The organism is Bradyrhizobium ivorense, from assembly GCF_900696085.1.
Lineage (GTDB): Bacteria > Pseudomonadota > Alphaproteobacteria > Rhizobiales > Xanthobacteraceae > Bradyrhizobium > Bradyrhizobium ivorense.
Map to the genome: position 1 here is coordinate 55879 of NZ_CAADFC020000003.1, position 56667 is coordinate 112545.

Sequence of the window (56667 nt, forward strand, 5' to 3'; positions counted from 1 at the left end):
TGTCGAGCGGCGACGGCACCGCCGATGTGATCCAGATTCCGAAGGGCCACACCGATTCGCCGAATCTGAAGGCGCTGCTCGCCAACCCCGCGATCACCAAGATCTTCCATTTCGCGCGGTTCGATGTCGCGGTGCTCTACAACACCTTCGGCGTGATGCCGCAGCCGGTCTATTGCACCAAGATCGCCTCGCGGCTGTCCCGCACCTATACCGACCGCCACGGCCTCAAGGACCTGGTACGTGAGGTCCTGAACATCGAGCTGTCGAAGCAGCAGCAGTCGAGCGACTGGGGCGCGCCCGGTCTCAACGACGCCCAGCTCGCCTATGCCGCCTCCGACGTGCTGCATCTGCATGCGCTGCGCGACAGGCTCGACGTCATGCTGGCGCGCGAGGGGCGGACCGACCTGGCAAAAGCCTGTTTCGAATTCCTACCCACCCGCGCCCGGCTCGATCTCGACGGCTGGGAGGAAGAGGACATTTTCGCCCATTCATGATGGATGGCGATTTCCGTCACCGGCGGCCGGTTCCGCCCCGTTTCGGACAAACTGTTGACGCGAGGTCGGTTTTGAAGCCCGTCTTGGGGGCGCGACGCGAGGTCCAGCTGCATATTCGGATCGCTAAAGGTACAATGGGCAGCAATTTCGCGCCCTTAGAGCTGCGGTGAAATCGGAGCTGCGGTGAGTTCGGTTCAGAATCCAGCCTATGTCGCGGGCCTCGAGGCGCGCTTTGCCGCCGCCGCGCGGCATAGCCGCATGGTGCGGATCCTGCGCGTCGCGGTGCCTGCGGCGGTGGGGCTGGCGATGGGGACGATCATCTTCATCTCGGTCTACAACCCGTTTCACGACGTGATCCCCAAGCTGCCGCTCGAGATGGACAACCTCGTGGTGTCCGGCACCAAGATCACGATGGAATCGCCGCATCTCTCCGGCTTCTCCAACGACGGCCGGCCCTACGAGATGTGGGCCAAGGCCGCGATCCAGGACGTCACCGACCCTGACCATGTCGAGCTGAAGACGATCCGCGCCAAGGTGGCGATGGAGGATCAGACCACTGTCGTCATGGATGCGCGCACCGGCTTCTTCGACAACAAGAAGCAGCTGCTCGACCTGCGTCAGGACATCTTCCTGCAATCGTCGACCGGCTATGAGGCGAAGATGACCCAGGCCTTCGTCGACATCAACAAGGGCAACGTCTCGTCGGACGAGCATGTCGACGTCAAGCTGCTCGACGGCACGCTGACCGCGGACAAGCTCAGGATCTTCAACAGCGGCGAGCTGGTGCGGTTCGAGGGCAATGTGGTGATGAATCTGGACAAGCTCGGCGACAGTCCGCCGGCCGAGCCCGCACCGCCACCGCAGCCAGCGCCGCCGCAGCAAAAGGCGCGCAAATCCGCCAACCCGAAATGATTTCGATCATGCATTTTTTTCCGCGCGGCACAGCCACTGCCGCCTTCCTGTTCGCGCTGTTCGCCGCCGGCTCTGCCTCCGCGCAGGGCAAGATGAGCGGCGTCCCCAACGCCATGCAGGGCTTCACCCAAAACCGCGACCAGCCGATCCAGATCGAGGCCGCGACGCTCGAGATGCGTGACCAGAAGAAGGAGGCGACCTTCGCCGGCAATGTGAAGGTCGTGCAGGGCGACACCACGATGACCTCGAAGACGCTCGACGTGTTCTACGAGGACAGCAAATCCCAGGCGCCGGCCAAGCCGGCGAAGGGAGCGAAGGGCGCTGCTCCCATGCCGTCGGCGAAGCCCGGCCCCGGCGGCGCCTCCTCGATCAAGCGGCTCGAGGCGAAGGGCAACGTCGTCGTCACCCAGAAGGATCAGGTCGTCACCGGCGAGACCGCGATCTTCGACACCAAGAACAACCTGATCACCATGCTCGGCGGCGCTGGCGTCCAGGTGGTGCTGACCCAATGCCAGAACGTGCTGCGCGGCGACCGTCTGCTGGTCGACATGACGACCGGCGTCTCACGCGTCGAGGCCGATAACGGCAAGGTGCAGGGCCTGTTCATCCACACCGACAAGGATCAAGGCGGCGGTTGCGGAACGCCCGCGGCCCCGGGCGCAAGCCCGGCGCTTCCATCGCTCGTTCCGGTTCCGGGCAAGCCGAAGTAGAGGCGGCGTAACATGGCCAGAGGACCGACAATGACGGCGCTCCTGTCGCGGGTCTTCGCGATGGCGGCCATCGTTGTCGCGCCGATCGTCCTCGATGAGGCCTTTGGCCAGGGCGCGGGCTCAACGCCCAACGCCATGCAAGGCTTTGTGCAAAATCGCGACCAGCCGGTCCGGATCGAGGCCGCCATTCTCGAAATGCGCGACAAGAAGAAGGAGGCCACCTTCTCCGGCAATGTGAAGGTGGTGCAAGGCGACACCACCATGACCTCGAAGGTCCTGGTGGTGTTCTACGAGGACAAGGCCGCGCAGCCGTCCACACCCGCCGACACCAAGGGTGCCAAGGGAGACAAGAGCGCAAAGGCAGCGCCGACCCAATCGGCCACGCCCGCTCCTCCGCCCGGCCCCGGCGGCAGTTCGTCGATCAAGCGGCTGGAGGCGAAGGGCAGTGTCGTCGTCACCCAGAAGGATCAGACCGTCACCGGCGAGACCGCGATCTTCGACGCCAAGGCCAATCTGATCACCGTGCTCGGCGGCGGCGGCGTCCAGGTGGTGCTGACCCAGTGCAGCAATGTGCTGCGCGGCGACCGTCTGCGGGTCGACATGACCACCGGCGTCTCCCGCGTGGACTCCGAGACCGGCACCGGCAAGGTGACGGCGACCACGGGCGGTGGGGGACAGGATTGCGGCACGCCGGCCGGCGCGGCCCCCTCGGCGCCGTTGGCGGCCTCCGGAAAGGCAAAGTAACGCTCAATAAATCAATATGTTAGACAATAACCCGCGAGCCCGAGGTTGAAGCGCGCGGGGTGAGACTGTATCTACTGCAGCGGCCCGGGCGGACCCGAGGGGATTGTGATGTTGGCCGGGCCAGGGGCATCCACTCATTTCAAGGCGCGTCGCCGCGCTTTGCGTCATTGTTCGAGCATGATCTCTTGCGCAAACGCGCTTCATGCTTGTGTCGCGGGATCACCGTAAGAGGCTGAAGCGAAGCGGGGATGGTGGATTTACTCGGCATGTTCCGGCGGCGCCCTGCGAAACGCAGTCCCGGCTTTGCGCGCTCGCACGACGACATCACCGCGCTCGGCGATTCCTTCGGCGATATGCTGACGAGCCCGGTGCGCGATGCGCCGCCGATGGCGCGTGCCGCCCCGGTCCCCGGCGTCGAGCTGCAGCGGTCTGCGCCGGCGGCCTCGGCGCCCGCGCCGGCGCGTCCCAGAGCCGCCCAGAAGGCCGCGGCCGCCCCGCAGCTGATCAAGCGGCCGGGCTATCTGGCTGTGCATAGCGTGGAAAAGAGTTTTGGCAGCCGCCAGGTGGTGCGCGGCGTCAGCATCTATGTGCGCCGGGGCGAAGCCGTCGGCCTGCTCGGGCCGAACGGCGCCGGCAAGACCACCGTGTTCTACATGATCACCGGCCTGATCAAGGCCGACCGCGGCGCGATCGAGCTCGACGGCCATGACGTCACCAAGCTGCCGATGTATCAGCGCGCCCGCCTCGGCATCGGCTATCTGCCGCAGGAAGCCTCGATCTTCCGCGGCCTGTCCGTCGAGCAGAATATTCGCGCGGTGCTCGAGGTGGTCGAACCCTCGAAGAAGAAGCGCGAGCACGAGCTCGATTCGCTGCTCGACGAGTTCAACATCACACGGCTGCGCAAGAGCCCGTCGATCGCGCTGTCCGGCGGCGAGCGCCGCCGCGTCGAGATCGCCCGCGCGCTCGCAACCCGCCCGAATTACATGCTGCTCGACGAGCCGTTCGCCGGCATCGACCCGATCGCAGTCGGCGACATCCAGGATCTGGTGCGCCACCTGACCAACCGCGGCATCGGCGTCTTGATCACCGACCACAACGTCCGCGAAACGCTCGGCCTGACCGACCGCGCCTACATCGTCTATGCCGGAGAGATCTTGACTGAGGGCAGTCCGGAAGAGATCGTTAGCGATCCGGATGTACGCCGGCTTTACCTTGGCGAGGAATTCCGCCTCTAGCCCAAATTTCTCATTCGTCAAGACGTGTACATCGTCTTCGGACTAAGATAAGCAAGAATCGAGCCAACTTTCCGGGATCGATCTTGCCTCCATGGCACTGACGCAAAGACTAGAGTTCCGCCAGTCGCAGTCGCTGGTCATGACGCCGCAGCTCATGCAGGCGATCAAGCTGCTGCAGCTGTCGAACCTCGATTTGTCGGCCTTTGTCGAAGAGGAGCTCGAGCGCAACCCGCTGCTGGAGCGGGGCGCCGACGGGCCCGAGCCGCCGGTGGCGGGCGAGCCGGCCCTGGAGCGGCCGGACTACGGCGATTCCGACGATTCCGGCAGCTACGGGGACGGTGACGGCCCGTCCGACCTTTCAGCCGGTTCCGGCGGCGAGGGCTTCGAGCCCAGCCAGGAGGAGTGGCTGAACCGCGACCTCGGCAGCCGCGCCGAGATCGAGCAGACGCTGGATACCCGCCTCGACAACGTCTTCACCGAGGAGCCGGCGGAAGCGGCGGCGCGCGCCGCCCAGGACGCGCCGCCCTCGGTCTATACCGAATGGGGCGGCGGCGCCTCCAGCGACGACGAATACAATCTGGAAGCCTTCGTCGCGGCCGAGCTCACCTTGGCCGACCACCTCGCCGAGCAGCTCGCGGTGGCGTTCTCGGCGCCGGCGCAGCGTATGATCGGGCAGTATCTGATCGACCTGGTTGATGACGCCGGCTATCTGCCGCCCGATCTCGGCCAGGCCGCCGAGCGGCTCGGCGCCTCGCAGGCGGCGGTCGACGAGGTCGTCGCGGTGCTGCAGAAGTTCGATCCGCCCGGCGTCTGCGCGCGTAACCTGAGCGAGTGCCTGGCGATCCAGCTGCGCGAGCTCGATCGCTACGATCCGGCGATGCAGGCCCTCGTCGAGCATCTCGATCTCCTTGCCAAGCGCGACATCGCCTCACTGCGCAAGCTCTGCGGTGTCGACGACGAAGACATCACCGACATGATCGCGGAGATCCGCAGGCTCGATCCGAAGCCGGGCCTGAAGTTCGGCACCGCGCGGACGCAGACCATGGTGCCCGACGTCTATGTGCGGCCGGGTCCGGACGGTGGCTGGCATGTCGAGCTCAACAGCGACACTCTGCCGCGCGTCCTGGTGAACCAGACCTATTACGCTGAGCTGTCGAAGACGATCCGCAAGGACGGCGACAAGTCGTATTTCAGCGACTGCCTGCAGAACGCGACCTGGCTGGTGCGCGCACTCGACCAGCGCGCGCGCACCATCCTGAAGGTCGCAACCGAGATCGTCCGCCAGCAGGACGGCTTCTTCACGCATGGCGTGGCGCACCTACGGCCGCTCAATCTGAAGGCAGTGGCGGACGCGATCCAGATGCATGAATCCACGGTGTCGCGCGTCACCGCCAACAAATACATGGCGACCAATCGCGGCAGTTTTGAATTGAAGTATTTTTTCACCGCATCGATCGCGTCCGCCGACGGCGGCGAGGCGCATTCGGCGGAAGCGGTGCGTCATCACATCAAGCAGTTGATCGACGGCGAAGCGCCGTCGGCGATCCTGTCCGACGACACCATCGTGGAACGTTTGCGCGCCTCCGGCATTGACATCGCTCGCCGCACCGTCGCGAAGTACCGCGAGGCGATGCGAATACCTTCCTCGGTGCAGCGCCGCCGTGACAAACAGAGCATGCTCGGTAATGCCCTTTCGGCCCCTGCCTCCTCGTCCGACCGGTCGCGCGATACAGCCCCCGTTTAGGTTACTTTTCGAGAATGCCGGCGCCGGACGGCCGTCCGGTTCAGGCTATCGTTGCGTTCGCCGCAAATCGGAATAGTCTCAATCTCCCCCGTTGCGACGTGATCCAGAAGAGGAGGTCACCGAGACGCCAGAAACCATCATGCTCCAGCAAGAGAGTGATCGCGGCATCCAGCAATCGAGGCATCAAATGACCCTTCGAATCTCGGGAAAGAGCATCAGCATCGGCGAGGCGCTTCGGGCGCGCGTCAGCGAGCGCACCGACGAGGTCCTGCGAAAGTATTTTGATGGCAACTATTCCGGTCACATCACGCTGAGCAAGGACGGCTTCGGCTTTCGGACCGATTGCGCGCTGCATCTGGATTCCGGCATCACGCTGGAAGCCGACTCCAACGCCACCGACGCCTATGCCAGCGCGGACGCCGCGCTGCTGATGATCGAAAAGCGGCTGCGCCGCTACAAGAGCCGGCTGAAGGACCGCTCGGCCCGCAAGGCCTACGCCGCCAGCGCCGCACTCGCCGAGCTCAACGGCGGCGGGCTCGACGCGCCGAGCTATGTCATCGAGGCGCCCGAGAACGAGGACGAGGTCACCGAATACGCACCCGTGATCATTGCCGAGGCAACCACCGCGCTGAAGCGGCTGTCAGTCAGCGAGGCGGTCATGGAGCTGGATCTGAGCGGCGCGTCCTGCCTGGTGTTCCAGCATGGCGGGAGCGGTCGGGTGAACATCATTTACCGCCGGACGGACGGCAATGTCGGCTGGGTCGACCCCCCGTCGGTGACCCCCTGAGGATATATGGCAGATGGCATTGACGCCGGAAGCAAGCCCTGCTTATGGTCCGCCGCCCCAGCAAAAGGGGGGCGGAACCGGGGTTTCGCCGGTGTTGGCACCGCCGATGCGTTGGGGTAGAAGCCCTGCCAACCGGACCCGGGCCACGCCCGCATCCCACCACATCTTCTTGACGACGCCGGCGTAAAGCCTATTTCGCAACCTGACGGTCTCATTCACCTCGGAACGTCCCAATGCCGATTACCGATTTGGTCGCACCCGAGGCGATTCTCCCCGCTTTGAAAGTCATCAGCAAGAAGCAGGCGCTGCAGGAACTTGCCGCGCGCGCGTCTGCCCTGACCGGCCAGAACGAGCGCGCCGTCTTCGAGGTGCTGCTGCAGCGCGAGAAGCTGGGCACCACCGCGGTCGGCTACGGCGTCGCGATTCCGCACGGCAAGCTGCCCAAGCTGGAAAAGCTGTTCGGCCTGTTCGCCCGGCTCGAGCGCCCGATCGATTTCGAGGCGATGGACGGCCAGCCCGTCGACCTGATCTTCCTGCTGCTGGCGCCCGAAGGCGCCGGCGCCGACCACCTCAAGGCCTTGGCGCGCATCGCCCGCCTGCTGCGCGACCAGGACGTCGCCAAGAAGCTGCGCGCCTCCCGCGACGCGCAGGCGATCTACTCGGTGCTCGCACTGCCGCCGGCCAGCGCGGCGTAGCCGTTCGCGTAGGCGAACCGTTCTTCGTACGTCTGTCGTCAAAGCGTTGCCGCGTTGTTGCGCAACGCGGGCGGCATCATTTCAGCAATTGCCGTAGCCCGGATGGAGCGCAGCGCAATCCGGGAAATCTCGCAGCGGGCGCGAATCCCGGATTTCGCTTCGCTTCATCCGGACTACGAAGCTACATGCGCTGCAAGCAGCTCAGCAAATCGTCGGCAACAACCGCCGCACTTCAGCGAGCAGGTCCGGCACGGCCGTCTCGTCATTCGCGAGGTGCCGGAGCAGCGCGCTCTGGAACAGGCCGTCGAGTAGTGCGTAAAGCGCGGCCGGAGATGACGCCGGCCGCTTGCCGCCGAGTTCGGCGTAGCGTGAGGCGATGCGCCAGATCATCGCCTCCAGGCTCTTGTCGATCTCGAGCACGTCCTTGCGAAACGCCGGCTCGAACATCGCCTGCGCGCGCAGATCGTACCAGAGCCGATGCATGCGGGCTTCGTTCTGCAGCGTTTCGGCGAGCTTGCCGAGGAAGCCTTCAGTCAGTTCGTCGCGGCTTTGCGCTGACGTCACCACCTCGTCATAACGCGTCACGCATTTCGCCTTGTAGTGGCGGACGCAGCAGCAAATCAGGTCGAGCTTGTCGCTGAAGTAGTAGTGAAACACGCCATGCGTGAACGCGGAGTTCTGCGCGATCTCGCGCAGGCTGGTGCGCGCGAAGCCGAGCTCGCCAAGCGTCTCCAGCGCGGCCTCCGCGAGCTCGATCCGCCGCGCGTTGAACTTTTCGTCGCGCGGCGCCTCGGCCGCTACCACCACGCGTCGGGCCGCTCCTGTCGCTTGCCGCGCCATTCCGTGCCTTTCCGTCTCTTCCCCTTGGCGACTTATAGCGCGCCAAGCGCGCCGCGCTCCATCCCCTCACAACCATCATCTTTGACACTTGTCAAATTTGCCTTGACAAGTGTCAAGTTCCTGGACGAGGGTTGGCCAAATAATTTTGGACAGTCGTCAAGATGGCTGACCTAATTTGCAATAGGGAAGGAGATGCCTCGCCGGAGCGCCACCACTGCGCTCCGCCGATGCCGGCCGTGACCACGATGCGCCCCCGGCGCGCGGTCCGCCCGGCCCGTGCTGCTCATCGCCAGCGCCAAGCAAACATCAGCGCAAACATCAGCAAAGGGAGGACTACGTCATGAGTGCGAAGAGCCTTGAGGGCAGGAAGGCCCTGGTCACCGGCGGCGCCCGGGGGATTGGCGCGGCGATTGCGCAGGCACTGGCGCGCTCCGGCGCGGCGGTCATGATCGGCGACATTCTCGACGGCGTCGGCAGGGACACTGCCGGTGAGATCGCCAAGGCCGGGGTGAAGACCGGCTTCGTCAAGCTCGACGTCACCGACGATGCGCAGTGGGAGCGTGCGGTTGCCGCCACTGTCGAAACGCTCGGCGGCTACGACATCCTGATCAACAACGCCGGCATCGAGATCACCTCGCTGGTCAGCGAGATCAAGGCCGAGGACGCGCGCCGGATGTGCGACGTCAACATCGTCGGCACCGTGCTCGGCATGAAGCACGCATTCCGCGCGATGCGGCCGGGCGGGCCGGCGGGCAAGGGCGGCGCCGTCGTCAACATCGCCTCGGTTGCGGCGACCATCGCATTCCCGAGCATCGCGGTCTATTCGGGCACCAAATCCGCGGTCGATCGCATGACGCGCGTTGCGGCGATGGAAGCCGGCAAGCTCGGCTTCGGTGTCCGCGTCAACTGCATCTATCCCGGCCTGATCCCGACCGACATGGGCCTGCAGCTCGCCAATGACATCGTCAGCATCGGGCTCGCGGCCGACGTCAACGCGGCGGTCGGCTCGGTGGTCGAGCAGACGCCGCTCGGCCGCCTCGCCGAGGTCAGCGATATCGCCGACGCCGCCGTGTTCCTGTGCTCGAACGATGCGCGCTTCATCACCGGCATCGGCCTGCCGGTCGACGGCGGCATGGGCATGTGAGCGGCAGACCAGACAACAAACATCTCGGAGGATCGCAATGAGCGAGAAGAAGCCCGTCATCGTCTATGGCGCTTCCGGCTACACCGGCCGGCTGGTCTGCGAATATCTACGCGAGTACAACATCCCCTTCATCGCCGCCGGCCGAAGCGCCGAGAAGCTCAACGCCGCGATGAAGTCGAACGTGGCCGGCATCGAGACCGCCGACTACGAGGTGGTGGAGGTGCCGCACACGGTCGCCGCGTTGACCGAATTGTTCAACGGCGCCTCGGTGGTGCTCAACACCGTGGGCCCGTTCGCCAAGTTCGGTGGCGAGGTGGTGCAGGCCTGTTGGGCTTCCAGATGCCACTACACCGACACCACCGGCGAGCAGGACTGGCTGATCACGCTCGATCAGGAGTGGGGCGCGAAGTTCGCCAATGCCGGCCTGCTGCTGGCGCCGGGCATCGCGCAGATGTACACCACCGGCGAGATCGCCGCGCAGCTCTGCCTGGAGACGCCCGGCCTCGACACGCTTGATATCGCCGTGTTCTGGGGCGGCAGCCCGACCATCGCCTCGACGCAGACCATCCTGGTCAACGCCGCGATGGCCAAGGCCTATTACCTGGAGCAGAACAAGTACGTCGAGCATCAGCCCGACGCCGGCCTCTACAACCTCGCCATCCCCGGCCAGCACGAGCTGGCGCTGGCACTGCCCTGGGGCGGCACCTCGCACCCGGTGTGGTTCAAGCGCGATCCGCGCGTCGCCAATGTGAAGGTGCTGGGCGGCGTCTTCAACCGCGCGCTGATGCTGGGCGTGCCGCAGATCGTCGCCGCCGCGCTGGAGGCGACCAAGGACATGAATCCCGACGACCGCTACGCCGCGTTGGCGCAGACCGCGGCCGGCGTGATGAACACCATGCCGCCGCGTGAGAACCCGCGCGTCAACAAGTCGATGGATTCGGTGTATGCCTCCGGCCCGTTGAGGCGCGCGCACTGCGTCATCTACGGCAACAGCAATTACAAGCAGACCGCCATGCTGCAGGCCTATGCCGCGGCGCACCTGCTGCAGCAGCCGCCGAAGCGCGTCGGCTTCGCCTCCGGCTGTCAGGCTTTCGGCCATCACGAGCTGCTCGGGCAATTGCGCAGCTTTGGCCTGGTTGGCAAGCCGGTCCTGACCGTGCACGACTGAGTTTGGGCTGCCAAGGACTTCGTTTGAGGCGTTTTCGTCACGCGATCCGGTTGTCTATTTCGCTCGAAAACGCTTCGCTGCGGGTGACGCGCTAGCCCCCGTCACCCGCAGTCTATTTCGGGACCGACCATGCGTTTCATCGACTATCTCGACAAGGGCGCCTCGCTCGGCGCCGATGCACCGTGCCTCACCATGGACGGCCGCGACCTCAGCTATGGCGAGGTGCAGCGGCTGAGCTACCGGATCGCGCGCGGCCTGGAGCGATCGGGCATCGCGCCCGGCGAAAAGGTCGCGATCTTGTCCGGCAACGATCCGCTCGCCTTCGCCTGCGTGTTCGGCATCTCGCGCGCGGCCGCCGTGTGGTGCCCGATCAATCCGCGCAACGAGGCCGCCGAGAACAAGTTCATCCTCGACGCGTTCGATTGCAGCCTGCTGCTGTTTCATTCCAGCTTTGCGCCGATGGTCGAGGCGGTCAGGCAGGATCTGCCCAAGCTGCGCGCGCTGGTCTGTCTCGATGCCGAGCTGCCGTTCGCACCGTCGTTCGACCGCTGGCTCGCCGGCCTCGCCGATGATCTCTATCAGCGCGAGCCGGTCGACGATCTCGCGATGATCCCGGGCACCGGCGGCACCACCGGCAAGCCGAAGGGCGTGATGCTGTCGGGCCGCAACATCGAGACGATGACCGCGTTGACCCTGATGGGCTACCCGTTCAAGGGCCGCCCGGTCTATCTGGCGCTGGCGCCGCTGACCCATGCCGCAGGCGTGCTGTGCTTTCCGATCATGACGCTGGGCGGCCGCATCGTGATCATGCACCACCCCGACATCGGCGAGTTCCTCGACCTGATCGCGCGCTATCGCGTCACCCACACCTTCCTGCCGCCGACCGTGATCTACATGCTGCTCGATCATCCAAAGCTCGACGCGGCCGAACTCAGCTCGCTGCAATGCTTCTGGTATGGGGCGGCGCCGATCTCGGCGGCCCGGCTCGCGGAAGCGCTGCGGCGGATCGGGCCGATGGCGCAGCTGTTCGGCCAGACCGAGGCGCCGATGATGATCTCGATGATGGCGCCCGCCGAGCACTACAATCCGGACGGCTCGATCGCGATGGCGCGACTCGCCTCCGCCGGGCGGATCAGCCCGCTGGTGCAGGCCGGCATTATGGATGGCGACGGCAGGCTGCTGCCCGCGGGATCGCGCGGCGAAATCGTGGTGCGCGGTTCGCTGGTGATGCAGGGCTATTACAAGAATCCGCAAGCGTCCGCCGAGGCATCGGCGCATGGCTGGCACCATACCGGCGACATCGGCTACATCGACGAGGACGGATTCCTCTACATCGTCGATCGCGCCAAGGACATGATCATCACCGGCGGCTTCAACGTCTACTCGATCGAGGTCGAGAACGCGCTGCGCGCGCACGAGGCGGTGCAGGATTGCGCGGTGATCGGGCTGCCTGACGACAAATGGGGCGAGCGCATCGTCGCCGTGGTGCAGCCGCGCGCCGGCCAGGCGATCGACGCCGCGGCCCTGGCCGCCTTCGTCAAGCAGCAGATCGGCAGCATCAAGACGCCGAAGCAGATCGAGATCTGGGATGATCTGCCACGCTCCAAGGTCGGCAAGGTGCTGAAGCCGGACATTCGCGCGCGGTTGGCCGGGTGCTAGCGATTGATGTCCGAACGCCATGAATTCAGGCTATGGCCCCTGCTTTTTCCTTCGTCGTTTGATGCTTGGCCGGAGCGCGCTCAACGGTCGGTCGGCGGATGGCGGTGCAGCCTGCGGATCGGGCGTGTAATCATTGAAATCGGCGAGGCAGATATCATCTCCGGCATCGCTTCTGTGCATCAATAGCCCGTTCAGGGTGAACACCAGCCGTCCGTCTTGATCGCGACCCGACCATTCGGAGCCTTCAACCTCTTTGGATGAGGCGTGGTGAGGTACATCGCCAAGGGTGATGGAGATCCCGGCGCCGGGATGATCGGGGTGGGCGGTCCTGCACCCTCTGATGATGGCACTGCGGTTGTCCGTGAAACGGCCGCCTCCTCCATACGTCGTCCCCTGAGGCCACAGCCCGATCGCGGTGAGCCAGGGATTGCGGCTGATTGCGGTCCAGGCATCCGTGTAGTCTGTGCGCACACGATTGGCTTGATGCACGAAATAGAGCAGCAGCTCGCCATCCGGCGACAAGTCGCATTTCTCGGGATAGATGCGCCCCTTAAACCAGGCTCCGCTATGAAAGGTGTCATCCCGGGTGTTCCAGCGAATGACGTGATACCACCTGGCCGGACCGCGCCTGAAGATCACGGCTTCATGCGCGCTCCTGGCGAATATGACGAACAGTCTGGGCGGGATCGGCGATCGGCGCATTTTGCCTATCGGCTTTTGCAGCTCACCGCTTTCCGTATTCGGTGAAGACGTAGTCGCGGTTCTGCACCACCGTGTGGCACGCGTAGCCGCACTTTGCGTCGTTGTCCTGCGGCGGGTTGTCTGTTGTATTGGCGGGCCTGAACACATCCGACGCCGCGTCATACTCGAACGCACCGTATCCCCATCCGCCGCTGTCTGCGAACCGCTTGCTGTCCTTCACCATGAAGTCGACGTCGTGCTGGGCGCCCGGGACTGTCGGCTGACCGGGATAAGCTTCCTGCTTCTTGGGGATCCAATGGATCTTCGCCATCTTGGCGCCGTCCGGGAACGGCTTGCCGTTGCCGGGTGTGCCCTCCCGATAGGCGGCGATCATCGCCGGATTCCCCAGGATCACGGCAATGACGCCTTCGTTCTCGCTGATTGCGATCACCGGCCAGTCCTCGTATCCCCTGAACTCGGAGAATGCGAGCCCGTTCGGCACGCTCAGACTGTATTTGTCTTGCGCAGAAATCGCGACACCCGTCGCCAGGACGGCGATCGACACTGAAGCAATGAGATTGATCAGGATGCTTTTCTTCATCGTCGCATCTCCTTCATTCAAATTGGCGCGGATAATTTTCTGCTTGGAAATTCCCTGTCGAATTATCGGAAGGCTCGGCACCGCCCGGACCGATGGTCGCGGCAACTGATTACAGCATGGAAATTTGACCCGCGAAACGGCGCCGTCGTCATGGCCACGGCCCAAAGCAATGGCAAAGCAGCGCCAAAATTGGGCGGGCTGATCCTTGGACTCCGAGACGGGAGCACCTATTGACAGTCGTGCTATCAAGCCAGAAGACAGGCAGGCGCGCTGCCGGCGCGTGCAACCCACGGAATAGCCGATGTCCCGTGATTTTCGCTTCGATCGCGTTCCCGTCGACGTTCTCGCCTATGAGCTCGCCGAAGAGCGCGCTACCGCGCTCGGGCGCATGGGGCGCGCATTGGAACAGGCGCTTGCCAAACTTCGCGAGTTCGACGCCGCCAACCCCCGCGCGGAGGCATCGGCGCAGCAGGCGCGACGCATGCTGGTGCGCCAAGCCGGCCATGCGCTGTGGATGTTCGTGGTGCAGCGGGAGGCGTGCGGGCTGCGCAACAACCGCTTGCTGATGCGTGATTACAACGTTCCCGGCGAGGTGCAGCAATGCATGGCGCCGCTGCTCACATCGACTAAAGCGCGATGAGATTGGGTTGAATCATCATCGCGCTTCAGCTCTTTGTTTGAGCATGATCTCCGCGCAAACGCGTTCCGCGTTTGTCGCGAGGGAAAGCCGCTTCACACTTTTCCGGATCATGCTTTAGGTCACCATAAAAACGCGCGGGCCGCCTCGGTGATCGAGGCATGCCCGCGCGCCTGAACTCGCGGATCTCAGATCAGCCGTGCGTCAGTGGACGCTGACGGCCTGCAGCTCGTTGCTCCAGGCGTTCGCGATCGCGGCCTCGCGGCTGTCGGTCAGCATGATCGGCGTGCCGTCGGCGGCGTGGAGAGCGAACAGCTTGAGGCCCGGCGAAAGCTGGGGTGCCTCGGGAAACAATCCCGGCACGTCCTCGGAACGGACCTGCTTCACATAAGCGATATGGCCCTCGCCCAGGTGCGCCAGCGCCTCCGGCGTGACGCTGTCGGATGACTCGATGGTGGTGGTACTCAGTTCAGTCATGGTCTCGACTCCTCAGTCAGATAAGCGGTCGAGTCCGCTCCAGGTTTCTATTATTCGTGCTCATTGATAGCGATTGTCTTAATGACCCGTTCAGGTTCCGGCCTGGCCAGGTCGATCGACAACAGCCCGTTCTTCAGGTCCGCGCCCAGCACCTGCATCCCCTCCGCCAGCACGAAGGTGCGCTGGAAGTGGCGCGCGGCGATGCCGCGATGGATGTATTGCCGGGCCTTGTCGTCCTGCTGGCGGCCGCGGATGACGAGCTGATTTTCCTCAATAGTCACATCGAGTTGGTCACGGGTAAAACCCGCCACCGCCAGCGTGATGCGCAGCCGCTCGGGCTGCCCATTGCTGCGGTCGAACCGCTCGATGTTGTAGGGAGGATAGCCGTCGGCACCCTTCACGACGCGGTCGAGCGCACGCTCGATTTCGTCGAATCCCAGAAGGAACGGACTGGACAACGATGGAACACGAGACATTACAAAGTCCTCTCGAAGCGACTTTGGCGCGCGCGACCAGCAAAAGTGGGAACCGGTTTTGCGTCCGGTCGCGCGCCAAATTTGAATCTGGCGCATGATCCGACCGCCGAACCGCCCACACTTCGGCGGATCATGCGTCAGGGCCCTTGCGGCACCCCATGCAACCGCCGGGCCTCTTGCCCGGCGGTCAGTCGTCAATATGGGGCTGATTTGGGGTGGGTTCAAGCATCTCAGGAATCAGGCTTAATTGTCGCATAACCGGTCTTTCCCGTTCATTTCCGGGGCATTGCACAAGCGTCGAACCCGGATTCTCGCGGCGCAACCTCCGGATTCCGGGCTCCCGCTGGCGCGGGCCCCGGAACGACCGCTCCTCGTCACCCGATTCGCTTGCGCCCGTCGGCGCTAAAAAGATGCAGTTTGTCGCGCGGCGCCACCGCCCGGATCTGCTCGCCGATGGCGGGGCCGCTGACCCCGGGAACCCGGACGATCACTTCGCCGGGAGGCAGATCGCCGGGGTTGGCGGCAACCCCGTGCTCCTCGCGCTGGCGGCTGCCATAGACGAAGGTTTCGGCGCCGACGTGCTCGATCGCCTCGATCGTCAGGCCGAGCGCCACCCCGCCGGGGGCGGTCTCGCTGGAGATGACAAAATCCTCCGGCCGGATCCCGACGATGCCGGCGCCGTCGACGCCGGCGATCTGGGACTTCAGCTCGTCCGAGCGCAGCGGCATCAGATTCATCGGCGGGGCGCCGATGAAGGAGGCGACGAAGGTGGTGGCCGGCCGCTGGTAGATGTCGAGCGGATTGCCGATCTGCTCGACTTGGCCGCCGTTCATGACGACGAGGACGTCGGCGAGCGTCATCGCCTCGAGCTGGTCGTGGGTGACGTAGATCGAGGTGGTGTTGAGCCGGCGCTGCAGCTTGCGGATCTCGACCCGCATCGCGATGCGCAGTTTTGCATCCAGGTTCGACAGCGGCTCGTCGAACAAAAACACTTTCGGCTGCCGCACGATGGCGCGGCCCATCGCGACGCGCTGGCGCTGGCCGCCGGAGAGCTGCCGCGGCTTGCGCTCCAGCATCGGCGTGAGCTCGAGGATGCGCGCGGCCTCCTCGACCCGGGTCTTGATCTCGGCCTCCGGCATGCCGCGGTTGCGCAGGCCGTAGGCCATGTTGTTGTAGACGCTCATATGCGGATAGAGCGCGTAGTTCTGGAACACCATCGCGATGTCGCGGTCGGCCGGCTCGACCTGGTTGACGACGCGGCCGCCGATATCGATCTCGCCGCCGCTGATGGTCTCGAGCCCCGCGACCATGCGCAGCAGCGTGGACTTGCCGCAGCCGGAGGGGCCGACCAGCACGCAGAACTGGCCGTCGCCGACATCGACGTCGACGCCCTTGATGGCCTCGAAGCCGCCGGGATAGGTCTTGCGGACGCTGCGCAGCGTGACGTTTGCCATGAGCTCCTACTTTTCCGTCTCGACCAGTCCACGCACGAACAATTTCTGCATCGCGACCACGACGAACACCGGTGGCAGCATCGCGAGCAGGGCGGTCGCCATCACCACCGGCCATTCGGTCAGCGCGTCGGTGGTTGTGATCATCTTGCGGATGCCGACCTGGATGGTCTGCATGTCGTCGCGCGTCGTGATCAACAGCGGCCAGAGATATTGATTCCAGCCGAGGATGAACAGGATCACGAACAGCGCCGCCATGTTGGTGCGCGACAGCGGCAGCAGCGTATCCCAGAAGAAGCGGAACGGGCCGGCGCCGTCGATCCGCGACGCCTCCAATAGCTCGTCCGGCACGGTCATGAAGAACTGCCGGAACAAGAGCGTCGCGGTGGCCGAGGCGATCAGCGGCAGCGACAGGCCGGCATAGCTGTCGAGCAGGTGCAGGTCGGCGACGATCTTGTAGGTCGGATAGATGCGCACCTCGACCGGCAGCATCAAGGTGATGAAGATGATCCAGAAGATCGCCATCCGGAACGGAAAGCGGAAATAGACGATCGCATAGGCCGAGATGATCGAGATCGCGATTTTGCCGATCGCGATCGCCAGCGCCATGACCAGCGAGTTCAGCATCATGTTCAGCACCGGCTCGCGGGTCGAGCCGCTCGTGCCGACGAACAGCGTCTGGTAGTAGGTCTCGAGGAAATGGCCGCCCGGCAACAGCGACATCTGGCCGTTGGCGATAACCGCGTTGTCCTGGGTCGAGGCGACCAGCGCGAGGTAGACCGGGAAGGCGACGATCGCGATCCCGATCCACAGGATGACGTGAGCCAGATAGCGCTGAAAGCCCTCTTCCTCGACCATCAGTAGGTCACCTTGCGTTCGACGAAGCGGAACTGGATCGCCGTCAGCATGATGACGATAACCATCAGGATCACCGACTGCGCCGCCGAGGAGCCGAGATTGCCGCCGAGCAGGCCGTCGGTATAGACCTTGTAGACCAGCGTTTCCGTCGCCTTGCCGGGGCCGCCGCGGGTCATCGTGTCGATGATGCCGAAGGTGTCGAAGAAGGCGTAGACGATGTTGACGACCAAAAGGAAGAAGATGGTCGGCGACAGCAGCGGGAAGATCACGGTCCAGAACCGCCGCATCGGACGGGCGCCGTCGATCGCGGCAGCCTCGATCACGCTCTTCGGGATGCTCTGTAGTCCGGCAAGGAAGAACAGGAAGTTGTAGGAGATCTGCTTCCAGGCCGCGGCCAGGATGATCAGCAGCGCCGCCTGGTCACCGTCGAGCAGCGGATTCCAGTCGACGCCGAGCGCGCGCAAATAGCGCGACAGCACGCCGAGCGAGGGATGCAGCATGAACACCCAGAGCACGCCGACCACCGGCGGCGCCACCGCATAAGGCCAGATCAGCAGCGTGCGGTACAGCGTCGAGCCGCGCAGCGGCTTGTCGGCCATCACGGCCAGCAGCAGCGCAAAGGACAGCGAGGAGATGGCGATCGCGAACGAGAACACGAAGGTCCTGACGATCGCGGTGAAATAGGCCGGGTCCTTGAACAGCTCGAGATAGTTCTCGAACCAGACAAAGCTCGTCGAAAGGCCGAAGGCGTCCTGCAGCAGGTAGGACTGGATCACCGCCTGCACGGCCGGCCAGTAGAAAAAGATCAGGACGATCGCGAGTTGCGGGGCAACCAGCGCGTAAGGCAACAGCTTTGATTGGAAGATCGCTTGCTTTTGCATGATCTTGGAAAACTGGCAGGCCGCGGGATGCGGCCTGCCGGGATGGTTCTAAAGCTTGAGCATGATCTTTTCGGAAAACCGCTTCGCACTGTTCCGGATCATGCTTTAACTCATCATGTCAGCGGACGGCGGCCTTTTCAAACTGCCGCAGCATCGTGTTGCCGCGCTCGACGGCCGAATCCAGCGCCTGCTTGGCGGTCTTCTTGCCGGCCAGCGCCTGCTCGATCTCCTCCGACCACATGTCGCGCAGCTGCACCATGTTGCCGAGGCGCAGGCCGCGGGAGTTCTCGGTCGGCTCCTTGTTGGTGAGCTCCAGCAGCGGGGTCTCGAGATAGGGCTGCTCCTTGTAGAAGCCCTCTTCCTTGGCCTTGGCATAGGCCGCCTTGGTGATCGGCAGATAGCCGGAGGCCTTGTGGATCCAGACCTGGCGGTCGGTGTCCGACAGGAAGGTCAGGAATTTGGCCACACCCTTGTATTCCTCGGGCGACTTGCCGCCCATGATCCAGAGCGAGGCGCCGCCGATGATCGAGTTCTGCGGTGCGCCCTTGGTGTCCGGATAATACGGCATCGGCGCCGCGGTGAAGTTGAACTTGGCCTGCGCCTTGACGTGGCCGAAGAACGCCGACGAGGTCAGGTAGATCGGGCATTCGCCGGAGGTGAAGCGGCCTTCGCCGGTGTTGGTGCGGCCGGCATAGTCGTAGGTCTTGTCCTTCTGCAGCTCGACCAGGTTCTCGAGGTGCTTGACCTGCAGCGGGCCGTTGAACTCGAGCACGGTGTCGAAGCCGTCGAGGCCGTTAGCCTTGCTGGCGAGCGGCACGTTGTGCCAGGCCGACAGCTGCTCGAGATTGACCCAGGTCACCCAGGAGCCGGAGAAACCGCAGGTGCTGTAGCCCGCCGCCTTCAGCTTCTTGGCGTCATCGAACACCTGCGGCCAGGTCTTCGGAATCTCGGTGATGTTGGCCTTCTTCAGCGCGTCGAGATTGACCCACATCACCGTCGACGACGAGTTGAAGGGGAACGACAGCATCTCGCCCTTCGAGGTCGAGTAATAGCCGGTGATCGCGGGCAGATAGTTCTTCGGATCGAACTTCTCGCCGGCGTCGGCCATCAGCTTGTAGACCGGCTTCACGGCGCCGGTGGCGGCCATCATGGTCGCGGTGCCGACCTCGAACACCTGCATGATGTGCGGCGCGTTGCCGGCGCGGAACGCGGCGATGCCGGCGTTCATGGTGTCGGCGTAGCCGCCCTTGTAGGTCGGGATCACCTTGTAGTCGGATTGTGCAGTGTTGAAATCGCTGGCCAGCTTGACGATGACGTCGTTGTTGGCGCCGGTCATCGCGTGCCACCACTGAATCTCCGTCACCGCAAAGGCCGGCGAAGCGCCGAACGCGAGCGTGACCGCAAGTGCCGCAGCCGCACCAAATTGTCGAAGTGCCATCAAGAAACCTCCCCTCGGCCGTCAAAATGTGCGCTTGCGCTAGCAGCGCCCTGTGACGTTCACATGACTTGTGTAAGCGGCCAAAACGAAAGCGGCAAGCGCAACAAAATGGAAGCCGGAAAATAGGCGAAGACCCGCAGGCGGCCGGAGCCGCCCGCGGCGCGCAGGCGTGCTCACGCCGCAGTGCGGCATTTGACGATTTTGCCGGTTAAGGCCTCAGCGCTTCCGCTCGGGGCCGCAGACCACGCCCTTGTCGACCAGGGCGTTGATCTCGTCTTTGGAATAGCCGAACTCGCCGAGCACCTCGGCGGCGTGCTGGCTGAACTTCGGAGGGGTGCGGCGCAGGCTCGGCTTGGTGCGGTCGAGCCGGATCGGCGAGGCGACGCCCTTGTACCAGTCCTTCTCGATGACGTCGCCGCGGTGGAGGGTGTGCGGGTTGGTCAGCGCCTGATCGATCTTCTGCACCGGCCCGGCCGGCAGGCCGGCGGCCAGCAGCCGGTTGCACAGCGGCTCGGCCTCGTGCTGGCTGAACACCGCGGCGAGCTCGACGCGCAGCGCGTCGCGGTTGGCGATGCGGTCCTTGTTGCGGGCAAAGCGCGGGTCGGTGCCGAGCTCGGGCTTGCCGATCTCCTTGGCGAGCTTGCGGAAGGTGCCGTCATTGCCGACGCCGATGAAGATGTTGTCGGTCTTGGTCGGGAAGATCGCGTAAGGCACGAGGTTCGGATGCTCGTTGCCGGTCAGCGACGGCGGCTTGCCGTGCATGAAATAGTTCGCGGTGTGCGGATGCATGATGGCGAGGCCGGTCTCGTACAGCGTGGTCTCGAGGAACTGGCCGAGGCCGGAGCGCTGCCGCTCCGACAGCGCCATCAGGATGCCGATCGCCGCATAGAGCCCGGTGGTGATGTCGACCAGCGGCACGCCGATCCGCATCGGGCCGCTGTCGGGCGAGCCGGTGGCGGCGATCATGCCGGTCATCGCCTGGATGATCGCGTCATAGCCGGGATTGCCGCCGCGCGGGCCGTCGGCGCCGAAGCCGGAGATGCGGCAGTGCACGAGGCGGGGAAATTTTTCGCGCAGCACGTCGTTGCCGATGCCCCATTTGTCGAGCGTGCCGGGCTTGAAATTCTCGATCAGCACGTCGGCGGTCTCGAGCATCTTCAGCAGCACGGTGCGGCCGCCCTCGGAGGCGAGGTCGAGGCCGACCGAACGCTTGTTGCGGTTGATGCCGACGAAATAGGCCGCGTCCTCCTCGTGGAACGGAGGGCCCCACTCGCGCACTTCGTCGCCGGCGGGCGGCTCGACCTTGATCACGTCGGCGCCGTGGTCGGCGAGGATCTGCGTGCAATAGGGGCCGCCGAGCACGCGCGTCAGATCGATCACGCGCAGTCCGGTCATCGCGCCCGCAGCCGCTGGGGTATTCATGGCAGCAACCTTCGCTCAGAGAGGATGAGAGGGTCCCAGAGCTAACGGTTGTCAGGCGGGGCAGCAATGCCCCCGGATGCGCAGGCCCATGCAATCGGCCGCGCGCGTTCGCCACGCGAACCCGGGCCGGAAAAGCAATGGTCCGCCACACGGGTGGCGGACCATCTGGAAGCGATGAACTGCGGGCGACGGATCAGACGACGGTCAGCTTGACGTCGACATTGCCGCGGGTCGCGTTGGAGTACGGGCACACCTGGTGGGCTTTCTCGACCAGTGCCTCAGCCTCGGCGCGAGGCAGGCCGGGCAGCGAGACCGCGAGCTCGACGGCAAGGCCGAAGCCGCCGGCCGAGCGCGGGCCGATGCCGACCGTGGAGGTGACCGAGGCGTCGGCGGGAACCTTGGGGCCGCCCTGCGAGGCCACGAATTTCATGGCGCCGATGAAGCAGGCGGCATAGCCGGCCGCGAACAGCTGCTCCGGATTGTTGCCGGCGCCGCCGCCACCACCCAGCTCCTTCGGGGTCGTCAGCTTGACGTCGAGCGCGCCGTCGAGCGTTGCCGCATGGCCGTCGCGGCCGCCGGTTGCCTTGGCGCTGGTCTTGTAGAGCACGTTCACAGACATGGTGGTCTCCCTGGGTTGAATTCGATGGCCATCATATTGCGCAAAATTAGATTGTGCGCAATATGAATTATGCGGTCTCACATTTAATTGTTCGCAATTGAATCCCGCTTGCCGTGAGCCCAGAATGAACCTTGAACATGACGAGGTCGACGGGAATCCCCATGGTCAGGAAACAGATGGCGGCCGATCAGGCGCTGCGGCTCGACAATCAGATCTGCTTTGCGGTCTATTCGACCGCGCACGCCTTCAACCGCGTCTATAAGCCGCTGCTCGACCGGCTCGGCCTGACCTATCCGCAATATCTCGTCATGCTGGCGCTGTGGGAGCGCGACGACGTGCCGGTGAAGGACCTCGGCGAGCGGCTGTTCCTGGACTCCGGGACGCTGACGCCGCTCTTGAAGCGGCTCGAGGCGGCCGACCTGATCAAGCGCACCCGCAGCACCGCGGACGAGCGTCAGGTGCTGATTGCGTTGACCGCCCAGGGCCATGCGCTGCGCGACAAAGCCAAGTCGGTGCCGCAGTCGATCCTGGCGGCATCCGACTGCTCGGTCAGGGAATTGATGGCGATGAAGAACGAGATCGTCGCGCTGCGCGACCGGCTGAATGCGGTGCTTGGGGAGTAGAGAGTGGGGGGCGGACGGGGTTACCGCGCAATCACAAATGCTTCTTCGCGAAAGCTCGACCTGAGCCGGACTTCAGATACCTTTCGAACGCGATGGCGAGTCGCTCGTCGCTGAACGCAACGTAGGTCCTCAGCTTCCAGGGCTTATACTTCGAGGTATGCGGGACTTCACCGGCATTGTGCTTTGCAAGGCGGGCGCGAAGGTCATCGGTAATCCCGACGTAGAAATGGGCGCCGTCCAAACTCTCGAGAATGTAGACGTACTTCATGGCGTATCCCCCTTCAGGCAGGATGGCCGAACGTTCCGCGTACGTCAGACATTGCGCTTGCCTCGCCCGCCGTCGCCCTTTGGGCTATGGCGGGGCAGCCTTCGTTCACTTCGCTACGAGAGACTACCCGGGCTTGCCCAGCCGAAGCTCGCGAAGCGAGCGAAGGCTGGTGGAGCCAGGCGGGATCGAACCGCCGACCTCTTGCATGCCATGCAAGCGCTCTCCCAGCTGAGCTATGGCCCCTTATCCAGATGGGACGATCCTGGGGGATCAAATCCCGTCCGCCGAGCCTAAACGACTCACGCGGCAGCACCGTTGATCATAGTTCGGCGACGATCTCAAGTCTCTTCGTCGCCGCCGACGTCACCAATGATGTCGGTCACGTCCTCATCGCCCTCTTCCTCGTCGGCAATGAAGGTCGAATCGTCGTCATCATCGTCGTCGATGGTCTCATCGACCTCGATATCGTCCTCGGATTCGGGAACCTGGGCCTTGACCTTCCCGGTGTTCTCCTCGGCATCGGCCTCCTCGAGCGAGACCAACTCTTCGGTCTCGGCAGCCTCCGGCATCTCGGCGGCGGTTGCCGGCGAGCTGACGCTTGCGCCACGGCCCCGCGGCGGGGCAACCGGCGCGATCGGCACGACCTCGCCGGTGTACGGCGAAATGACCGGATTCTTGTTGAGGTCGTAGAACTTCTTGCCCGTGGTCGGGCAAATGCGTTTGGTTCCGAGCTCGGACTTGGCCACGTGGTAATCCCAGAATTTTCCTGAAAAGCGGTGCTTCACTTGGCTAGTTGAGAAGCCGCTGTCAATAGCGGTTTGCGGGCATTTGACAGGCGCGTGACGCGCTGGTGCCTATGTGATACCTGCCGCGGCGCGAGAGGACACAATCTTGGCTCAATCTGACACCCAAACCCCGCTGGAAGCCCGCGCAAGCGGCCCTTTGGCCGGCAAAGTTCGCGTTCCCGGCGATAAATCGATTTCTCACCGCGCGCTGATCCTGGGGGCGCTTTCGGTCGGCGAAACCCGCATTTCCGGCCTGTTGGAAGGTGAGGACGTGCTCAACACCGCCAAATCGATGCGGGCGCTGGGCGCCCGGGTCGAGCGGACGGCGCCGTTCGCCTGGACGGTCAACGGCGTCGGCGTCGGCGGCTTCGCCCAGCCGGCCGCGCCGCTCGACTTCGGCAACTCCGGCACCGGTTGCCGGCTGGTGATGGGCGCGGTGGCGGGCTGCCCGGTGGCGGCCGTGTTCGACGGCGATGCCTCGCTGCGTTCCCGTCCGATGCGCCGGATCCTCGATCCGCTGGAACTGATGGGGGCGCGGACCAGCGACATCAGGGAGGGCGGCCGGCTGCCGCTCACCCTGCACGGCGCCCGCTATCCGGTGCCGATCACCTACAAGACGCCGGTCGCCTCGGCCCAGATCAAGTCCGCAGTGCTGCTGGCGGGGCTGTCGGCCCCCGGCGTCACCACGGTGATCGAGCAGGAGGCGAGCCGCGACCATACCGAGTTGATGCTGAAGCATTTTGGCGCCGACATCACCTCGGAGCCGGAGGGCAGTCGCGGCCGCAGGATCACGCTGACCGGCGAGCCCGAGCTGCGCGGCGCCAATGTCGTGGTGCCGGCCGACCCGTCCTCGGCCGCATTCCCGATCGTCGCGGCGCTGATCGTCGACGGCTCCGACGTCGTGTTCTCCGACGTGATGACCAATCCGCTGCGCACCGGCCTGTTCACGACGCTGCGCGAGATGGGCGCCTCGATCGAGGAGAGCGAGGTGCGTGGCGATGCCGGCGAGCCGATGGCGCAGCTGCGCGTGCGCGCCTCGAAGCTGAAGGGCGTCGAGGTGCCGCCGGAGCGCGCGCCGTCGATGATCGACGAATATCTGGTGCTGGCGGTGGCGGCGAGCTTCGCCGAAGGCACCACGATCATGCGCGGCCTGCAGGAGCTGCGCGTCAAGGAATCCGACCGGCTCGAAGCCACCGCGGCGATGCTGCGCGTCAACGGCGTCAAGGTCGAGGTGTCCGGCGACGACCTGATCGTCGAGGGCCGCGGCCATGTGCCCGGCGGCGGCCTGGTCGCGACCCACTTGGACCATCGCATCGCGATGTCGGCGCTGGTGATGGGCTGCGCCGCCGATCGCCCGGTCAAGGTCGACGACACCGCCTTCATCGCCACCAGTTTTCCGGATTTCATTCCGATGATGCGCTCGCTCGGAGCAGACTTCGCATGATTATCGCTATCGACGGACCCGCCGCCTCGGGCAAAGGCACGCTCGGCAAGCGGCTCGCCCACCACTATGGCTATCGCCACCTCGACACCGGGGTGATCTACCGCGCGGTCGCCTATGCCATGCTGGAAGCCGGCGCCGACCTCACCAATGAGGTGCTGGCGGTGGCAGCGGCGCTCGAGCTCGACCCCGAAAAGTTCGGCAACCCGGTGCTGAAGACGCAGCGGGTCGGCGATGCCGCCTCGGTGGTGTCGGCGATCCCGAAGGTCCGCGAGGTGCTGGTGAATTTCCAGCGCCAGTTCGCCGCCGATCCGCCCGGCGCGGTCCTCGATGGCCGCGACATCGGCACCGTGATCTGCCCGAATGCCGACGTGAAGATCTTCGTGGTAGCCGATCCCAGGGTCCGCGCACGGCGGCGCACGCTGGAGGCCCGCGGCCGCGGCGAGGAGGCCGACGAGGAGGCGGTGCTGGCCGACATCATCAAGCGCGACGAGCGCGACCAGAATCGGGCGATTGCGCCGCTGCGGCCCGCGGCGGACGCGCACACGCTGGACAATTCCAACCTCGACATCGAGGCCGGCGTCCGCGCCGCCATTGCCATCGTCGAAGCGGCGCGCGCCAAGCGCTGACGGTCCGTTCGAACAGAAAAAAGCGCGATGACGGCGTCATCGCGCTTGAGATCCGAACGGTCGGGTGGATCAGTTCTTCGACCAATAGCGGTCGAACGGCAGTTCCTGGTCGGCCATGCTCAGGATCGGCTGTGCCGCCTGAACCGATGCGCCATGTTCGGCCGAAACCGCGGCCGGCATCGCTGCAAATGCATTTCCAAGCGTCACGATGGCAATCGCCGCCAGCGCCACAAAGCTCTTCATTGAATTCGCTCCCTGTTTTTAATGCAGGGATGGTGTCCTGGACCGGCTTAAGGGCAGGTTCCCCCGCCGCGCCTCCGCGGGGCATTTCTGCCAGCGCGGTCAACAAGATGTTGCAGTAGGGCTGGCCGGGGCGCTCAGCAGCCTTAATCGCCCGTAAATCGGCCGTTTCTGCTTGCCGAAAAGGTGCCTCGGGGCTATATCAGCGCCGTCCGGACCACCATCGACCATGTCGAGGCCGTGTCTGAAGCGGGCCGGCGATGGGTTTGAGCCCTCGCCGCATCTGGAGGAACGCCCGCTCCCAGGTCTTGAAGTCGATATTCGTTTCAGGCGCCGGATCATTCAGAACGTACCGAACGTGCAGTTGACTGCCGGCCCGCTGTTGCGCCTCCCGCAACGAGCGGCCGTCGGGGTTTGCGGAACCCCGACACTGTATGCGCGGTGCGCCCATTAACCCGAACGGCCGGCGAAATTCCGCATCTGGAGAACAAATGGCTTCGAATTCTGCGTCTTCCTATAATCCGACCCGCGACGATTTCGCGGCGATGCTTGATGAGTCCTTTGCCGGCGGCAATTTGCAGGAAAGCTCGGTCATCAAGGGCAAGGTTGTTGCAATTGAGAAGGACATGGCCGTCATCGACGTCGGCCTGAAGACTGAGGGCCGCGTCGCGCTGCGCGAATTCGCCGGCCCCGGCCGTGAAAGCGATCTGAAAGTCGGCGACACCGTCGAGGTGTTCCTGGACCGTATCGAGAATGCGCTCGGCGAAGCCGTGCTGTCGCGCGACAAGGCGCGCCGCGAGGAGAGCTGGGGCAAGCTCGAGAAGGCGTTCCAGAACAACGAAAAGGTCAACGGCGTCATCTTCAACCAGGTCAAGGGCGGCTTCACCGTCGACCTCGACGGTGCCGTGGCGTTCCTGCCGCGCTCGCAGGTCGACATCCGTCCGATCCGCGACGTTGCGCCGCTGATGAACAACTCGCAGCCGTTCCAGATCCTCAAGATGGACCGCCGCCGCGGCAACATCGTGGTGTCGCGCCGCACGGTTCTCGAAGAGACCCGCGCGGAGCAGCGCCAGGAGCTGGTGCAGAACCTCGAAGAGGGTCAGGTGATCGACGGCGTGGTCAAGAACATCACCGATTACGGTGCGTTCGTTGATCTCGGCGGCATCGACGGCCTGCTGCACGTCACCGATATCGCCTGGCGCCGCGTCAACCACCCGACCGAGGTGCTGACCATCGGCCAGACGGTGAAGGTCAAGATCATCAAGATCAACCACGAGACGCACCGCATCTCGCTCGGCATGAAGCAGCTGCTGGATGATCCGTGGCAGGGCATCGAAGCCAAGTACCCGCTGGGTGCCCGCTTCACCGGCCGCGTCACCAACATCACCGACTACGGCGCGTTCGTCGAGCTCGAGCCGGGCATCGAAGGCCTGATCCACGTCTCCGAGATGTCGTGGACCAAGAAGAACATGCACCCCGGCAAGATCGTTTCGACCTCGCAGGAAGTCGAAGTGCAGGTGCTCGAAGTGGATTCGGTCAAGCGCCGCATCTCGCTCGGCCTCAAGCAGACCATGCGCAATCCCTGGGAGGTCTTCGTCGAGAAGTTCCCGGTCGGTTCGGTGGTCGAGGGCGAGGTCAAGAACAAGACCGAGTTCGGTCTGTTCCTCGGTCTTGAGGGCGACGTCGACGGCATGGTCCATCTTTCCGACCTCGACTGGAAGCTTCCGGGCGAGCAGGTCATCGACAACTTCAAGAAGGGCGACATGGTCAAGGCCGTGGTGCTCGACGTCGATGTCGAGAAGGAGCGCATCTCGCTCGGCGTCAAGCAGCTCGAAGGCGACCCCTTCGCCGAGCCGGGCGACGTCAAGAAGGGCGCGGTCGTGACCTGCGAAGTGCTCGAGGTGAAGGAGAGCGGCATCGAGGTGCGGATTTCCGGCACCGAGTTCACTACCTTCATCAAGCGGTCCGAGCTGGCCCGCGATCGCAACGACCAGCGCGCCGAACGCTTTGCCGTCGGCGAGAAGGTCGATGCCCGCGTCATCCAGTTCGACAAGAAGGCCCGCAAGGTGCAGGTCTCGATCAAGGCGCTGGAAGTCGCCGAAGAGAAGGAAGCCATCGCGCAGTACGGCTCCTCCGATTCGGGTGCGACGCTCGGCGACATCCTCGGCACCGCGCTGAAGAACCGCGGCACCGACAAGTAAGCGTTTCGTCCAACAGACGCGATCAAAGCCCCGGCGAAAGCCGGGGCTTTTTGTTTGCGTAGCTATTTAGCCCGGATGCAGCGTGGCGCAGTTGTCTTCTCCTTCCCCCTGAAAGGGGGAAGGTCGGGATGGGGGTCAGCCGCGCGCTCCGCTCCTGCTGAGAGAGCAGATCCCCACCCGCTTTGCTCTTGCGAGCAAAGCGACCTCCCCTTTTTCAAGGGGAGGGTGGATGCCTGCGCAACTTCGGAATAATGGAAGAATACCAATGATTTGCCCGACGCGTCAAGCCGCCGCGCCGGCGACAGCGAGCTACTTTGCATGGGGTTGTTTTTCGACATTTTGGCAGCCGTGTAACCTAGATGCAGCCAACGGGTCGCGCGAACGCGCGCCCGATGACAGACTCGGCGCAATCCGGGGTCCCTGCCGCCGCGGCGAGACTTTTCCGGATTGCGCTTCGCTCCATCCGGGCCATAGATAGGGGCCTTGTTTTCTTCATATTGCGCCGCAATTGATGTATTCGGCTAAGCTTATGGTGACGCTGCGGCCGCAAAACGCGCGGGACCTTTTTGGAGAAATTCGATGTCGCTGGATTCAGACGTGATCGTCGATCGCCGCCGCATCAGGCGCAAGCTGACGTTCTGGCGCGTCGCCGCCGCGGTCGTTGCGATCGTGGCCATCGTCGGCGCGGGCCTGCTCGCATCGGTCGGGGGCGGCGTGTCGGGCTCGATTGCGCGGGTCACGATCGAGGGGCTGATCCGCAGCGACCAGGCGCGCGTCGAGGCGCTGGAGCGGCTCGAGAAGTCGAACTACGAGGCCGTCATCGTCCACATCAATTCGCCCGGCGGCACCACTGCGGGCTCCGAGCAGCTCTACGATTCGCTGATGCGGCTGAAGGCCAAGAAGCCGCTGGTGATCGTCGTCGACGGTCTCGCCGCCTCGGGCGGCTACATCACGGCAATCGCGGCCGATCACATCGTCGCCCAGCAAACCTCGCTGGTCGGATCGATCGGCGTGCTGTTCCAGTTTCCGAACGTTTCGGAGCTACTGAAGACGGTCGGCGTGAAGATGGAAGAAATCAAATCCTCGCCGCTGAAGGCTGCGCCCAACGGTTTTGAGCCGACCAGCCCCGAAGCGCGCGCCGCGATCGATGGCCTGGTGAAGGATTCCTATGCATGGTTCCGTGGATTGGTGAAGCAGCGGCGCGGTATGGATGATGCCCTGCTGGAGCAAGTCGCTGATGGCCGCGTCTTCACCGGCCGGCAGGCGGTCGATCTCAAGCTGATCGATCAGCTCGGCGACGAGAGGACTGCGGTCGCCTGGCTGGTTGCGGAGAAGAAGATCAAAAGCGAGCTGCCGGTGCGCAACTACAGGCTCAACCCGCGGTTCGGCGACCTGACGTTCTTGCGCACTGCGGCATCTATCACCCTTGATGCGTTCGGTCTGGGCGCCATTGCCCAGCGAATCGAGCAGGGCGGCGTGGTGCAGGCGATCGATCGGTTCGGGCTCGACGGCATGCTGGCGCTGTGGGCCCCAGGAACCAACTGAGGAACCAACTGACTGGTTGCCCAACGCGTAGCTTTGCAGCTATTCCCGCTTTGCGGGAGTCATTGGATGCCCCAATCGGGCTATTTGTCACGCAAATTCACGGCGCTCTAAATCGATTTAGCGTCTTGACAGTGCACGGTATTTTCACGGAAATGGGTTTCCGCAAGAGCCCGGATCCCATTTTCGATGATCAAATCCGAACTTGTTCAGCGTATCGCCGAGCACAACCCGCATCTCTATCAGCGGGATGTCGAGAACATTGTGAATGCGATTCTTGATGAGATTGTCGCTGCGCTGGCGCGGGGAGACCGTGTCGAGCTGCGCGGTTTCGGCGCATTCTCGGTGAAGCATCGCCCGGCTCGCGCCGGCCGCAATCCGCGCACCGGCGAGCATGTGCCGGTCGATCAAAAGAGCGTGCCGTTCTTCAAGACCGGCAAGGAAATGCGCGAACGTCTCAATCGCGAGAGCGGCGAGACCGATGCATCCAGAGTGGATGCGCCAAAGGCCGACGCGTAACGCACGACGTCAGGCGTTGCCGTGTTGCGGGCCGCGCGCCCGCGCGTTCTCCATCGCTATGAGAGATGGTCATGCGAAAGTTCTTCACGGCAGTGGTGGTCATTCCGCTCGGATTGATTTTTATCATCTTCGCGGTCGCCAACCGTCATTGGGTGACGGTGTCGTTTGATCCCTTCAACGCCACGACGCCGACGGTTGCGGTCACGCTGCCGCTGTTCGTCGTGATCATCGTCTCCGCCATCCTTGGCGTGATCGCGGGCGGCATGACGACCTGGTTCCGGCAGGGCCGCTGGCGTCGCGCCGCGCGGCAGCACGAGGCCGACGCCCGCCAGACCCGCGCCGAGCTCGCCAACCTCAGGGCGGTCGGCTCCCGGGACGAGGCGCCGCGCCGCCCCACGGCCGCCCAGCTCGGCTTTTACGGGCCTGCCGGGCGAGACAAGCAGGGCGCGACGTTGTAATACCCGCCCCGTCGGACTGGGCTGCGCCCGGGCCCCGGCGCCCGAAAACCCGTTTGAGAGACCATGTCCCTGCTCGTCAAAATCTGCGGCCTGTCCACGCGCGAGACGCTCGACGTCGCGCTTGAGGCCGGCGCCGACATGGTCGGGTTCGTGTTCTTTCCGCCGTCGCCGCGCCATCTCAGCCTCGAGGCGGCGCGCAAGCTCGGCAGCCGCGCCGAGGGCCGCGCCGTAAAAGTCGCGCTGACCGTCGATGCCGATGACGCGACCTTGGAGAACATCGTCGAGACGCTGCGGCCGGATATCCTGCAGCTGCACGGCAAGGAGACGACGGCGCGGCTGCGCGACATCAAGCAGAAGCTCGCGCTGCCGCTGATGAAGGCACTGCCGGTCGAGACCGCCGCCGACCTCGCCGCCCTGCCGCGCTATGCCGGCGTCGCCGACCGCATCCTGTTCGATGCCCGCGCGCCCAAGGATGCCACGCGGCCGGGCGGCCTGGGGGCGCCGTTCGATTGGCACGTGCTGGAAAATCTCGATCTCGCGCTGCCCTACATGGTCTCCGGCGGGCTCAATGCCGGCAACGTCGCCGAGGCCGTCCGCGTCACCCGCGCCGGCGGCGTCGATGTCTCGTCGGGCGTCGAGCGCACGCCCGGCGTCAAGGATCCCGAGCTGATCCGCGCCTTCATCCGCGCCGCGCGCGCAACCGACCCTTCTTCACCTCTCCCCGCTTACGGGGAGAGGTCGACCGCGCAACGCGCGGGCGGGTGAGGGGCCTTGCAATGACGATCGCGCGAGTGGAGATACCCCTCACCCCAACCCTCTCCCCGCAAGAGCGGGGCGAGGGAGCAGATAGAGCGCCGCGCGCAACTCAAGAACTGACGGTTCGATGAATCAAAACCTGCCCAACTCCTTCCGCAGCGGCCCCGACGAGCGCGGGCATTTCGGCATTTTCGGCGGACGCTTCGTTGCGGAAACGCTGATGCCGCTGATCCTCGATCTGGAAAAGGCCTATGCCGAGGCCAAGGCGGATCCGTCGTTCCAGGCCGAGATGAACGGCTATCTGAAGGACTATGTCGGCCGGCCCTCGCCGCTGTATTTCGCCGAGCGGCTCACCGCGCATCTTGGCGGCGCAAAAATCTACTTGAAGCGCGAGGAGCTCAACCACACCGGCTCGCACAAGGTCAACAATGTGCTCGGCCAGATCATGGTCGCGCGCCGCATGGGCAAGCAGCGGATCATTGCCGAGACCGGCGCCGGCCAGCACGGCGTGGCGACCGCGACGCTGTGCGCCCGCTTCGGGCTCGAATGCGTGGTCTATATGGGCGCGGTCGACGTCGAGCGGCAGCAGCCGAACGTGATCCGCATGGAGATGCTGGGTGCCAAGGTGATCCCGGTGCAGTCCGGCGCGCGCACGTTGAAGGACGCGATGAACGACGCGCTGCGCGACTGGGTCACCAACGTGCACAACACGTTCTACTGCATCGGCACGGTGGCGGGTCCGCATCCCTATCCGATGATGGTGCGCGACTTCCAGTCGGTGATCGGTGAGGAGACCCGCCGGCAGATGCAGGAAGCCGAAGGCCGTCTGCCGGATTCGCTGGTCGCCTGCATCGGCGGCGGCTCCAATGCGATGGGCCTGTTCCACCCGTTCCTCGACGATCCTTCGGTCGAGATCTTTGGCGTCGAGGCGGCGGGCCACGGGCTGACCCAGCTGCACGCCGCCTCGCTTGCCGGCGGCCGCCCCGGCGTGCTGCATGGCAACCGCACCTATCTGTTGATGGACGCCGACGGCCAGATCGAGGAAGCGCATTCGATCTCGGCGGGTCTCGACTATCCCGGCATCGGTCCGGAGCATGCCTGGCTGCATGAGACCGGCCGCGTCAAATATCTCTCGGCGACCGACGAGGAGGCGCTGGCAGCCTTCCAGCTGCTGTCGCGGCTCGAGGGCATCATCCCCGCGCTGGAATCCGCGCACGCCATCGCCAAATTGTCGGAGCTCGCGCCGCAGCGGCCGAAGGATCACCTGATGGTGGTCAACCTCTCCGGCCGCGGCGACAAGGACGTGCCGCAGGTCGGCGACATCTTGAAGGGCAGGAAGAAGTGACCACCCGTATCGACGCCAAGTTCGCCGAGCTGAAGCGGCAGGGCCGCTCGGCCTTCGTCACCTTCGTGATGGCCGGCGATCCCGACGAAAAGACCTCGCTCGAGATCATCAAGGCGCTGCCGAAGGCCGGCGCCGATGTCCTCGAGATCGGCATGCCCTTCACCGATCCGATGGCCGACGGCCCGTCGATCCAGGCCGCAGGCCTGCGCGCGCTGAAAGGCGGCATGACGCTGCGCAAGACGCTGGAGATGGTGCGCGGCTTCCGCAAGGACGACGACACCACGCCGATCGTGCTGATGGGGTACTACAACCCGATCTACATCTACGGCGTCGAGACCTTCCTGGCCGATGCCAAGGCCGCCGGCGTCGACGGGCTGATCATCGTCGACCTGCCGCCGGAGGAAGACACCGAGCTCTGCATCCCCGCGATGAAGGCCGGCTTGAACTTCATCCGCCTGGCGACGCCGACCACCGACGACAAGCGGCTGCCGGCCGTGCTCGCCAACACTTCGGGCTTCGTCTACTACGTCGCCGTCACCGGCATCACCGGCAGCGCTGCGGCCGATTCGAAGGTGGTCGGTGCGGCAGTGAGCCGCATCAAGCGGCACACCGCACTGCCGGTCTGTGTCGGCTTCGGCATCCGGACGCCGGAAGTCGCGCGCGCGATCGCCGAGAGCGCCGACGGCTCGGTGGTCGGCACGGCGCTGGTCGATGCCCTGAAGGGCAGCCTCGATGCCGAGGGCCGGGCGACGGCCAGGACCGTGACGGCGGTCGCCGACCTCGCGGCTTCGCTGGCCCAGGGGGTCCGGGGCGCCAAGCAGGCGGCCGAATAAGCCACAATTTGCGGCGACAAGGCCGCGGGCGGCGGCTTGCCGGGCTTGGCCCGGCCCGCCATATACTCACTTCATGCGGAACCGACCCGCATTTCGGAGCGAACCATGAATTGGCTCACCAACGTCGTCCGGCCGAAGATCCGCAACATCCTGCGCCGCGAGACCCCGGAAAACCTCTGGATCAAGTGCCCGGATTCCGGGCAGCTGGTTTTCTACAAGGACGTCGAGGCCAACCAGTTCGTGATCCCCGGCTCGAACTACCACATGCGTATGGGCGCGGTGGCGCGGCTGAAGTCGATCTTCGACAACGAGACATGGTTCGACGTCGCGCTGCCCGAGGTCACGCCCGATCCGCTGAAATTCCGCGATGAGCGCAAATATGTCGACCGCATCAAGGATGCCCGCGCCAAGACCGGGCTGAACGATGCGATCAAGGTCGGCTACGGCAAGCTCGAAGGCGCCGCCGCCGTGGTCGCGGTGCAGGATTTCGACTTCATGGGCGGCTCGCTCGGCATGGCCGCCGGTGAAGCGATCGTGCGCGGGCTCGAGCTCGCGGTCGAGAAGAGGTCGCCCTTCATCGTGTTCGCCGCATCCGGCGGCGCGCGGATGCAGGAAGGCATTTTGTCGCTGATGCAGATGCCGCGCACCACCGTCGGCGTGCAGATGCTGCGCGAGGCGCGGCAGCCCTACATCGTGGTGCTGACCAATCCGACCACCGGCGGCGTCACCGCCTCCTACGCGATGCTCGGCGATATCCAGATCGCCGAGCCCGGCGCGCTGATCGGCTTTGCCGGCGCGCGCGTGATCGAGCAGACCATTCGTGAAAAGCTTCCGGACGGTTTCCAGCGCGCTGAATATCTGCGCGAGCACGGCATGGTCGACATGGTCGTGCACCGCCACGAGATGAAGGCGACGCTGGCGCGGCTGTGCCGCCTGCTGACCAAATCGCCGGCGCTCGAGACCGCTGCGAAGCCCGCCGCCGCCGTCACCGAGCCGGCCCAGATCGTCACGGCGCCGGAGACGGTGCCGGCCGCGCCGCACGCGTGACCGCAAGCGCCGCCCCATCACAACCCTCGCTCGAGGCGTTGCTCGCGCGGATCTCGGCGCTGCATCCCAAGCGCATCGATCTCAGCCTGGATCGCATGCGCGACCTGATGCAGCGGCTCGATCATCCCGAGCGCAAGCTGCCGCCGGTGATCCATGTCGCCGGCACCAACGGCAAGGGCTCGACCATCGCCTATCTGCGCGCGATCCTGGAGGCCGCCGGCCTCAAGGTGCACGTCTTCACCTCGCCCTATCTGGTGCGGATCAACGAATGCTACCGGCTGGGTGCGCCCGGCGGCGGCAGACTGGTCGGTGACGACGAGCTGCGCGAAACGTTGGAGCATTGCGAGCGCGTCAACGCCGGCAACCCCGTCACCGTCTTCGAGATGGAAACTGCAGTTGCCTTCTGCCTGTTCGCCAAGCATCCGGCGGATGTCGCGCTGCTCGAGGTCGGCCTCGGTGGCCGGCTGGATTCGACCAACGTGGTCGAGACGCCGCTCGCCTCGGTGATCGCACCGGTCAGCATGGACCACATGGAATTCCTCGGCGACAATCTGACCGCGATCGCCGGCGAGAAGGCCGCGATCATCAAGCGCAAGGTGCCGGTGATTTCGGCCGAGCAGGCGGCGGAAGCGATGGCCGTGGTCGAGGCGCAGGCGAGCCGGATGCGCGCACCGCTGCATGCGGCCGGCCAGCAATGGCATGTCGGCATCGAGCGCGGCCGGCTGGTCTATCAGGACGAGCGCGGCCTGCTCGATCTCGCCGCGCCAAAGCTGTTCGGCCGGCACCAGTTCGACAATGCCGGCCTTGCGATCGCGACCTTGCGCGCAATCGACGCGTTCAAGCTCACCATGTCCGCCTACGAGGCCGGCATGGTCAACGCGGAATGGCCGGCGCGGATGCAGCGGCTGACTTCAGGTGCGCTGGTCAGCCAGGGCCCGCAGGGCTGCGAGATCTGGCTCGACGGCGGGCACAACGCCGAGGGCGGCCGCGTCGCGGCGGCGGCGCTCGGCGATCTCGAGGAGCGGGTGTCGCGGCCGCTGGTCGTGATCGCCGGCATGATGGCCAACAAGGACGCCAATGCCTTCCTCGCCAACTTTGCCGGGCTGACCCGCCATATCATCGCGGTGCCGGTGCCGGGCCGCGACAACGGCATGCCGCCGGACCGGCTGGCCGATGCGGCACGCGTGTTCGGCATGCGCGTCGAGACCGCGCCCGGTGTCGACGCCGCGCTGCGGCGTCTCGCCATGCTGGCCTACGAGATCCCGCCGCGCATCCTGATCACCGGTTCGCTCTATCTCGCCGGCCCGGTGCTTGCCGCCAACGGCACGTCGCCTGCATGATGTTGCCGTAGGTGCCGTAGCCCGGATGGAGCGAAGCGCAATCCGGGACGGCACCATCCGCGGACGCAGACCCCGGATTACGCTTCGCTCCATCCGGCTATGAGGGAATGATCATGCGTTTCGCGGCCATCGCCGACATCCACGGCAATCACCTCGCGCTCGAAGCCGTGCTGTCCGACATTCGCGCCCAGGGCATTTCCGACATCGTCGATCTCGGCGACATGGTGAGCGGACCGCTCGATGCGCGGCCGACCATCGACATGTTGATGCAGCTCGACACGGTCCATCTGCTCGGCAATCACGACCGTTATCTGATCGACCGGCCGCATGAGAGGATGGGCTCCTGGGAGCGGCGCACATACACGCAGCTCGAGCCGCGGCACCTCGGCTGGCTGCGCACGCTGCCCGCGAACGCGGTCTATCGCGACCAGGTTTTCCTCTGTCATGCGACGCCGCAGGATGACGAGACCTACTGGCTCGACACCGTGCTGCCGGGTGGCGAGGTGCTGATGTCCTCGCTGGAAGCGATCGAGGCGAGGGCCGCCGGCCTGACGCAATCGCTGATTCTGTGTGCGCATACCCACACCGCCCGCGCGGTGCGGCTGCGCGACGGCCGCTTGATCGTTAATCCCGGCGCCGTGGGCTCGCCCGGCTATCACGCCGGCAAGCCGCACCCGCATGTCGTCGAAGCCGGTTCGCCCGATGCGCGCTACGCCATCCTCGAACAGGTCGATGGCAATTGGGACGTGACCTTCCGCCATATCCCGTACGATCACGCCGCGATGGCGGCACTGGCGCGGCAGAACGGCGAAGCCGAACTCGCCTCGGCGCTGGCGACGGGGTGGATCAGGTAATCAGTAGCCCGGATTGAGCGCTGTGTTCTCCTTCCCCCTGAAAGGGGGAAGGTCGGGATGGGGGTCAGCCGCAAGCACACCGCATGTGGAGAGAGCAGATCCCCACCCGCTTTGCTCTGCGAGCAAAGCGACCTCCCCTTTTCAAGGGGAGGTGGGAGCGCGCCGACCCCCAAAACAAAACGGCCAGCTCATCGCCGGCCGTTTCACAATCACCTAATTCGAAGCGGTGGATCAGACCGCAGCGGAAATCCACTGCTGCAGCTTCGCCTTCGGCGCGGCGCCGACCTGACGCGAGGCCATCTCGCCGCCCTTGAAGATCATCAAGGTCGGGATCGACATCACGCCGTATTTCGACGCGGTCACCGGGCTCTCGTCGACGTTGAGCTTCACGATTTTGACCTTGTCGCCCATCGCGCCGGAAATCTCGTCAAGCGCGGGCGCGATCATGCGGCAGGGGCCGCACCATTCGGCCCAGAAGTCGACGACCACCGGCCCGGTCGCCTTGAGCACTTCGGCTTCGAAATCGGCGTCAGAAACCTTGCCAACGGCCATTGCAGTACCTCGTTCGGTTGAGAAAGGGCGCGACCAAGAATCGCGCCCGGGAGCATGGGGGAAACCTATGAACGCCCCCTTGCCGGGTCAAGCTTTGGTCACGCCGACATGACTTATGCCAGGGCCGCGTCCAGCGCGGGGGCGGAAATCTCCATGATTTCAGCGGTTTCGGTCCAGAGCAGGGCGGCGTGGACGAGCCGCTGGGGATAAAGCTTGGTCAGGATCGCACGGTACAGCGCGAGCTGCCGGACATAGCCTTTGGGCGCCTCGGCGGCGGTCTTCGGCGGGGTGTGGTTGGTCTTGAAATCGACGATCAGGACGTCGTTCGGCGTCACCACCAGGCGGTCGATCTGGCCGGAGACCAGCACCTTGGGCTGGCCCGGCCGCTCGAGCCGCCCAACGATCGAGACCTCGGCGCGGCTGCCCGGCCCGAACACCGGCGCAAAGCGCAGGTCCACGATCAAGGCGAGCACCTGTTGGGCGAGCGCCGCGCGCTCCTCTTCGCTCCAGCCATCGGCATTGCGCGCGAGATAGGCGAGGGCGGCGTCACGGCGCCGCTCGGCGGCGACATCGGGCAGCGACTGCAGCAGGCGGTGCACCAGCGTGCCGCGCTGCAGGGCGCGGGCGCGCAGCTGAACCGAATCGCCGGTCCGCACATGGGTGCCCTCGTCGGCGCCGGGATCGGAGGGACGCAGCACGCCCGCCGCGGATGGCTCCGGCGCGGCCGGCGCACGCAGCCATGACGGCAACTCGATCGGCACCGCGGCCGTCGCCGCCGCTGCACCGGCGACGTCGGTCACGTCGTCCGGCCGTGAGTAGCGCATCACCTTGCCGGCCGGCGTCTCCAACTCCTCGAGCTTGAGCCCGGCATTGGCGAGCCCCTTGGTGATCAGATCGTACCAGGAGGATTTCCGCACCGTGTTCATGTTGCCGGGCATGCAGCCGCCGACGATCAGCCGGTCGGCGGCGCGCGTCATCGCGACATAGAGCAGGCGGCGATACTCGTCCTCGGTGTCGCCGAGCATCGCCTTGCGCGCGTCGGCGACGCCGGGCGGATCCTCGGCCTTCTTGCCGGCCCACACCACGACGCCGGGCGCATGCGGCGCGGCGTTGCCCTGCGGCAGATGGATCAGCCGCAGCCGCTGCGTGTCCGACGGCGAGGTCGTGGTATCGACCAGGAACACCACCGAGGCCTCAAGGCCCTTGGCGCCGTGCACGGTCATGACGCGGACCTCGTCGCGCGAAATCTCCATGTCGCGCTTCACCTCGGTGTCGGCGGCGCGCAGCCACGCGATAAAACCCTGCAGCGAGGCCGGCGCCTTGCGCTCGTAGCCCAGCGCGAGCTCGAGGAATTCGTCGAGCGCGTCGCTGGCCTCGTGGCCGAGCCGGCGCAGGATGCGCGCGCGGCCGCCGTCGCCGCCGAGCAGCCAGGCATAGAACGCGAACGGCGTTTCCTCCCTGAAGCGGCGCTCGCATTGCTCGAGCCGCTGCAGCACGGCGGCGAAGCGCTCGTCGCTCGGCGCCTGCGCGGCCAGCGCCTCGCGCAGCGAGCCGCGCCGATTGTAGCCGAGCTTGAACAGATCGTCGTCGTCGAGGCCGAACAGCGGGCTTTTCAGCGCCACCGCGAGCGCGAGATCGTCCTGCGGTAGCAAAAGCGCGTCCGCAAGGTTCATCAAATCGATGATCGCGATGTGCTCGGTCAGCTTCAGCCGGTCGGCGCCGGCCACCGGGATGCCGGCGTGCTTCAGCGCCTGGATCACCGCATCGAAGGCATTGCCGCGCCGCCGCACCAGGATCAGCATGTCGCCATAGCGCAGCGGCCGGCGTGCGCCTTCGCTGCCGGTCATGGTGCCGCTGTCGACCAGCCGCTTGATCTCGGCCTGGATGCGCCGCGCCAGCTTCACCTCGGGGCTGGTCAGCGCGACGCCGTCGAACGGCGCGCGCCAACCCTCGATGTCCTCGCGCTCGTCGGCTTTCGCGAGATCCCAGAGCTCGATCAGGCTCGGGCCGGCATCGGCCATCGCATTGTGGAGCGGGTAGCCGTTCTCGACCGCATGGATGCTGCGGTAGATGTCTTCGTCGCGGAAGACGTGGTCGACCGAGTGCAGGATCACCGGTCCGGAGCGGAACGAGTAGGTGAACGACACCGGATCGAATTTCAGCCCCGCGTCCTCGAACCGCTGCTTCAGCTCGCGCCGGCGCAGGTCGAATTCGCGCGGCGCGGCGCCCTGGAACGAGAAGATCGACTGCTTCTCGTCGCCGACCGCGAACACGGTGCGCACCAGGCCGTCGCGCGCGCCGGCGCCGGAGGTGAATTCCGAGATGATGTGCGCGACGATGTCCCATTGCCGCGGGCTGGTGTCCTGCGCCTCGTCGATCAGCACGTGATCGACGCCGCGGTCGAGCTTGTAATGCACCCAGCCGGAGGAGACGCGGTCGAGCATCGCCAGCGTCTTGTCGATCAGGTCGTCATAGTCGAGCAGCCCGCGCTCCAGCTTCTCGCGGCGGTAGTTTGCCGCCGCGGCGGTCGCGATATGGATCAATGCCTCGGTGCGGTCGCGCGTGACGACGGCGCGGCGGCGCTCGATCAGCGGCAGGACGCGGCGGATCTCGGCCTCGAACATCCGGCCGACCACCGGGTTGTTGTCGGCGAACTTCTTCGTCACCACCGACTTTCGCGGCGTGCGGTCGGCATCGGTCAGGAACACGGCGAGATACGCATCGACCTGCGCCGCGCCGGTGAACACCAGCGCTTCGCGCAGCTGCGCCGCCTGGTCCTGGTCGGACTTGCTGCCGGTATCGAGAACGGTGGCGATCTCCTCCCAGCCGGACCTCCTGAGATAGGGGCCGTCAACGATGTCGCGCTCGACGTCCTCGATACGGTCATCGGCAGACACGCCGAGCGCGGCCGACATCTGCGCGGCGGCGGCTGCCGCGCTGCCGGCGGTGTCGGTCCAGGCCATGAAGTGGTCGCGGCTGAGGCAGGCCTCGCGGACCACGTCCTTGAAGGTGACGTCGGCGGCGCTCGCCATCGCCGTCATCAGCGCGCGGCCGATCGGGCTGTCCGGATTGCGCGACGCTTCAAGGAACACCGCGAGGTTGGCGCGCTCCATCATCTCGGTCTGGTCGCGGTCGTCGAGCACGGCAAAGCGCGCCGGCACATTGGCCTCGAACGGAAACTGCTGCAGCAGCCGCGTGCACAGCGCGTGGATGGTCTGCACCTTCAACCCGCCTGGCGTCTCCAGCGCGCAGGCAAACAGTTTTCGCGCCTCTTTTCGGAGTTTGGCGTTCGGGTGCGCAATGCCGGCCTCGCGGATCGCGGCATCGAGTGCAGCGTCGTCGAGCGTCACCCAGTGCCCGAGCGTGGTGAAGACGCGCTCGGCCATGTTCGCCGCCGCAGCCTTGGTGAAGGTGATGCAGAGGATCTTTTCCGGCGGCACGCCTGATAGCAACAGACGGATCACCCGCTGCACCAGCACGTGGGTCTTGCCCGAGCCGGCATTGGCCGACACGAAGGTCGACGCCTTCGGATCGGACGCGCGGGCCTGCGCATCGCGGACTGCCGGCGGGATGGGGCGGGGAGCTTTCACCATTCCTCGATCCCCAGGCCGCCGCGGGCAGACCATTCCTTGATGCGCGCGAGATCGTCATAGGCGCCGTAGCGGTTGGCCCACATCGAGAGGTTCAGCGAGGTGTAGGCCTGCTCCTCATTGTCGAAAGCGCGGATCAGGGCTTCCAGCTTGCGCCGGGCGCTGTCGGCGGCTTCGTCCGGCGGCTGCGGCGTCTCGTTGCGGATCTTCAGCTCCAGCGAGCGCTGCTCGCCGGGCGGATTGTTGCCGCTCAGGCGGACATAGACCAGTTCGCCGACCGAGGAGTCGGCCGGAATGTCGGCAAAGCCGCCCTCGCGCAGGATCGCGGCTTCCAGCGTGAGCTGTGGCGACAGGCCCATGCGCACCTGCTTTCCGGTCGGCGGCTGGCCGGTCTTGTAGTCGAGGATCGCAAAGCTGCCGTCATGCCGCCGCTCGATCCGGTCGGCGCGCGCCGAGAGAGTGAAGGTCCTATTATCGTCAAGCTGGATCTTGAGATCGCCCTGGATCTCGGCCTTGATCCCGGCGATATTGCCGCGCCGTGCCTGCTCCCATTCGGCAAACCACGCCGCGATGCGCTGGAAGCGCGGCCACCACAGCGCGCGGGCCTCGGGCCGCTCCATCAGCGGCGCGAAGAATTTGCCGCCGATCTCGCGCAGCGTGCCTCTGACGTCGTCAGGCAGCGCGTCGGCATATTTTTGCGTGAACTCGCCGAGCGCCTCGTGGATCGCCGAGCCGCGATCGGCCGCCGACAGCGGCATGTCGACCGGATCGAGCGGATCGAGCCGCAGGATGTAGCGGGCATAGATCGTGTAGGGATCGCGCAGCCAGTCCTCGATCGCGGTCACCGACATCTTCAGCGGCCGCGCCTCGCGCGGCGGCCGTGGCTCGGGCTGCGGGATCGGCTCGACCTTGTCGGGCCGGTCGAGCTCGGCGGCGTATTGCACGTAAGTGTCGCCGGCCGCTTTCGCCGCCTTCCAGCGCGCTTCGCCCGCGACCGCCTCGAGCCGATGCAGGAAGCGCGAGGCGACCGCCGGCGCGCCGCCGACCTTGGCGGCGTGGGTCAGGATCACCTCGTCATGCCCGAGCAACTGCGCAAAGTCGTGCGCCGACAGGCCGATGCGCCGCTCCGGGAGATCGAGCTTCAATTCGTGCCGCATCGGCCGGCTCAGCCAGGGATCGATCCGCGGGGCCGGCGGCCAGACGCCTTCGACCAGGCCGCCGAGAATGATCCGATCGGATTCGGTGAGACGCGCTTCGAGCTGGCCGAAGATGTTGAGCTGCGATCGCGCCGATTCCGGCCGCCGCACCATGCGGTCGGCGAACGCGGTCTGGAACACCTCGGGATAATCGGCGAGCGGCGTCGATAGTCCACTCGGCTGCCCCTTTGCCAGCAGCTCGTCGAATGCCGAGGCCAGCGACGCGCCGGCGCGCTCCTCGAACACGGCGGCGACGCTGTGCTGATCACTCGACAGCGCAATCAGCGCCTCGCGGTGCCGAATTGCCAGCTCAGCAAAATCGTAGGGCCTCGAGGATGCCATGCCCTCGAGCGGCGCCAGCGCCGCCTGCAGCCTTGCGATCAGATCCTGGGCCCGGTCGAGATCGCTGTCGCGCAGTCGCGCGCGCTGTTCGGCCTTGTGCAGCGAGGAGGTCTCGCCGCTGTTGAGTTTTGTCAGCTCGGCGCGGAAGCGCGCGAAGTCGCGCGCCAGTCCGCCCGTTCCCGGCTGTGGCCGGGTGCCGCGCAGCAGTGCGAGCTCCAACACCTCGATCGCGCGCCTGAGCGTGCCATGCGCGCCGCCGAGCCGGAACAGCGGATGCTTCAGCAATGCGAGCAGAGTCGGCGGCTCCAGTCCTCGCGCGGCGGCCTCCGCGGCAAGGCGGGCGAACACGCCGGTCGGCGTCTCCATCAGCGCGTCGCCGCCGGAATCGTCGAACTCGAGCTGCCAGCGCGTCAGCGAGGCCATCACGCGGCGCGCCAGCGCGCGATCCGGCGTCACCAGCGCGGCCGATTTGCCGAGATGCCGCGCCTCGCGCATCGCCACCGCAATCGCCAGCGCCTCCATCTCGGGGTTGGGCGCCTCGACCACCGCGAGGTTGGTCATCCCGGCGGAAATCCGCGCGACGATTTCCGGCCGTTCCAGCCGGTCATGCCATTGCGCGGTGGCGGTCGAGGGGCGCATCGTCTCCGAGACCAGCACCTCGCGGCCGAGCGGCGCCGGCGCGGCCAGGGTTTCGACGTCGCGGCGCCTGATGCCGAAGCGGTCGAGCAGCGCATGCATCGCGAATTGCGGATGATTGGATGAGGGCGGCACGCTGAAGCGGCCATCGGCGTTGCGCTCGCCGCCGATCGTATCCCAGGACTCCTCGTCGAGGTCGGTGTCGAGCCCCGGCAGCACCACGGCGCCGTTGCGCAGCTTCGCCACCGCATGCAGGAATTTTGCGGTGGCCGGCATCGAGCCGGTCGAGCCGGCGGCGATCACCGGGCCGGCGTGATGCTTCGTCAATCGCGCCGCTTCCGCCTCGATCAGGAAATCGCGGCGCGCGGCCGGCTCGATCCTGCCGATCTCCTTGAGATAGTTCGGCCAGGCGTCGCGCGCGATGCGCAAAAATTCCAGCGAGTGCTGCCAGTATCTGTCGAGCTGGTCCGGCACTAGGCGGTCGAGCTCGCGCCAGTCGACGCCGCGCGTCACCATGTCGTCCATCAGCCGCGCGAGGTCGCCGGCGAGCTGCAAGGTCGAGGCCGGGCCGCCGACCACCAGCGGCGACGACACCGGCGTCTTCGCCCAGGCCGCGACCAGATGCGCCAGGGTCAGGCGGCGCTCGAGCTCGCCGAGCTTTGGCGGAATCTCCAGCGGCGCGGCGCCGCCGACCTCGTCCGATTGATCGGCGAAGGCCAGCTCGTCCTCATCGATGTCGCCGAGCGCGACGATGCGCGGCAGCACCGCGGCGTCGGTGTCGAGCACGTCGAGGAAGATTTCGCGCGCCAGCCGCCCGGCGCGGCGGGTCGGCAGATAGAGCGTGGCGTTGGCGAGCTTGGCGGGATCGTTGCGCGCCTCAAATCCCGCGACCAGCCGGCCATCGACCAGTGCGGCGATGACGGTGCGCAGGAACGGGACGGAGAGTGGAACGCTGAAAACGCGCATTGGCAGCCTGATTCGGATCAGGCGCCAATATAGGGAGCGATGGGCTGGAGGTCATCGGTGTGGAGAGAGCCGTCATTCCGGGGCGATGCGAAGCATCGAACCCGGAATCTCGAGATTCCGGGTCTGGTCCTTCGGACCATCCCGGAATGACGCGTACCTACTAAGCCACGCTCTCCAAAAACGCCTCTTCCGCGGCCAGGATTGCATCGGGGGTTCCGACATGCATCCAGACGCCGTCGAGGCGCAGGCCGAACAGCCGTTCCTGGTCGTTGGCGCGGTCGAACATTTTTGTCAGCGAGAACTCGCCGGCCGGGGCATCGGCGAACAGCGCCGGCGACATAATCGCGGCGCCGGCATACACAAACGGCACCACCTGATTTTCCCGCCGTTTGCGCAGCGCGCCGTCGGGCAGCATGCTGTAGTCGCCGCGGCCGCTATAGCCGATGCTGCTCGCGGTCGGCGCCATCAACAGCAGGATGTCCATCCGCGCCGGATCGAAGGTTTCCGCGAGCCGCGCCAGATTGGAGCGCACGCCGTCGATCCACATCGTGTCGGCGTTGAGATGGAAGAACGGCGCCTCGCCGAGCAGCGGCAGCGCCTTGACGACCGCGCCGCCGGTGCCGAGCACCTGGTCGCGTTCATCCGAGATGATCACGCGCGGGCGGCTGCGGGTCTTGACGTGGTCGATGATCTGGTCGGGCAGATAATGCACGTTCACCACGGCTTCGCTCACGCCGGCCCCGGCGAGCTTGTCGAGCACGTGGTCGAGCAGCGGCTGGCCGGCCACGCTCACCAGCGGCTTGGGCATCGTGTCGGTCAGCGGGCGCATGCGCACACCGAGGCCCGCAGCGAGCACCATGGCTTTGTGGGGGGTGACTGGCATCTTTCGGATATTCTCGGTCATCGTTCTCTTCGCGCCGATCATATCACGGCGATTCGACAGGCACATTAACCAACCGCCATAGTCAGCGGACATGACGGCTGTAAGACGGCGGTCAAGCCGGCGACCCTGATCCAGGTCTAGACGTCCACAGCCTGCGAGCTGCGCCGGGCCGGTTTCTTCTTCTTATCGCCTTGCTTCAAGAAATTGACGCCGATCTGGTCGCCATTGACCCATGCCAGCTCGCAGCGGCGATAGGCCAATCCTGTGGACGACAGCAGCAGAAAAAACTCCTTCAGGGCCAGCCCCTCGACCGAGCCTTCGACGGTGAGCTTGGCGCCGGTCTCCGACACGTCTTCCATCATGCAGTCGCGCCGCCAGGTGCCGTCGATGCCCATCATGTGCGCCGGAATGCCGCGCTCAAATGTGACGCGATCGCCCCTGCGTCGTTCGGTCCCCATTGTGGTCGCGCTCCAGATCCGGCCGTCCGTCCGACACAGCCCGGTTCCAGCTTAGGCGGCGGTTGGCTAACAACCGGTAAACCTACGGTAGCGGGGGAGGGACGTTGGCCTCGTACCAGAGGCGGAAGGTGGTGAGCGCCGGATGGGCCAGCGACCGATTGAGATAGGTCCAGATCCGCGGCTGGTGCTTGAGATATTGCGGCTTGCCGTCGCGGCGGTTGAGCCGGGCGAAGGTGCCGAGCAGGCGGGTGTTGCGCTGTGCCGACATGATCGCATAGAGCTCGGCAAATTGCGCCGGATCGAAACTCATGTCGGTGGTGCGCCGCGCCTTGATGTAGCGGGTCAACAGCGCCAGCTCGAGCTGCTCGGGCACGTCGATCCGCGCATCCTGCAGCAACGACACCACGTCATAGGCCGCTGGGCCAAGCACCGCGTCCTGGAAATCGATGATGCCGACGCGCAGGATGCCGGTGCGCTCGGCGAGCCAGATGATGTTCGGCGAATGGAAGTCGCGGATCGCCCAGGTCTGCGGCGCTGCGGCGGGCTTTTCCAGCAGCCCGCGCCACATCCCCAGAAATTCGCTGCGCAGCTCCTCGCTCGGCTCGACGCCACGGTCGGGCAAATACCATTCGAGCATCAGCCCGATCTCGATCAGCCAGGCGTCGATGTCGAACACCGGGATGTCGTAGGCCGTATCGGCCGTGATCGGCAGCGTCTCGGGCAGCGCCTCGCGATGCAGTGCTGCCAGCATGTCGGTGGCGGCCTCATAGCGTTCGACGATCGGCTGCGGCGGATCACCCTCGATCACGCCGGCGCTGCCGAAATCCTCGGTGATCAGAAAGCCGGACTCGAGATCGCTGTGCCGGATCGCGGGCGCGGAAAAGCCGTGCTTGCGCAGCCCGTTTCCGATCGCGACGAACGGCCTGACGTCCTCGGCAAGATGCACCGCCGCGCTGTAGGACTGGCCGTTGTAGATCGCGGGGCCGTCGGGGCGGCGCGGCGAGTTCATCAGGATGACGCTGCCGTCATCGGTGCGCAGCCGCGCATAGGAGCGGGTCGAGGCGTCGCCCGGCATCCGCTCGCGGCGGGCGTGGAGAAAGCCCGCACGCTCGAGAAATTGGCGCAGCACCTCGAGCCGCGCGACCTTCGCCGCCGATGTGCCGTAGCCGGTGATCTCGGCGGCGCGGGCCGTCGATCCCAGCGCCGGACGATGGCTGAACGCGATGTCGATGCGATCGTCGGGCATGGCATCGGGCGCGCGCTCCGGCCATTCGATCAGCGCCACGACGTCGTCGGGCAGCGGCGACAGCCCGATCTCCTCGAGCTCGCTGGCGTCGTTGATGCGGTAGAGGTCGGCGTGAATGATCGGAAACGCCGGCAGCTCGTAGCTCTGCGCCAGCGTGAAGGTCGGGCTCGGCACCTCCAGCGTCGTGTCGTCGGCGAGATAGCGGATCAGCGCGCGGGCGGCGGCGGTCTTGCCGGCGCCGAGGTCGCCGGACAGCGTGATGACGTCGCCGGCGCCGATCAACAGCGCGAGATCGGCCATCAGCTCGGCTGTCGCGGTTTCGTTCGCGATCGGCACCGAGAATGTCGAGGTCGCGATCATTCAGCAGCGTTGCGGTGCGCGGTCTGGTCGATCGGGAAGTCGCAGGTCACGGTCGTGCCCTTGCCGACGGTCGAATCGACGCGCACCCGCCCGCCATGCAGTTCGACAAACGAACGTACCAGTGACAGCCCGAGCCCGGCGCCGCGATGCCGCGAGCCGTGCGAATGGCTCTCGAACCAGTTGAACACCTTGTCCCGCATCTCCATTGGAATGCCGGGGCCGGAATCGGTGACCGAGAACACCACGCTGTGCTCGGTGCGCCGCGCGCTGATCGTGACGGTGGCGTCATGCGGCGAGAAGCCGACGGCATTGGCGAGCAGGTTATAGAGCACCTGCACCACGCGCCGCTCGTCGCCGGTAAAGCCGCCGATATTGGGCTCGATGTCGACCTTGAGCGCGATGCGGTCGGTCGCGAGCCGGTCCTGGATGCCTTCGGCCGCGGCCTCGATCGCCTGGGCGATATTGACCGGGCCGAGCTCGAGCTTCATCGCGCCGGCGTCGATGGTGGCGAGATCGAGGATGTTGTTGGTCAGCGCCAGCAGCGCGTTGGTCGATTTGGTGACGTAGTCGAGATATTCGGCCTGTTTCGGCGTCAGCGGCCCGGTCGAGGGATCGCTGAGGAAATGCGCGAAGCCGATGATGGTGGTGAGCGGCGCGCGCAGCTCGTAGGAGACGTGGTGGACGAAATCCACCTTCATCTGGTCGGCCGCCTCGAGCGCCTCGTTGCGCTCGCGCAGCGCGCGTTCGACATTTTCGGTGTCGGTGATGTCCTGGAATGCGAGCAGGGTCTTGCCGTCGGGTAGCGGGACGGTCATGCAGTTCAGCACGCTGCCGTCCTTGCGCTCCAGTTTGAGCGCGACCTGGGCGCGGTTCTCGATCGCGGTGATCGATTCGCGCAGCGCGCGCCAGGTCATCGGATCGTCGAACAGCGGCCGGCACATTGCTTCCACCGCCTCGATATGCGGCTCGCCCTGCAGCGCGTCCGCCGGCAGCTTCCACATCTTGGCAAACGGCGGGTTGAACAGCTCGGCGCGGCCGTTGCTGCCGAACACCGCGACCGCCTCGCCGAGATTGTCGAGGGTCTCGCGCTGCACCCGGGTCAGGCGGTCGAACTGGCGCGCCAGGTCGAGGCTCTCGGTGACGTTGTCGAACAGATAGGTGACGCCGCCCTCGAGGTTCGGCGTGGTGACGACGCTGATGGCGCGGCCGTCGGGCAGGAACCAGGTGTAGGTCTCGGATTCGACCGCGCGATAGGCCTCGTGCAGCTTGGCCTTCCAGGCGCGGAAGTCCGGCTGCTCCGGCAGCTTGCGGTTGGCGCGCAGCCGGTCGAGGATGCTGGAATCGTCCGGGTTGCCGTCGAGGAAGGCCTGGTCGAGGCCCCACAGCCGCCGATACGATTCGTTGTAGAAGGTCAGGCGACGGTCGGCGTCGAATACCGCGACGCCCGACGACAATTGATCGAGCGTGCGGCGGTGCGCCTCGACCATGCGCACGATCGCCGCGCGCAGCGCCGCGGCTTCGCTGGCGTCGATCGCGATCCCCGCGCTGCCGCCGCCGAGCTTGAGCGCCTGCACGTCGTAGATCCGCCGCTCGCCGCTGACCACGATCGGCAGCCGCGCGGCATAGCTCGCATTGTCGTTGAGCGCCTTGGTCAGCTCGCTGCGCTGCTCGCTTTCCAGCAGCTCGAGATTGCGCTGCAGCGCGTCGGCGACGCTCTTGCCCTCGGTGGCGCGGACATAGGCGGCGTTGGCGTAGCGCAGATTGCCCTCGAGGCTCTTGGCCCAGATCGGCCACGGCGCCGCCGCGGCGAAGTCGCGCAGCAGCTCGGTCTCTTCCTGCAGCGCTTTGTAGCGCAGGTTGGCTTCAGCGAGCTCGCGGCGCAGTCCGCCGAGCTCGCGGATCCGCACGATGGCCTGGCCGCCGATGGCGCGGCCCATCGCCTCGATGGCGCGGCCGGCCGAGGTCGAGAGGTTGAGCAAAAACGCCTCGCCCTTGTCGCGTAGCGCGTCGACAGCGTGGTCCATCTGCAGCGCCGGCTCCGGCGGCAGCCAGGTTCCGAAGGCGAGGATGCGCTGCGGGGAACCCTCCTGCGACATCACCAGCGAGATGTCGCCCGAGATCTGCGGCCGGTTGTCGCCGGCCGCCCAGGAGATCAGCACCTGCGGCTCGACGAACAGCAGCGCGCGCAGCCGGTCGGACTGCGCCTGCAGGTCCGAGATCTCGAACCGCAGCCGCTCCTCGTTGCGCGTCGCGCGCACCCGGGTGCGCATCAACAAGATTGCGGCGACGGCGGAGAAGCCGACCAGCGCCAGCGAGGTCGCGAGCACCGCGACCTCCTGGTGGTTGAGGCCGAATTGATCCGCGACCGCCTGCGCGAGCACGCCGTCGGCGGCAAACGCCGAGCGGACCGGCAGCAATGCCGTGGTGACGAGTCCGATCATGCCGTCGCGCGCCAGTGAGGTGCATGACAGCAGGCTGCGACGCATCGCTGCGACTACGCCCGACATATGTTGCCCCAGAACGCACAACTCCCAGGCAAGACCCGCAGAAGATCCGGAAAAGTGGAGACGGTCTTCCGGTGACGTGCCCAAGCAGGACCAGATAGCCCGACGAAGACCCCCCGTCGTGCTCGAATCAAGTCAGAATAGTCCCATTGCGAGTCAGCGAGTAAGAGTCCAGACCGTGAACGCAGAATCGGCTGTGAAAAAATGCGCAGCGATGGCGCGAATTTTACGCGAATTGACTCCGTACTCGCGGAAGGTCAGCGCCCGGTCGAGCCGAAGCCGCCGCTGCCGCGCTCGGTCACGGACAGCACCTCGACCGGAACCAGCTCGGCCCGGGTGACCGGCGCGATCACCAGCTGCGCGATGCGCTCGCCGCGCCGGATCTGGAACGGCGCCTGGCCGTGATTGATCAAGAGCACGTTGATCTCGCCGCGGTAGTCGGCGTCGATGGTGCCGGGCGAGTTCAGCACGGTGACGCCGTGCTTGGCGGCCAGACCGGAGCGCGGCCGCACCTGCGCCTCGTAGCCCGGCGGCAGCGCGATGGTCAGCCCGGTTGGAACCATCTCGTAGCGTCCGGGCAGCAGGATCAGCGGCGCTGACCGCGGCACCGCCGCCAGCAAATCGAGTCCGGCCGCGTCGGCAGTTTGGTAGGCCGGCAGCAGCAAATCGGCGCCATGCGGCAGCTGGCAGATCTCGACCTTGATCACGGCGCTCACGATGCAGTCCCCACGGCTCGTGCGATCCGCGACACCAGCGCGGCCGCCACCTCTTCCTTGGTCATCACCGGCCAGGAATCGACGGTCACCTCCTTGCCCTCGCGCGACAGCAGGTGAACGGTGTTGCGGTCGCCGCCCATCACGCCCGTGGTGGGCGAGACGTCGTTGGCGACGATCCAGTCGCAGCCCTTGCGCGCGAATTTGGCCTTGGCGTTCTCGATCAGATGCTCGGTCTCGGCGGCGAAGCCGATCACCAGCGGCGGCCGCTTGTCCTTCAGCTTCGAGATGGTGGCGAGGATGTCGGGATTCTCCACGAGCTGCAGCGGCGGCATGCCGGCGGCGCTCTTCTTCAGTTTCTGGCTGCCCTCGCTGGCGACCCGCCAGTCGGCGACCGCGGCGGCGAAGATCGCGACATCGACCGGCAGCGCCGCCTCGACCCGGTGCAGCATGTCGCGCGCCGATTCCACCCGCATCACCGACATGCCCTGCGGATCGTCGAGCTCGACCGGGCCGGACACCAGCACGACGTCGGCGCCGGCCGCCTGCGCCGCGGCGGCAATGGCAAAACCCTGTTTGCCGGAGGAGCGGTTGGCGATGTAGCGCACCGGATCGATCGCCTCATGGGTCGGGCCGGCCGTGACCAGCACGCGCTTGCCGGCGAGCGGATGCGGTTTGGGCGGCCGCAGCATGCGGTCGGCGGCGGCTGCAATCTCGGTCGGCTCGGCCATCCGCCCGACCCCGGCTTCGCCCGCTTCCGCCATCTCGCCGGCATTGGGCCCGACGGTGTGGACGCCGTCGCGGCGCAGCTGCAGCACGTTGCGGCGGGTGGCCGGGTTGTTCCACATCAGGGGATTCATCGCCGGCGCCAGCAGGATCGGCCGGTTGGCGGCGAGCAGGATCGCGGTGGCGAGGTCGTCGGCATGGCCCTGCGCCATCTTGGCCATCAGGTCGGCGGTGGCCGGCGCCACCACGATCAGGTCGCACTCCCTCGCAAGGCGGATATGGCCGGCGTCGAACTCGCTCTCGGCATCGAACAGGTCGGTGTAGACCCGCTCATGCGACAGCGCGCTCGCGGCGAGCGGGGTGACGAATTGCTGGGCCGCCCTGGTCAGCACGCAGCGGACCTCGATGTGCCGCTCCTTCAGCCGCCGGATCAGGTCCAGCGCCTTGTAGGCCGCGATCCCGCCGCCGATGATCAGGGTGATGCGGGGCTCGCCAGCCGCGCTGGCGGCCCGTGGCGCGCGGGCGACAGCCGCGGCCAGCCCCGCGGCGAGCGCCTCAGCGGGCTCCGCACGGCCCTCTGCAAGCTCGCGGAGGATCACCCGAACCTCCTCCTCGACGGAGCGCCCGTTCTTGGCGGAGCGCAGCCGCAGATAGGTTTTCAGCTCGTCGTCGAGTTTGCGGATGGTCAAGCTGGCCATGGCATACGCCCTCAGATGTGCTAGCGATGCTAGCACGGGATGCATGCATTGCAATCAAATTTAGAGCGTTTTCCAGCGAATTGGATTCCGGTTCGCGTGAAGAAAACGCGTCAAAAACTAGAATCTAGAGCTCCGTTCCGATTCCATCGGAACGGAAATAGCTCTAGTGGCCGCGGATCGTGAAGAAGATTCCGATCAGGGTGAGGGCAATGATCCAGAGGCCCACGGTCTGCAGCCGCGCCTTCTTTGCCTCGGCGCGGGCCATTTCGTCGATGGTATCCGACGACAGCATGTGGCCCTCGCGGGTCATGGTCTCCAGCTGTTCGAGCACGGTCATGGCGCGGGTCGCGATCGACGGCAGGCCGGCGAGGACGCGGCCGAGTTCGCCTGCGCCCGACAGCGCGCTCTGGATGCGACCGGCCGGGCCGAGATTTTGCGTGATCCATTCGCGCACCACGGGGTCGGCGATCTTCCAGATGTCGAGCTTGGGATCGAAGCCGCGCGCCACGCCCTCGACCACCACCATGGTCTTCTGCAGCAGGATCAGCTCGGGCCGCGTCTGCATGTCGAACAGGCCGGTGACCTCGAGCAGAAGCGTGAGCAGCTTCGCCATCGAGATTTCCTCGGCGGTGCGGTTGTGGATCGGCTCGCCGATGGCGCGGATCGCCTGCGCGAAATTCTCCACCGAGTGATGGCCCGGCACGTAGCCGGCCTCGAAATGCACCTCGGCGACGCGGCGATAGTCGCGGGTGATGAAGCCGAGCAGGATTTCTGCCAGGAAGCGCCGCTCATTGGCGCCGAGCCGTCCCATGATGCCGAAGTCGACGGCGACGAGGCGGCCGGCCTCGTCGAGGAACAGATTGCCGGGATGCATGTCGGCGTGGAAGAAGCCGTCGCGCAGCGCGTGGCGCAGAAAGCTCTGGATCACCTTGCGGCCGAGATCGGGCAGGTCGACCTTGGCCTCGGCGAGACGGGCGTGATCGTTCAGCGCGATGCCGTCGATCCACTCCATAGTCAGCACGTTATGGGTGGTGCGGTCCCAGTCCACCGCGGGCACGCGGAAGTCGGGATCGTCGTTTGTGTTCTCCGCCATCTCGGAGAGCGCGGCCGCCTCGAGCCGCAGATCCATCTCCATCGCGACCGAGCGCGACATCGTGTTGATGACCTCGATCAGCCGCAACCGCCGCGCCTCGGCGGAGTGCGCCTCGGCATTGCGCGCGACGAAGAAGAAATCGCTGAGATCGCGGCGGAAGCGCGCGGCGACGTTGGGCCGGAGTACCTTGACCGCGACCGGGTGCCGGACGCCATTGCGCTCGACCTCGGCGCGATGCACCTGCGCGATCGAGGCTGCCGCCACCGCCGGGCCGAGATGTGTGAACGCCTGCGACAGCGGCCGTTCCAGCGATTGCGTGATCACCGCCTCGGCCTCGCTTTGCGAGAACGGCGGCAGCCGGTCCTGCAGGGCTTCGAGGTCGCGCGCCATCGCCACGCCGACGACGTCGGGACGGGTGGCGAGGAATTGTCCGAGCTTGAGATAGGCGGGCCCGAGCCGCGTCAGCGCGCGCGACAGCCGCGCGCCGGACTTGGCGTTGCGGCGTTCGATTATCCGCGCCATTTTCAGCGCGAGCTGTCCGGGCGGCGGCACCAGCGAGGGATCGACCACGCCGAACACGCCTTCGCGCGCAAACACGAACCCGGCGCGGGCGAGGCGCGCGATGTGGGAAAACGCGGAGATCACAAACGCCAGCCCGAATGCAGCGCCACGATGCCGCCGGAGAGGCTCTGCCACTTCACACGCTTGAAGCCGGCCGTGCCGATCATCTCGGCGAAGGCGGGCGGCCGCGGGAATTTGCGGATCGACTCGACGAGGTACTGGTAGGACTCGGCGTCGCCGGTGACGGCGCGGCCGAGCGGCGGGATCACCTTGAAGGAGAACAGATCGTACAACCGGTCGAGCCCGGGCACGTCGACGGTGGAGAACTCCAGGCACAAAAAGCGGCTGCCGGGCTTCAGGACGCGATAGGCCTCGCGCAGCGCGAGGTCGATCTGCGGCACGTTGCGGATGCCGAACGCGATGGTGTAGGCGTCGAACGCGCGGTCGGCGAAGCCGAGCGTTTCCGCATTGCCCTCGACGAACGACACGCGGTCGCCGAGGTGCTGCTTGGCGGCGCGCTCGCGGCCCACCGCGAGCATGTCGCCATTGATGTCGCAGACCGTGGCATGGAATCCCGGGCCCGCCGTCTTGGCGGCACGGAACGCGATGTCGCCGGTGCCGCCGGCGACGTCGAGCAGCGCGAACGGCCGGTCGCCCTTCGGCGGATCGAGCGCCGTGATCATGATGTCCTTCCAGACCCGGTGCAGGCCTGCCGACATCAGGTCGTTCATCAGGTCGTAGCGCGACGCCACGCTGTGAAACACGTCGTTCACCAGCGTCTGCTTCTCGCCCAGGGGGACGTCCCTGAAGCCGAAATGGGTGGTTTGATCCGGCCGATCCATCAACGCTTTACTCTCACCCTTTTTTGGTCGCGTTTTCTTCACGCGAACCGGTACCCACTTCGCTCGAAAACGCTCCCGCCGGACCATAGCGCGGCGGCCGCAATGGCGCTATCACGTCACTTCCAAAAGGTGAATGCCTCCATGCCGGAATTACCCGAAGTCGAGACCGTCCGCCGCGGCCTGCAACCGGCCATGGAAGGCGCAAAAATCGTCAAGGCCGAAGCCCGCCGCAAGGATCTGCGGTTTCCCTTTCAAAAAGACTTTATCGCCCGGCTCGAGGGTCAGACCGTCACCGGGCTCGGCCGCCGCGCCAAATATCTGATGGCGGACCTCACCTCCGGCGACGTGCTGCTGATGCATCTCGGCATGTCCGGCTCGTTCCGCGTGCACAAGGAGGAGGGCGCCGCAACGCCGGGGCAATTCCATCATCCGCGCAGCGAGGACCGCGCGCACGACCACGTCGTGTTTCACATGTCGTCGGGCGCGGCCATCGTCTTCAACGATCCGCGCCGCTTCGGCTACATGAAGATCATCGCCCGCAACGCGATCGAGGATGAACCGCTGCTGAAGGGGCTCGGCCCCGAGCCGCTCGGCAACGAATTCGACGCGGCGATGCTGGCACGCGCCTGCCACAACAAGAAGACGAGCCTGAAGGCGGCGCTGCTCGACCAGCGCGTGGTGGCGGGACTTGGCAACATCTATGTTTGCGAGGCGCTGTTTCGCTCGCATTTGTCGCCGCGGCGATTGGCCGCGACGCTCGCAACCAAGAAGGGCGACCCGACCGATCACGCCGGACGGCTGGTCGATGCGATCCATGCGGTGCTCAACCAGGCGATCAAGGCCGGCGGCTCCTCGATCAGCGATCACCGGCTGACCAATGGCGAGCTCGGCTATTTCCAGCATTCGTTCCAGGTCTATGACCGCGAAGGCGAGACGTGCCGCACCGGAAAGTGCGGCGGCATCGTCAGGCGTTTCACCCAGAATGGCCGTTCGACGTTCTGGTGCCCGAAGTGCCAGAAATAGAACTGCCAATAACAACAATAAGGGGAGTACCGGCCATGAGCAGCAACTGGCGCGAACACGCGGGGACGAGTTTCAAATGCGAGAAGCAGCCGGCGAGCTCGGGCCGCGGCATGGTGGTGAGCAATCATCCGCTGGCCTCGGCCGCCGGCGCGGAAATGCTCGCGGCCGGCGGCAACGCCATCGATGCCGCGATCGCCACGCTGTTCACGCTGACCGTGGTCGAGCCGATGATGGTCGGCATCATCGGCGGCGGCATGGCGCATATTCGCCTCGCCGACGGCAGCCATCGCTTCATCGACGGGCAGAGCACGGTGCCGCAGGCGGTGCGGCCGGATACCTACACCTCGAAGCCCGGCTCGGCGCATGACGTGTTCGACACCCTCGGCAACGAGAATCTGAACGGGCCGAAGGCAGTCGCCGTGCCGGGCTCGCTGAAAGCCTGGTGCGAGACGCTGCGCCGCTTCGGCACCATGAGCCTCGCCGACGTGATGCAGCCGGCGATCAAGCACGCCGCGCGCGGCTATGCGGCGACGCCGTATCTGCACGAATGTATCACCGACGGCGCCGAGGAGATGCTGAAGGACAAGCCGATCGCGGCGATCTATTTGCCCAACGGCACACCGCTGAAACCCGGCGAGCGCGTGGTGCAGGCGGAATATGCCGAGACGCTGAAATACATCGCCGAGCATGGCGATAACGCGCTGTATGAGGGCCCGCTCGGCGACATTCTCGTCGACTACATGAAAAACAACGGCGGCTTCATCGCGCGCGAGGATCTCACGTCATACAAGACCGTCGAGCGCGCGCCGATCCGCGCCGACTATCGCGGCTGGGAAATTTTGGGGCCGCCACCACCGGCCGCCTCCGGCGTGCACATCACCCAGATGCTCAACATTCTCGAAAGTTATGACATCGCGCGCCTCGGCTTCGGCACCACCGAGACCATCCATTATCTTGCCGAGGTGCTGAAGATCGCCTTCGCCGATCGCGCGGCCGCGAGCGGCGATCCTGCCTATATCAACGTGCCGGTGCAGCGGTTGACCTCGAAGGCCTATGCCGAGGAACGCCGCGGTGCGATCGATCCCGATCGCGCGCAGGCCTGGGGCGCCGGCGTCGCGCAACTCGAGAGCGCGCACACCACGCACATGACCGCGGCGGATGCGATGGGCAATGTGGTGGCGACCACGCAGACGATCAACAATCTGTTCGGCGCGAAAATCCTGATCCCGGGCCTCGGCACGGTGCCGAACAACTACATGAACCTGTTCGATCCGCGGCCGGGGCATGCGCTGTCGCTGGCCGCAGGCAAGCGCGTCACCACCTCGATGTCGCCGATGATGGCGCTGCGCGGCGGCAAGCTCGTCTACGCGCTCGGCCTGCCCGGCGGAAAGCGCATCTTCCCGAGCGCGATGCAGGCGCTGCTCAATCTGATCGACCACGGCATGAGCCTGCAGGAGGCGGTCGAGGCGCCGCGGGTCTGGACCGAAGGCAATGCGCTCGAAGTCGAGCAGGCGGTGCCGGAAGCCGTCCGCGCCGCGCTCGCCGCGAAGGGCCACAAGGTGCAGGTGGTGGCAACGGTGGCCGGCGGCATGAACGCGATCCAGTTCCACGCCGACGGCACCATGTCCGGCGCGGCCTGCTGGCGCGCCGACGGCACGCCGGTCGGCATCGCCGGCGGCCAGGCGCGGGCGGGTGTGAGGTTCGCGTTGCGGTGAGCGGAGCTG

General features: G+C 65.8%; 52 protein-coding genes and 1 tRNA gene (1 of these 53 only partly in view). 27 read left to right on the forward strand and 26 right to left on the reverse strand.

The genetic code is table 11. The features are described 5' to 3' along the window. The 8 genes from CI41S_RS00500 to ptsN all read left to right on the forward strand — a co-directional run. On the forward strand, positions 1-494 hold the 3' portion of the coding sequence (locus CI41S_RS00500) for a ribonuclease D (RefSeq protein ID WP_139856964.1). The gene continues 121 nt to the left of window position 1, outside the view; the window shows 494 of its 615 coding nt (coding positions 122-615); its start codon lies off the left edge, out of view; it ends in the stop codon at positions 492-494. 183 nt (positions 495-677) lie between these two features. Further along, entirely contained in the window at positions 678-1406 is a 729-nt protein-coding gene (gene lptC / locus CI41S_RS00505; protein ID WP_139479416.1) for an LPS export ABC transporter periplasmic protein LptC, read from the forward strand. An 8-nt stretch (positions 1407-1414) separates the two neighbouring features. Next, the gene (locus CI41S_RS00510; RefSeq protein WP_244622034.1) at positions 1415-2116 is read left to right on the forward strand and encodes an LptA/OstA family protein; all 702 of its coding nucleotides are present in this window, start codon (positions 1415-1417) and stop codon (positions 2114-2116) included. 30 nt (positions 2117-2146) lie between these two features. Further along, positions 2147-2860 carry an LptA/OstA family protein gene (locus CI41S_RS00515; protein WP_244622033.1) on the forward strand — a complete coding sequence of 238 codons (714 nt, stop codon included), beginning with the start codon at positions 2147-2149 and terminating at the stop codon, positions 2858-2860. Between the two features lie 248 nt (positions 2861-3108). After that, positions 3109-4095, forward strand: coding sequence for an LPS export ABC transporter ATP-binding protein (gene lptB, locus CI41S_RS00520; RefSeq protein WP_139856965.1), 987 nt, complete (start codon positions 3109-3111; stop codon positions 4093-4095). A gap of 91 nt (positions 4096-4186) precedes the next feature. Then, positions 4187-5839, forward strand: a complete 1653-nt coding sequence (gene rpoN / locus CI41S_RS00525) for an RNA polymerase factor sigma-54 (protein ID WP_139479412.1) — start codon at positions 4187-4189, stop codon at positions 5837-5839. Between the two features lie 187 nt (positions 5840-6026). Then, positions 6027-6626 carry a ribosome hibernation-promoting factor, HPF/YfiA family gene (hpf, locus tag CI41S_RS00530; RefSeq protein ID WP_139479411.1) on the forward strand — a complete coding sequence of 200 codons (600 nt, stop codon included), beginning with the start codon at positions 6027-6029 and terminating at the stop codon, positions 6624-6626. Positions 6627-6859: 233 nt separating this feature from the next. After that, positions 6860-7321 carry a PTS IIA-like nitrogen regulatory protein PtsN gene (ptsN, locus tag CI41S_RS00535; protein WP_139479410.1) on the forward strand — a complete coding sequence of 154 codons (462 nt, stop codon included), beginning with the start codon at positions 6860-6862 and terminating at the stop codon, positions 7319-7321. Positions 7322-7522: 201 nt separating this feature from the next. Here ptsN and CI41S_RS00540 read toward each other — a convergent pair whose 3' ends face one another. Further along, positions 7523-8128: a TetR/AcrR family transcriptional regulator gene (locus CI41S_RS00540; RefSeq protein ID WP_244626366.1), complete on the reverse strand. Its 606-nt coding sequence runs from the start codon at positions 8126-8128 to the stop codon at positions 7523-7525. 373 nt (positions 8129-8501) lie between these two features. On the opposite strand from CI41S_RS00540, the gene CI41S_RS00545 reads away from it, so the two are divergent. From CI41S_RS00545 to CI41S_RS00555, 3 genes are all read left to right on the forward strand, one after another. Further along, the gene (locus tag CI41S_RS00545) at positions 8502-9305 is read left to right on the forward strand and encodes an SDR family NAD(P)-dependent oxidoreductase (protein ID WP_139479408.1); all 804 of its coding nucleotides are present in this window, start codon (positions 8502-8504) and stop codon (positions 9303-9305) included. A gap of 37 nt (positions 9306-9342) precedes the next feature. Beyond that, complete coding sequence (locus tag CI41S_RS00550; protein ID WP_139856967.1) at positions 9343-10473, forward strand: DUF5938 domain-containing protein; 1131 nt, start codon at positions 9343-9345, stop codon at positions 10471-10473. A 129-nt stretch (positions 10474-10602) separates the two neighbouring features. Next, on the forward strand, positions 10603-12132 hold the full coding sequence (locus CI41S_RS00555; protein WP_139856968.1) for an AMP-binding protein: 1530 nt from the start codon (positions 10603-10605) through the stop codon (positions 12130-12132). Positions 12133-12162: 30 nt separating this feature from the next. Here the strand turns inward: CI41S_RS00555 and CI41S_RS00560 are convergent, their stop codons facing one another. Next, on the reverse strand, positions 12163-12834 hold the full coding sequence (locus tag CI41S_RS00560) for a hypothetical protein (protein ID WP_139856969.1): 672 nt from the start codon (positions 12832-12834) through the stop codon (positions 12163-12165). A gap of 22 nt (positions 12835-12856) precedes the next feature. After that, complete coding sequence (locus CI41S_RS00565; RefSeq protein ID WP_139857015.1) at positions 12857-13414, reverse strand: cytochrome P460 family protein; 558 nt, start codon at positions 13412-13414, stop codon at positions 12857-12859. 301 nt (positions 13415-13715) lie between these two features. On the opposite strand from CI41S_RS00565, the gene CI41S_RS00570 reads away from it, so the two are divergent. Continuing rightward, positions 13716-14054 carry a DUF6665 family protein gene (locus tag CI41S_RS00570; protein WP_139856970.1) on the forward strand — a complete coding sequence of 113 codons (339 nt, stop codon included), beginning with the start codon at positions 13716-13718 and terminating at the stop codon, positions 14052-14054. A gap of 201 nt (positions 14055-14255) precedes the next feature. Here the strand turns inward: CI41S_RS00570 and CI41S_RS00575 are convergent, their stop codons facing one another. The 8 genes from CI41S_RS00575 to CI41S_RS00610 form a co-directional block, all read right to left on the reverse strand. Next, positions 14256-14528 (reverse strand): BQ00720 family protein, encoded by a 273-nt coding sequence (locus CI41S_RS00575; RefSeq protein ID WP_139479402.1) that lies wholly within the window; start codon positions 14526-14528, stop codon positions 14256-14258. Positions 14529-14578: 50 nt separating this feature from the next. After that, positions 14579-15004: an Hsp20 family protein gene (locus CI41S_RS00580; RefSeq protein ID WP_139479436.1), complete on the reverse strand. Its 426-nt coding sequence runs from the start codon at positions 15002-15004 to the stop codon at positions 14579-14581. A 374-nt stretch (positions 15005-15378) separates the two neighbouring features. After that, on the reverse strand, positions 15379-16458 hold the full coding sequence (locus tag CI41S_RS00585) for a sn-glycerol-3-phosphate import ATP-binding protein UgpC (RefSeq protein ID WP_139856971.1): 1080 nt from the start codon (positions 16456-16458) through the stop codon (positions 15379-15381). 6 nt (positions 16459-16464) lie between these two features. After that, positions 16465-17313 carry a sn-glycerol-3-phosphate ABC transporter permease UgpE gene (gene ugpE / locus CI41S_RS00590; protein ID WP_139479400.1) on the reverse strand — a complete coding sequence of 283 codons (849 nt, stop codon included), beginning with the start codon at positions 17311-17313 and terminating at the stop codon, positions 16465-16467. After that, a complete protein-coding gene (gene ugpA, locus CI41S_RS00595; RefSeq protein ID WP_139856972.1) occupies positions 17313-18194 on the reverse strand; it encodes a sn-glycerol-3-phosphate ABC transporter permease UgpA in 882 nt (293 codons plus the stop codon). Before ugpA ends, ugpE begins: the two co-directional genes overlap by 1 nt. 118 nt (positions 18195-18312) lie before the next feature. Next, positions 18313-19632: a sn-glycerol-3-phosphate ABC transporter substrate-binding protein UgpB gene (gene ugpB, locus CI41S_RS00600; RefSeq protein WP_139856973.1), complete on the reverse strand. Its 1320-nt coding sequence runs from the start codon at positions 19630-19632 to the stop codon at positions 18313-18315. A gap of 216 nt (positions 19633-19848) precedes the next feature. Continuing rightward, a complete protein-coding gene (locus tag CI41S_RS00605) occupies positions 19849-21054 on the reverse strand; it encodes a CaiB/BaiF CoA transferase family protein (RefSeq protein ID WP_139856974.1) in 1206 nt (401 codons plus the stop codon). 193 nt (positions 21055-21247) lie between these two features. Further along, the gene (locus CI41S_RS00610) at positions 21248-21673 is read right to left on the reverse strand and encodes an organic hydroperoxide resistance protein (RefSeq protein ID WP_139856975.1); all 426 of its coding nucleotides are present in this window, start codon (positions 21671-21673) and stop codon (positions 21248-21250) included. Positions 21674-21834: 161 nt separating this feature from the next. On the opposite strand from CI41S_RS00610, the gene CI41S_RS00615 reads away from it, so the two are divergent. Continuing rightward, the gene (locus CI41S_RS00615; RefSeq protein WP_139856976.1) at positions 21835-22296 is read left to right on the forward strand and encodes a MarR family winged helix-turn-helix transcriptional regulator; all 462 of its coding nucleotides are present in this window, start codon (positions 21835-21837) and stop codon (positions 22294-22296) included. A gap of 31 nt (positions 22297-22327) precedes the next feature. Here CI41S_RS00615 and CI41S_RS00620 read toward each other — a convergent pair whose 3' ends face one another. The 3 genes from CI41S_RS00620 to CI41S_RS00630 form a co-directional block, all read right to left on the reverse strand. Further along, positions 22328-22564 carry a GIY-YIG nuclease family protein gene (locus CI41S_RS00620; RefSeq protein WP_139856977.1) on the reverse strand — a complete coding sequence of 79 codons (237 nt, stop codon included), beginning with the start codon at positions 22562-22564 and terminating at the stop codon, positions 22328-22330. A gap of 167 nt (positions 22565-22731) precedes the next feature. Continuing rightward, positions 22732-22807 (reverse strand) — tRNA-Ala (locus tag CI41S_RS00625). A 95-nt stretch (positions 22808-22902) separates the two neighbouring features. Next, the gene (locus tag CI41S_RS00630; protein ID WP_139856978.1) at positions 22903-23310 is read right to left on the reverse strand and encodes a TIGR02300 family protein; all 408 of its coding nucleotides are present in this window, start codon (positions 23308-23310) and stop codon (positions 22903-22905) included. 145 nt (positions 23311-23455) lie between these two features. Between CI41S_RS00630 and aroA the strand changes: the two genes are divergently transcribed. Together aroA and cmk are read left to right on the forward strand one after the other, a co-directional pair. Further along, positions 23456-24793, forward strand: a complete 1338-nt coding sequence (gene aroA / locus CI41S_RS00635; protein ID WP_172627862.1) for a 3-phosphoshikimate 1-carboxyvinyltransferase — start codon at positions 23456-23458, stop codon at positions 24791-24793. Further along, on the forward strand, positions 24790-25419 hold the full coding sequence (gene cmk / locus CI41S_RS00640) for a (d)CMP kinase (RefSeq protein ID WP_139856980.1): 630 nt from the start codon (positions 24790-24792) through the stop codon (positions 25417-25419). The genes aroA and cmk overlap by 4 nt, the downstream gene beginning before the upstream one ends. A gap of 69 nt (positions 25420-25488) precedes the next feature. On the opposite strand, the gene CI41S_RS43245 is transcribed toward cmk, so the two are convergent. Then, positions 25489-25662, reverse strand: coding sequence for a hypothetical protein (locus CI41S_RS43245; RefSeq protein WP_172627863.1), 174 nt, complete (start codon positions 25660-25662; stop codon positions 25489-25491). A 488-nt stretch (positions 25663-26150) separates the two neighbouring features. Here CI41S_RS43245 and rpsA point away from each other — a divergent pair, with 488 nt between their 5' ends. The 10 genes from rpsA (at position 26151) to CI41S_RS00690 (ending at position 36554) form a co-directional block, all read left to right on the forward strand. Next, a complete protein-coding gene (gene rpsA, locus CI41S_RS00645; RefSeq protein WP_139479391.1) occupies positions 26151-27860 on the forward strand; it encodes a 30S ribosomal protein S1 in 1710 nt (569 codons plus the stop codon). A gap of 579 nt (positions 27861-28439) precedes the next feature. Continuing rightward, positions 28440-29405: a signal peptide peptidase SppA gene (gene sppA / locus CI41S_RS00650; RefSeq protein WP_139856981.1), complete on the forward strand. Its 966-nt coding sequence runs from the start codon at positions 28440-28442 to the stop codon at positions 29403-29405. Positions 29406-29591: 186 nt separating this feature from the next. Continuing rightward, entirely contained in the window at positions 29592-29921 is a 330-nt protein-coding gene (locus CI41S_RS00655; RefSeq protein WP_139479389.1) for an integration host factor subunit beta, read from the forward strand. A 71-nt stretch (positions 29922-29992) separates the two neighbouring features. Next, positions 29993-30379: a LapA family protein gene (locus tag CI41S_RS00660; protein WP_172627864.1), complete on the forward strand. Its 387-nt coding sequence runs from the start codon at positions 29993-29995 to the stop codon at positions 30377-30379. Positions 30380-30442: 63 nt separating this feature from the next. Then, positions 30443-31144 carry a phosphoribosylanthranilate isomerase gene (locus tag CI41S_RS00665; protein WP_139856983.1) on the forward strand — a complete coding sequence of 234 codons (702 nt, stop codon included), beginning with the start codon at positions 30443-30445 and terminating at the stop codon, positions 31142-31144. Positions 31145-31262: 118 nt separating this feature from the next. Then, complete coding sequence (trpB, locus tag CI41S_RS00670) at positions 31263-32480, forward strand: tryptophan synthase subunit beta (RefSeq protein ID WP_139479386.1); 1218 nt, start codon at positions 31263-31265, stop codon at positions 32478-32480. Continuing rightward, on the forward strand, positions 32477-33313 hold the full coding sequence (trpA, locus tag CI41S_RS00675) for a tryptophan synthase subunit alpha (protein WP_139856984.1): 837 nt from the start codon (positions 32477-32479) through the stop codon (positions 33311-33313). The genes trpB and trpA overlap by 4 nt, the downstream gene beginning before the upstream one ends. A 105-nt stretch (positions 33314-33418) precedes the next feature. Next, the gene (gene accD, locus CI41S_RS00680; RefSeq protein WP_139479384.1) at positions 33419-34360 is read left to right on the forward strand and encodes an acetyl-CoA carboxylase, carboxyltransferase subunit beta; all 942 of its coding nucleotides are present in this window, start codon (positions 33419-33421) and stop codon (positions 34358-34360) included. A gap of 95 nt (positions 34361-34455) precedes the next feature. Further along, positions 34456-35700, forward strand: coding sequence for a bifunctional folylpolyglutamate synthase/dihydrofolate synthase (locus CI41S_RS00685; RefSeq protein ID WP_430649983.1), 1245 nt, complete (start codon positions 34456-34458; stop codon positions 35698-35700). Positions 35701-35813: 113 nt separating this feature from the next. Next, positions 35814-36554 carry a metallophosphoesterase family protein gene (locus tag CI41S_RS00690; protein WP_139856986.1) on the forward strand — a complete coding sequence of 247 codons (741 nt, stop codon included), beginning with the start codon at positions 35814-35816 and terminating at the stop codon, positions 36552-36554. 231 nt (positions 36555-36785) lie between these two features. On the opposite strand, the gene trxA is transcribed toward CI41S_RS00690, so the two are convergent. The 11 genes from trxA to ubiE form a co-directional block, all read right to left on the reverse strand. Further along, on the reverse strand, positions 36786-37106 hold the full coding sequence (gene trxA / locus CI41S_RS00695) for a thioredoxin (protein ID WP_139479381.1): 321 nt from the start codon (positions 37104-37106) through the stop codon (positions 36786-36788). A gap of 113 nt (positions 37107-37219) precedes the next feature. Further along, positions 37220-40699, reverse strand: coding sequence for a double-strand break repair helicase AddA (gene addA, locus CI41S_RS00700; RefSeq protein ID WP_172627865.1), 3480 nt, complete (start codon positions 40697-40699; stop codon positions 37220-37222). Beyond that, a complete protein-coding gene (addB, locus tag CI41S_RS00705) occupies positions 40693-43836 on the reverse strand; it encodes a double-strand break repair protein AddB (protein WP_139856988.1) in 3144 nt (1047 codons plus the stop codon). Before addB ends, addA begins: the two co-directional genes overlap by 7 nt. A gap of 160 nt (positions 43837-43996) precedes the next feature. Beyond that, complete coding sequence (locus tag CI41S_RS00710; protein WP_139856989.1) at positions 43997-44719, reverse strand: nucleotidyltransferase family protein; 723 nt, start codon at positions 44717-44719, stop codon at positions 43997-43999. A 137-nt stretch (positions 44720-44856) separates the two neighbouring features. Next, complete coding sequence (locus CI41S_RS00715; protein WP_139479377.1) at positions 44857-45177, reverse strand: PilZ domain-containing protein; 321 nt, start codon at positions 45175-45177, stop codon at positions 44857-44859. Positions 45178-45259: 82 nt separating this feature from the next. Then, complete coding sequence (tsaE, locus tag CI41S_RS00720) at positions 45260-46783, reverse strand: tRNA (adenosine(37)-N6)-threonylcarbamoyltransferase complex ATPase subunit type 1 TsaE (protein WP_139856990.1); 1524 nt, start codon at positions 46781-46783, stop codon at positions 45260-45262. Beyond that, a complete protein-coding gene (locus CI41S_RS00725; RefSeq protein ID WP_139856991.1) occupies positions 46780-49290 on the reverse strand; it encodes a PAS domain-containing sensor histidine kinase in 2511 nt (836 codons plus the stop codon). Before CI41S_RS00725 ends, tsaE begins: the two co-directional genes overlap by 4 nt. Positions 49291-49544: 254 nt before the next feature. Then, positions 49545-50003, reverse strand: coding sequence for a dUTP diphosphatase (dut, locus tag CI41S_RS00730; protein ID WP_139479374.1), 459 nt, complete (start codon positions 50001-50003; stop codon positions 49545-49547). Then, complete coding sequence (coaBC, locus tag CI41S_RS00735; protein WP_139856992.1) at positions 50000-51424, reverse strand: bifunctional phosphopantothenoylcysteine decarboxylase/phosphopantothenate--cysteine ligase CoaBC; 1425 nt, start codon at positions 51422-51424, stop codon at positions 50000-50002. Before coaBC ends, dut begins: the two co-directional genes overlap by 4 nt. Before the next feature lie 163 nt (positions 51425-51587). Continuing rightward, complete coding sequence (gene ubiB, locus CI41S_RS00740) at positions 51588-53162, reverse strand: 2-polyprenylphenol 6-hydroxylase (RefSeq protein ID WP_139857016.1); 1575 nt, start codon at positions 53160-53162, stop codon at positions 51588-51590. Then, complete coding sequence (gene ubiE, locus CI41S_RS00745; protein ID WP_139856993.1) at positions 53159-53920, reverse strand: bifunctional demethylmenaquinone methyltransferase/2-methoxy-6-polyprenyl-1,4-benzoquinol methylase UbiE; 762 nt, start codon at positions 53918-53920, stop codon at positions 53159-53161. The genes ubiB and ubiE overlap by 4 nt, the downstream gene beginning before the upstream one ends. A gap of 141 nt (positions 53921-54061) precedes the next feature. Between ubiE and mutM the strand changes: the two genes are divergently transcribed. Both mutM and ggt read left to right on the forward strand, forming a co-directional pair. Then, a complete protein-coding gene (gene mutM, locus CI41S_RS00750; protein ID WP_139856994.1) occupies positions 54062-54943 on the forward strand; it encodes a bifunctional DNA-formamidopyrimidine glycosylase/DNA-(apurinic or apyrimidinic site) lyase in 882 nt (293 codons plus the stop codon). Positions 54944-54978: 35 nt separating this feature from the next. Beyond that, complete coding sequence (gene ggt, locus CI41S_RS00755; protein WP_139856995.1) at positions 54979-56658, forward strand: gamma-glutamyltransferase; 1680 nt, start codon at positions 54979-54981, stop codon at positions 56656-56658. The last annotated feature ends 9 nt before the right edge of the window (positions 56659-56667 follow it).

Bases quoted from the DNA above. Each gene is read 5' to 3' on its own strand.
- sppA (WP_139856981.1), top strand. From the start codon at position 28,440: ATGTCGCTGGATTCAGACGTGATCGTCGATCGCCGCCGCATCAGGCGC.
- CI41S_RS00575 (WP_139479402.1), bottom strand. From the start codon at position 14,528: ATGACTGAACTGAGTACCACCACCATCGAGTCATCCGACAGCGTCACG.
- CI41S_RS00550 (WP_139856967.1), top strand. From the start codon at position 9,343: ATGAGCGAGAAGAAGCCCGTCATCGTCTATGGCGCTTCCGGCTACACC.
- CI41S_RS00570 (WP_139856970.1), top strand. From the start codon at position 13,716: ATGTCCCGTGATTTTCGCTTCGATCGCGTTCCCGTCGACGTTCTCGCC.
- CI41S_RS00585 (WP_139856971.1), bottom strand. From the start codon at position 16,458: ATGGCAAACGTCACGCTGCGCAGCGTCCGCAAGACCTATCCCGGCGGC.
- CI41S_RS00565 (WP_139857015.1), bottom strand. From the start codon at position 13,414: ATGAAGAAAAGCATCCTGATCAATCTCATTGCTTCAGTGTCGATCGCC.
- rpoN (WP_139479412.1), top strand. From the start codon at position 4,187: ATGGCACTGACGCAAAGACTAGAGTTCCGCCAGTCGCAGTCGCTGGTC.
- trxA (WP_139479381.1), bottom strand. From the start codon at position 37,106: ATGGCCGTTGGCAAGGTTTCTGACGCCGATTTCGAAGCCGAAGTGCTC.
- CI41S_RS00725 (WP_139856991.1), bottom strand. From the start codon at position 49,290: ATGTCGGGCGTAGTCGCAGCGATGCGTCGCAGCCTGCTGTCATGCACC.
- CI41S_RS00555 (WP_139856968.1), top strand. From the start codon at position 10,603: ATGCGTTTCATCGACTATCTCGACAAGGGCGCCTCGCTCGGCGCCGAT.
- rpsA (WP_139479391.1), top strand. From the start codon at position 26,151: ATGGCTTCGAATTCTGCGTCTTCCTATAATCCGACCCGCGACGATTTC.
- addA (WP_172627865.1), bottom strand. From the start codon at position 40,699: ATGGTGAAAGCTCCCCGCCCCATCCCGCCGGCAGTCCGCGATGCGCAG.
- trpB (WP_139479386.1), top strand. From the start codon at position 31,263: ATGAATCAAAACCTGCCCAACTCCTTCCGCAGCGGCCCCGACGAGCGC.
- CI41S_RS00660 (WP_172627864.1), top strand. From the start codon at position 29,993: ATGCGAAAGTTCTTCACGGCAGTGGTGGTCATTCCGCTCGGATTGATT.
- addB (WP_139856988.1), bottom strand. From the start codon at position 43,836: ATGCGCGTTTTCAGCGTTCCACTCTCCGTCCCGTTCCTGCGCACCGTC.
- tsaE (WP_139856990.1), bottom strand. From the start codon at position 46,783: ATGATCGCGACCTCGACATTCTCGGTGCCGATCGCGAACGAAACCGCG.
- hpf (WP_139479411.1), top strand. From the start codon at position 6,027: ATGACCCTTCGAATCTCGGGAAAGAGCATCAGCATCGGCGAGGCGCTT.
- cmk (WP_139856980.1), top strand. From the start codon at position 24,790: ATGATTATCGCTATCGACGGACCCGCCGCCTCGGGCAAAGGCACGCTC.
- CI41S_RS00615 (WP_139856976.1), top strand. From the start codon at position 21,835: ATGGTCAGGAAACAGATGGCGGCCGATCAGGCGCTGCGGCTCGACAAT.
- CI41S_RS00510 (WP_244622034.1), top strand. From the start codon at position 1,415: ATGCATTTTTTTCCGCGCGGCACAGCCACTGCCGCCTTCCTGTTCGCG.
- CI41S_RS00620 (WP_139856977.1), bottom strand. From the start codon at position 22,564: ATGAAGTACGTCTACATTCTCGAGAGTTTGGACGGCGCCCATTTCTAC.
- CI41S_RS00560 (WP_139856969.1), bottom strand. From the start codon at position 12,834: ATGCGCCGATCGCCGATCCCGCCCAGACTGTTCGTCATATTCGCCAGG.
- ubiE (WP_139856993.1), bottom strand. From the start codon at position 53,920: ATGGATCGGCCGGATCAAACCACCCATTTCGGCTTCAGGGACGTCCCC.
- CI41S_RS00580 (WP_139479436.1), bottom strand. From the start codon at position 15,004: ATGTCTCGTGTTCCATCGTTGTCCAGTCCGTTCCTTCTGGGATTCGAC.
- CI41S_RS43245 (WP_172627863.1), bottom strand. From the start codon at position 25,662: ATGAAGAGCTTTGTGGCGCTGGCGGCGATTGCCATCGTGACGCTTGGA.
- ptsN (WP_139479410.1), top strand. From the start codon at position 6,860: ATGCCGATTACCGATTTGGTCGCACCCGAGGCGATTCTCCCCGCTTTG.
- CI41S_RS00715 (WP_139479377.1), bottom strand. From the start codon at position 45,177: ATGGGGACCGAACGACGCAGGGGCGATCGCGTCACATTTGAGCGCGGC.
- CI41S_RS00690 (WP_139856986.1), top strand. From the start codon at position 35,814: ATGCGTTTCGCGGCCATCGCCGACATCCACGGCAATCACCTCGCGCTC.
- lptB (WP_139856965.1), top strand. From the start codon at position 3,109: ATGGTGGATTTACTCGGCATGTTCCGGCGGCGCCCTGCGAAACGCAGT.
- mutM (WP_139856994.1), top strand. From the start codon at position 54,062: ATGCCGGAATTACCCGAAGTCGAGACCGTCCGCCGCGGCCTGCAACCG.
- ugpB (WP_139856973.1), bottom strand. From the start codon at position 19,632: ATGGCACTTCGACAATTTGGTGCGGCTGCGGCACTTGCGGTCACGCTC.
- CI41S_RS00515 (WP_244622033.1), top strand. From the start codon at position 2,147: ATGACGGCGCTCCTGTCGCGGGTCTTCGCGATGGCGGCCATCGTTGTC.
- CI41S_RS00610 (WP_139856975.1), bottom strand. From the start codon at position 21,673: ATGTCTGTGAACGTGCTCTACAAGACCAGCGCCAAGGCAACCGGCGGC.
- CI41S_RS00605 (WP_139856974.1), bottom strand. From the start codon at position 21,054: ATGAATACCCCAGCGGCTGCGGGCGCGATGACCGGACTGCGCGTGATC.
- ugpA (WP_139856972.1), bottom strand. From the start codon at position 18,194: ATGCAAAAGCAAGCGATCTTCCAATCAAAGCTGTTGCCTTACGCGCTG.
- CI41S_RS00685 (WP_430649983.1), top strand. From the start codon at position 34,456: ATGCGCGACCTGATGCAGCGGCTCGATCATCCCGAGCGCAAGCTGCCG.
- CI41S_RS00545 (WP_139479408.1), top strand. From the start codon at position 8,502: ATGAGTGCGAAGAGCCTTGAGGGCAGGAAGGCCCTGGTCACCGGCGGC.
- CI41S_RS00710 (WP_139856989.1), bottom strand. From the start codon at position 44,719: ATGCCAGTCACCCCCCACAAAGCCATGGTGCTCGCTGCGGGCCTCGGT.
- ggt (WP_139856995.1), top strand. From the start codon at position 54,979: ATGAGCAGCAACTGGCGCGAACACGCGGGGACGAGTTTCAAATGCGAG.
- CI41S_RS00665 (WP_139856983.1), top strand. From the start codon at position 30,443: ATGTCCCTGCTCGTCAAAATCTGCGGCCTGTCCACGCGCGAGACGCTC.
- coaBC (WP_139856992.1), bottom strand. From the start codon at position 51,424: ATGGCCAGCTTGACCATCCGCAAACTCGACGACGAGCTGAAAACCTAT.
- accD (WP_139479384.1), top strand. From the start codon at position 33,419: ATGAATTGGCTCACCAACGTCGTCCGGCCGAAGATCCGCAACATCCTG.
- CI41S_RS00655 (WP_139479389.1), top strand. From the start codon at position 29,592: ATGATCAAATCCGAACTTGTTCAGCGTATCGCCGAGCACAACCCGCAT.
- ugpE (WP_139479400.1), bottom strand. From the start codon at position 17,313: ATGGTCGAGGAAGAGGGCTTTCAGCGCTATCTGGCTCACGTCATCCTG.